This is a genomic window from Chryseobacterium koreense CCUG 49689, assembly GCF_001045435.1.
Lineage (GTDB): Bacteria > Bacteroidota > Bacteroidia > Flavobacteriales > Weeksellaceae > Kaistella > Kaistella koreensis.
Genome location: NZ_LFNG01000004.1, coordinates 229,355 through 287,025, shown reverse-complemented (window position 1 = coordinate 287,025; position 57,671 = coordinate 229,355). Strand labels below are relative to the sequence as shown.

The window sequence follows — 57,671 nt, the reverse complement described above, 5'->3', positions numbered from 1 at the left end:
AATTGTCTTTGGGCTGAACGATATAGGAATCCTCTGCAACCTTTTCAGAAGAAGTTTTCGCTTCTGTCTTGATCGCTACCGTTTCCGTTTTGGTCACGGTTTCCGCAATTTCTGCAGCGGGTTTTTGTGGCCCTCCGTACTTTTTGATACTTGCCAAAGGAAGCGTCACCTGGTCACCGATTTTCATATTGGAATCCAGATTTGGATTCAGTTTCCGAAGGTCTGCTTCCGAGATATGATATTGTTTGGTGATTCCGTAAATGGTTTGCTTAGGTTCCAACACTATTTTGCCAAGCTCGCCTGAATTTGCATGTGGATCTTTCGCAACATTATTTCCTTCAGCAATTTTTACGCTCTGCTTTTCAGATTTGTTCACCGCCAACACATCACCGATTGAAACTTTTCCTTCTTTGATATTCGGGTTCAGCCGGTAAAGCTCGTCTATAGTCATTCCATACCTCTTGGAGATATTATAGGGATTATCGCCTTTTTCGACCGTGTGTGTTTTCTGTGCAAAAACCGCTGTGAAAGCGAAGATACCAGATAATATGAAAAACTTTTTAATCATGTTTTGTTGCTAACGGATTACAAAAATAATGCTTTAAAATTAAAGTGAAAAAATAATCAATTGTGAGTTTTCCGCATCCATTGCGTCGAAACAATTTCTAAGCCATTCTTTCCCGAACTCCGAATAGAAAACCGAAAAATTAAAGACTCTCTCCTGCCAGATTTTCCCAGGATGCACCTTTAAAAATAAATGCTCCAGGCGCTCCAGCTTTTCCTGCTGTTTGATTTTCTCGGCGCGCAGGAGTCTTTTTCTCATTCTCGCAAAGGACTTTAACTGGCGGGTTTTCTCCGCATTCACCAAATTGCCAAAAGTTTTGTCGGTAAGTTCCGCTTTAGCTGAAATATGGTCAAACTGATCAATTAAGGATTTCTCTTCTTGGTCTAAAAGACCAGCCATTTCGTTGTCATTCAGCAAAATGCTTTTCGAAACGGATGCGAAATTTCTAAACCAGTCTTCGATCTCTAAACCTAAGTTTTTAGTTTTGGTCAAGGTCTTCTCGGAAACGAAAAGCATGGCGTTTCGCGGAATCAAAACCGGAAAAGGGAGGTTGATTTTCTTAAAATAATCTCTCAGTTCAAGCCAATACATGATTTCCGCATTTCCGCCAATATAGGCAAGATTCGGCAAAACCGTTTCCTGAAAAACAGGCCGCATTAATGCATTGGGACTGAACCGCTCCGGAAAATTTTCAAGTTCGCTCAAGATTTCATCTTTTGAAAAAGAAAGCTCGGTATCTACGACTTGGAAATGGTCTTTTTTAAACTCAATCCTGTTGCGCGTTTCCGTCAAATAGAAAAGGTTGATTTCCCGCGGGTTGACCTGCACTTTTCCATATTTTTCAGTGAGAAAGTCCACGGTGTCTTTGGTGGCATTCTGCAGTTCCTGCTGAAGGAGTTCATTTCTGAAAATATCCCTCATCTCTTCTTTCAACAAGGCATCATCGCCATCGATTAGGATTAATCCGTATTCCGAAAAGAGCTGGTGAACTAAAAGCTTAGTGGATTCAGTGAGCGTTCTGCCTTTTTTGTAGGCCCGTTTCATCATCAGAATCAGTTCTGTTCCGAAAACAGAATCTTTAAACTCTTTTTCAAATTCAGAAATAAAGAAATCATCTTCCAAGCGGATTTTTCCAACCACTCCACCGGATTTTGCTTTGGTTTCATAATAGCCGTTTTCGGTTTGGAAATGGTTGATTTCCTCAAAATCATGATCTTCGGTCGCCATCCAAAAAACGGGAACCACTTTTCGGTCCGGAAAATTTTGGTTCAGGAATTCGGCAAGCTTGATGGTTTGCAAAATTTTATAAACGAAAAATACCGGTCCCGTAAAAAGGTTGAGCTGATGTCCGGTCGTCACTGTAAACGCATTCTCTTTTGCCAAAAACTCCAGATTTTCCTTTTGTTTATCAGATAAACTGAGATCAGAATGTTGCTTTTGCAAAACTCTGGAGAGCATTTTCCGATGATCTGAACTAAAGTTTTCTTCTTTTAAAACAAATTGCTTCTCCACATTCTGAAGGTTGAAAACGGTTTGCTCAAAACCAGGAATTTCACTGTTCAAAAAATCTTTGATCAGTTGCGGAACGCTTTCTATGGCGGTGAATGGTATGTTGGTGAGTTTTTTCAAAAGAGTTTTGTTAATACCAGTGTTTTTAGTTTTGCTAATTCGTGCTGAAAACATATTTCTTCATTCATGATGGTCATCAGCTGAAAAGATACCAAACAATTCCCAAATTCAGCCGAAAATCATAAAGCGGATAATTGGGTGCGGTGAACGATTTGTTTTGCATGAAGGTGGTATTCAGATGCTGCGCTTCAATGAAGAAGAACATCCGCTTTACTTTCAGGTTGAAATAAACATCGCCAATGGGTTGGCCTCCGATGGAATAGGGATCCGATCCCGGCAAAATGAATTCGTTTAAAACCGGCGAAAATTCTCTTGACGCAAATTTGGTGAAATAGTAGATTTTAATTCCGGTCTGGATTTCTGCAACTTGTTTGAATGCTTTGGTCTGATAGAACAGGTTGAATCTGCCCACAAAATTTGGCATCGGATACAGGTCTTTGTTGGTAAGCGCACTTTGAAAAAGAACCCTCGGATTCAAATGAAATTTTCCATAGGTAAAAGTTGCTTCACCCCCGATTTGGGAAATATTTAGTGAGGAACCGCTTTGTTGCGGCTGCAAGTTCGCATCGATATAGGTGTAATTATCGATCCTAAAATAATTCGCGAAAACGGAACTCTGGAACCATTTGAGGTTCACATCACCCCCTATTTCGGTGATGGTCTCATTTTTTGGCTGGTTTAAAAAGAAATTGAACTTTCTGTAAACAGATGGGTTGATCAGAAGATTAAAGCTTGGCGATGCCGTTTGAAAATTCACTTTCGCATTCACGAAGTAATCTTTGATGGGTTCAAATTTCATCAGGTTTTGTGACCGGAGGTAATTTCCGAAATGGTTTCCGTTGGAAAATTCCAGATTGGAATTCAGCTGGACTTTATCCCAAAGTTTGATCAGCAGATTTCCCACGGCGCCGATCCTGTTTTCAGAAAGTTCCAATGGAAAATCGGTAAATGGTGCTGCAAAAGGCATTCCCACACCTAGTTTGATCAACTGGTGACGGACACCTGCATCGAGTTTAAAGTTTTTCTGGTCAAAAAGGACACTTACCGTATTGCTCAGGTTTTCAGAATATTTTTTGGAAGAAAGCGGATAATCAACCAGATCTGCAGGTACCGAGAAATAATAAGGTTCCAGCTGCGACTGGTTATAATAGTATTTGTTTCCCTGATGAAATATGGTGTGGCGAATTTTGAACGGGAATTTTTCTGATGAAAACGGACGAAACTCATGGCTGAAATAATACCTGCGGTAGGCAAATCTGGAATCCGAAAACTGCAGATTGACGGGGAGATTTAAGCGCGTATTGAAATTGCTGTTTCCGCCCAGGAACAGTGACACATCGGAGATACCGCCATTTTCCTCATTATTTACGTTGGAATGGATATAATGTGCGAAGGCTTCGTACTTCGAATTTTTTGATTTGAAATGTCCGGAAAAAATAATATTGTTGTTCGAAGCGAGATTGTGGAGATACAGACCGAGCGACCGAAGCCCCATATATTCCACCGCGAAGTTGAAATTTTTACCAATATTCTGGGTATAGGTCGATTGCAGAGCTGCACCACTGCTCACCGAATTGTGGTAGATGAAAGCGGTAGTCGGGGTTTTTACATCATAGTATTTTATATCGGCGATTCCCAGAATAAAGTGGGATTTTCTGGCGGGCAGAAGTGAAAGGTTCTGTTCGGTATCTACCTTATAAACCATTTGGTTAAAGCCGGAACCTATATTGGCAAACTGAATATTCCCGAAATTGTCCCGATTGTTGTACTGGGTAAAAATGAAAGTCTTATCGTGCGTAAATACGGTATCAAATATTTTTTTCTCTGAGAACTGGGTCTGATACTGATAATCGTAGATGGTCGGCTTAAAGATTTTCAAGGAATCTCTATGCCCGGAATCGATGACGAGTGTATCCTGCGGTTTGATTCGGTTGGAATCTGTTTTGCTGATCACCTGCGCTTGGATCGTGCTGCAAAAAACCATAAGGCAGAGAAGGAGGTGCTTCATTTTTTTTCTTTGGTGTACAAATTTAAGAAAAGTGGGGGAATAAAAAAGCCGCAATCGGTTGATTGCGGCTTGGGTATTTTGAGCTCATCTTTCAGATATTACAAATATCCTGGATATTGAGTCAAGTTCGGGTTGTTATTAATTGATCCCTGTGTGATTGGCAATACATAAAGTTTGCTTCCTGGCTGCACGTCACAGTTCATAGCACAGTTTGACGGTTTCACGATTGGAAGGTTATATCTCTTCAAATCCAGGAATCTTTGTCCTTCGCCAAAAAGTTCTTTTGAACGCTCTTCCAAGATATCATTCAAAATGTTTGCGCCCGTATAGACCATCCCTTTTCTGGAAGCTGAGAAAGCATTTAATTCAGCCAAAGCTTGCGGATCTTGACCGGTCAAGTGCAAGGCTTCAATTCTGTTCAGATATGCTTCAGAATATCTCAAGACTTTGATATTTCTCTTGTAGTTTCCTCTTTCAGTAAGTCTAGGATATTTACTGATCCACCATGCGTTACTTCCTGTTGGAACAGCCGGAGCGGTATTTGAAAACAATCCTTTTCTGACGTCTGTTGAAGCGATGCTGTTATAGAAAGTCTGGTTTGCCAATAAACATCTTCTGGAATCTTGTTTAGAGAAGAAACAAGGAAGTGATACGTTGGAACCAATTCCAGTAGCGTTCAATGTTTCTGTATTGATATCCAATTCCCAAATTGTTTCAGGTTGTCCCTCAGCTACGCTATCAGACATGCCGGCAAAATAATTCACGTAAGCAGTATTTACAACAGGTGCTCCGGTTACAGGTTTAAAAGCTCCAGCAGGCGCAGATGCAATAAGTTCATTTGCAAGATTCAATGCAAGCTGTGCGTCACCAGAAGCTCTTCTGGTAAGATATACTCTAGACAGCAATAGTTTTCCCGCATCCTTGCCAAGCAATACCTTTGTATCCGGCTCTGCAGGTGCGGCCGCAATTCCTGCATTCAGATCTGAGATGATTTGGTTATAAATCTGGGCAACTGACGCTCTTGGCTCTTTCAGGTTCACGTCATAATTTCCAAGAACCAAAGGAACACCATATTCCTGGTTCACTCCAGAAGTTGGAGATGGCGAATAATAACTTACAAGAATGTAATAGGCATAAGCTCTAAGGATGTGTGCTTCTGCTTTAATTCTATTCACATTTTCGTTTGGATTCACGGTAGTATTATTCAAAACGAGGTTAGCGTTCAAAATCACGCCATACATAGTTCCATAGAAACCAAATTGGTTTTGGTATGCAGAGTAATTCATATTGTAGGTTTCCAAATAGCTTCCTCCACCTGCATTAAAAATCTTGTCACCCAAAATTTCGCCAAAAACAGTCACTTCTGTACCTAGAGCGCTTGCCGAAGAAATTCCCAAATAAGCAGAGTTTAGCAATTGCTGTAATTGCTGCTCGGTCTTAATTTCGTCAATCGGATCTTCAGTTGGCGGGAATAGTACCAATTCTCTTTCGCTACATGAATTGGCAATATGTAACGATAAGAATGCCATTAAAATTAAAAAGTATTTTTTCATTGTCAATTTTTCTTTAAATTAAAAACCTAGTTGAACACCAAATGATATTGTTCTCACTACTGGTGAAGAATACCAATATCTTCCCTTCCCGATCCATGACCAGGAGTTTGAGGTGGACTCTGGATCATAGTTCAGCGTTTTATCAAAAACGTAGGTCAACAAGTTCGTTCCACGAGCATAAATCGTCAAATTATTGATTCCTGTTTGTTCTTTGAATAAGCTTCCGAAGGAATATGCAATTCTCAACTCTTTCAACCTTAAGTGGTCTCCCTTGCTGATAAATCTAGAAGATTCAAGTCGGGAACTCGTTGGGTTACCCAAGATGGCTTTCGGGTTGTTTGTGCTGTAGTTTTCAGCTCCCGGTGCATCGGTCCACGAATCATATAATGCATCGGTGACCTGGTTTCTGTTCGGGAATCTTCCATCGTGGAATGTGTAAGAACGCACCCCGTTTTGTACGTAAAAATCAAACTGTCCAGAAATCAAGAAGCTCAAAGTTACATTTTTGTACTTGAATTCGTTTGAGATACCAATATTGTAAAGCGGGAATGCATTTTTCCCGAGCCAAGCTTTCTGGGCATTTGCTTTATTATTAGTAACATCAGACATGGTTTCGTCCGTGAACCATAATCCATCACCTGCTTTGATTCCTTTTGATGGATCTGCTTGCTGAGCAACTCCCGCCCATAACCAAGTATAATATTCCCCAAAAATATGTCCTGGAGCAAGAGCTACTAAATCATTAGTGCCATCAGAAGTTCCCGGGAATTCATATAACTCAACGTTTAGACTTCTGAGCATGTTCTTATTGTAAGAAGCTGTTGCATTGACATTCCAAGAGAAATTCTCATTCCTAACTGCAACCGCATCCATCGTAAAATCAATTCCACGGTTATTGATCGTTCCTACGTTATCATAGTATTCTCCAGGTCCTCCTGTTTCAGATGCAGGAACTGCGTAGAAAATGGCATCCTTTGTAATCTTATCATATACGTCAATAGAGAATTTCAATCTGTCATTGAACACTCCGAAATCCAAACCTATATCAAGGTGTTTTGACTCCTCCCACTTCAAATCTTTATTTCCAGGAAAAGAAACCGATGCATTACCTGTATATGGCCCCCATCCTGTAGAGCCATAACCTAGTGTCGCAAACTGGTTGTACTGGCTGTTCCATTGGTCAGCATATGGAATATTCCCTAATACCCCGTAGCTCGCACGCAATGTTGCTGATGAAATGCCTTTTGGAACAAATGATTCATTTCCAAGGTTCCAGGAAGCTCCAACAGACCAGAAATTACCAAATTTATTTTCTCCCAAAGTAGAGTTACCGTCTCTTCTTAACTGCCCAGAAAGGGTATATTTACTGTCAAGCGTATAATTCAATCGGCTGAAATAGGAAATTTGTTTCCATTCCTGATCTGAATTATAGGCATACTGCACATCAGAGAATCCAAAATATGGTCTTGGATCATTCATTGTTATAGACCAAGCTTGCAAGTTATTGTATTTGTGATCCTGGTATTCAGTACCCAAATATACTTGAACATTATGTCTTCCATTAAAGATATTTCTATAGGAAACTGTGTTTGACCAGTTCCAGTCAAACTGCTGAGTACGCAAATCTGCAAAGAAACCTTGATCCGGGTTCATGTTGGTGTAAACCGGGTGTCCTTTTAGAACGATCTGCATTTCTTTCATCATCTGCACTTGTGTTCCAAAAAGTGAATTGAAATAAAGGTTCTTAGCAAACTGGTAGTCCATATTTACCGAGCCGATAATGGTATTAATTACGGAATTCTGGCTCGTTTCGTTCAAGATTCCCAGTGGATTGAAACCTGAGGTCATCTCGTTTGGATCTTTCGGCCATGATTCCTCATTATATTTTCCATCAATAAAGACTGATCTCCATGGTGACAACATGATAGAAGAAGTTACCGGGTTTGCAGAAGCCCTACCTCCCATGTAGGTATTCCTGTTGATATTGGAATAGTTAAGGTTCAATCCAAATTTCAATTTTTCCGAAGCTTTGTGGTCCAAAGCAGCATTGATACTGATTCGGTCAAAAGATGATGTTTTCACCAACGGAAGATTTTCATAATAAGATCCACCTAACCTGAATGAGGTATTTTCACCTCCTCCTGATGCGGAGAAGTTATAGGTATTGACCACAGCACTTGTTCTGTTGATCACCTTTACCCAATCGGTAAATTGTCTTGTTTGCTTAATCGGTTCATCATCCGGAATGTAATTATCAAAATAATACTGTGTGGCTTCTGCCAAATTACTGAACTGCACGTTGGCCAGTTCTGTATTTGGTTGTCCCTGCGAGTTCCACATCAGGATTCCACCATACTTCAAGTATTCTTCACCATTCATCAGCTTCATTTTATCAAATGCGCGGTCTTGAACGGCTGTTTCAGTAGAGAACTCGAATCGTGTTTTTTGGTTGTATTTACCTTTTTTCGTGGTGATCAAAATCACCCCATTGGCACCTCTGGAACCGTACAATGCAGTTGCAGAAGCATCTTTCAACACGTCCACCTTTTCAATTGCATTCGGGTCCAATGCGGAAAGCGGATTCCATGACTCCATCAGTGAAGCATTATCTGCTCCTTTTCCTACGATCACACCGTCGATCACATACAACGGGTTTGGAGTACCCAGAAGGGAACTTACACCACGGATGGTAACCATATTCGAAGATCCCGGATCACCACTCGCAGAGGAGAAGTTCAAACCGGCAACCCTCCCGTTCAACACGTCGTCAACGGATGAAAATGGGGTGGATTCAAAATTCGCTTTAGATACGGTGTTGTATGCACCCACTTTCTGGGCAGGATCTAGTTTAATCCCTCCAATCAAAACAACTTCCTGAATTTCTCTTGTCTTGGTTGCAGTGTCCTTTTTTGTTTTCTGAGCGATCAGCGTGCCTCCTGCGAAAAACAACACACCGATACTTAAAACTCGTAGTTTTACATTCATATTAACACTATTTTAATATTTTAATGGGCAAATATGTTAATTTTTTTTAAGATATGCAAATGGAATTTAATTATCCCCATTCTTTTTTCGAACTGCTTATCATTTCCATATCAAGCACTATACTATTTCAGTAAAATCTTAACGGGAAAATCACAAGTGTTAATGAAGCATTAAATTTGATAGCCGATTCATGGAGGCCATTAAAAAAAACAAACTGCGTCGGTTGACGCAGTTTGTGAAAAAATTTAACTGATATTGCTTTATTTCGAAAATATTATTTCAACATGTTGAAATGTAATCTTAAGCAAAAGTTAAAGGTTCGGGTTGTTATTAACTTCAGCCTGAGGAATTGATAAAGTCAATTTGGGATCATCAAAGTTAAATGACTGCCCCATGAAGAACAAATGATTTGGTCCTCTAGTGATGGTGGCCTGATTCCTCTTCATCGCTAAATAACTTTTACCCTCTCCCCAAAGTTCGATTCTAGTCTGAAGATAGATTTCTTTTTGCAATGCAACACCGCTCAGTGCATCGATATAACTTGTATCGTCTAATCTATTGCTTAAATAATTTTTCAAGATTGTTTTAGCCTGCGCTTCACTGCCAGATTTCGCCAGCGTTTCTGCGGCAAGCAAATAAAATTCGTCGGAACGCATGAACATATAGTCAGATGTGATAATTCTTTGGCCCCCGATCACCCTTCCAGGCGCATAAAATTTATTTGCCGGCACTGCTGGATAGTCACCATCTTGGGTAGCGGGAAGATAAACATATCCTAAAGGATTTGCAGGAGTAGGGGCTACTTCATCAATTGTGACAAACTGCTGTTTTCTGATATCATCTGCCCTAATGGAACCATATAATCCTAAATCAATCGATTTGGCGTCTCCCACCCATGCGTAGGAATAGGTGAAAATATCTGCCTGTCCCCACCAACTGATCAAATCCAGACCGTTTGCCTCGGAGATATCATATCCCCACATCCAGCTATTGGTACTTAAATCATTGAATCCTCCTCCAGATCCTGAATCGACGGAGAAAACAGCCTCTGATCTGCTTGTCACGGGATATGCCGCCATAATCTGTTGTGCTAAAGCTGCTGCCTTCACATTGTTTTCATTTCCTCCCATCGCGGCGTAAGTATATGCAAGGAGTCCCTGCGCTACCGATTTGTTAATGATACCCTTGTTTGCTCTGCTGAAACCATCAAGCAGCTGAATTGCTTCAGTGAGATCTTTTACGATCTGTGCATATACTTCAGATTGCTTAGCTCTTGGTTTCGAGATGACGCTAGTATCGGTGTATAATGGAATGGATTTCGCGTCTGGATCGTATTTTGGAGTGAATAATTGCAATAGATAGAAATAGGAATAGGCTCTCATTGCCTTCGCCTGACCCATTGCAAATTTATCGGTATTATTGGCTGGGACAGCTTCATTGCCACCTAGCCCGGAAATCACGTCATTAGCGGCATATCCAATCCTGTAATAATATCTCCAAGGCTGGTAATTTGTATTTTGCGTATAGTCCACCGGAGCGGTAAGGTTCGCAACATTCCGGTACCATCCGTAGGTGACACCACTTAAAACCATGTCAGAGGATAAGAGATCCGATAGCAGATCATAACCTTTTTGCCCATAATCATCATGTCCGGTAGTTCCCCCAGTTCCGGTATTAACCATCATTTGATACAAACCATATAACTTCGCCTGTGCTGGCGGGTTTGAAAGTGTTTCTGTAGGTTCACTCTGCAAGAATTCCTCTCTACAGGAGGTGAGCGTTACTAAAAGTCCTAAAATGGCACTTAATATTATTTTCTTTGTCATGTCTTTAATTTAATTAAAAGGTTGCTTTTACACCAAATGTAATTGTTGAAAGTGGAGAATATCTGTACATTGTACTTGCTCCATCATTTGACCGGCCACCAGTTTCGGAAGTGGTGGGGTTGAAACCTGTTCGTTTCGTCTGCAGCCACAAATTGTCTCCAGACACAGAAAGTGTTAATCCATTGAACCCAATTGATCTGGCATATTGACCAGGTAAGTTATAGGCCACTCTCACGTTGTTCAGTACCAAATAATCAGATTTTGTCAAGAATCTTGTAGACATACTGTTGAAGTTGTTGTCTCCGGCTAGATTACTGGTCAATCTTGGAACATTAGTGATATCCCCAGGATTTTGCCATCTGTCGGTGATATCTTGATGCCAGTTGTTATTTCCTACCACCGAGTTATGCATTAAGTTGGCATAGGCATCATCATAAGAATATCCACCGATACCATACAAGAATTGAGCGGAAATGGAGAACGCTTTATATCCGGCATTCAAAGAGAACGCACCACGAAGATCTGGAATGGCAGATTTCCCAATGAATTTTTGCGTGGCCTGCGCATAGACCTCTGTGGTCCCTTCCTGCACGTTCGCATTAGGATTTTGAGCCATATACTCATGGAGCGAAGTAATTTGTTCCCCGGAATCAAACTTACCATTGCTATTCGCATCTACATAGTGAACAGTCCATTGTGCAGCACCAGTGTCTGGATTTACACCTGCCCATTCTCTCATGTAATAATCATAAAGTGAATGGCCGGCGGCTCTACCAAATCCTGCCTCAGAAATATCTAGAACTTTTTCCAGTCCGGTACCGTAATCAATCGGCATTCTGGTCAATTTGTTTCTCAAATGCTCACCATTTATGGAGAGATCCAGATAGAAATTTTCTTTGTTGATAATATGACCCGTTAAAGCAAACTCAATACCTTGGTTAATCATCAATCCATCATTTACTTTGGTAATGGCATTACCTGTGGATGGCGCAAGCCTCTTATCAAAGATCAGATTGTCTGTGGTTTTATGGAAATAATCAAAGGATCCCTCGATGATTCTATTCTTAAACAAAGTAAACTCTGCACCCACGTCAAAAATCTTTGATTTTTCCCAAGTCAGATCTGGGTATCCGATTCTGTCAAATGCTGCTGAAGGGAGACCCATAAAGTTTCCTGGGTTATACACATTGTAACCCGGGTAATATCCCATATTTTGATCACCTGCATATTTTGACACCAATGACTGGTTACCCACAGTTCCGTAATTGGCCTTCAGTTTCAAACGGTTAAAAAAGCTGATGTTTCTCATGAAGTCTTCTCTGTTCACTACCCAACCCAATCCAACGGAGTAGAAGGTATCCCATTTGTTAAACAAAAACTTAGAACTTCCATCGCGTCTAACACTACCAGAAAACAAGTACTTATTGTTATAATCATACATCACTTGACCAAAGTAACTTTCGAGCGTGTAGTTATAGATATAAGAATATGCCGGACTTTGATTGATTGCGTTGTTAAACTCTGAGCCATCCGGAATGATAAGCCCATATTTTGATGCAGAAAGGTAGTTGTACTTCCAATCAGTAGTTTCGTGAGCAGCAAAGGCCTGTACTCCGTGATCACCAAATCGGTTCATATATCTAGCCAGCTGCAAGAAATTCCAAGAGAACAATTCCGTTCTTACTTTATATAAAGACCCAAGCATGGATGCGGCACTTCCATAATATGGATTGCTATAATCGTTTCTCGAGTTATTGTAATATTGTCCTCCGAATCGGGTTTCTATACTCAACCCTTTCATGAGATCTGCCTTTAGGAAAAAGTTTCCATTAATCTCATGTTTTTTCCTGTTGTCCAAGTCATATGTGGCATCTGCAATAGAATTGGTAAGCGCACCAAATCCTCTACCCGTACCATAATCATACTGGTAACCACCGAAAACAGGATCATTTACAAGTTGACCTTGCGCATTTCTAAGGAAAAGTGGATAGATTGATGGAATATTATCCACAAACCAGAAAATGCTTCCACTATCTGCAGATTGGCCGTTTCTATTAGTGTTGGAATAGGCATATCCAAGATTAAACTCTCCTTTCAGCCAAGGTTTTGCCTGATGGGTCAAATTAAGTCGCCCACTGTAACGTTCATAGTTGGAATTGATCACGTAACCTTCGTCCTTCAAATAACCTAAACCTGTATAGTAAGTGGTTTTTCCTTCACCACCACTGATACTCAAATTAGTTTCGCTTCGCATTGAGGTCTGGAAACCATAGTCCTTCCAGTTTTCAGGATCATATTTTCTGGTAACTCCCGGTCTCACTTGGTGGGTTGCCGGATCAATCAGTTCTCCTGCCGTAGCATTCCACATATTATATTGCGGTCTAATCCCCGCAGATGAGAACAATCGGGCGTTCGCATATGCAACCGGATCTGCTGATCCACTTAATTTGCCTTGATTATATAGTGCCTCCCATGAAAGTCCAATATATTGTTCAGGACTAGTAATTACATCATACCTAGGAATCAGTGGACTGTTAAATCCAATTTTCGTTTCAATCGTGATCAAATCTTTTCCGGCCTTTCCTTTTTTGGATTGAATCATCACCACTCCATTTGATCCTCTGGAACCATAAATTGCTGTTGCAGCCGCATCTTTCAATACAGTCATGCTTTCGATATCCTCTGGGTTCAGTGCAGACACATTCCCGTTGTATGGCAAACCATCCAACACATATAAAGGCTCTCTGTTTCCACTCACCGATCCAAATCCTCTGATTCGGATATCCGGTTCCGATCCAGGCTGACCTGAAGAGGTCATTACCCGAACACCGGCCGCCTCACCTGTCAAGGCTTGCGCCACATTGGAGACATTCTTCTTTGAAATGTTTTCCGTGGACACCTTCGAAACAGAACCCGTGTAGTCTTCTTTTTTCACTGCAGTGTAGCCTACAATGATTACTTCATCAATTTCTTTAGACGTTGCGCTATCTTTCTGCGCCAGTGCAAACTGGCCACCTATAAAGAATAGAGCTCCGGCTGTCAAAACTTTTAATCTCACATTCATTTTAATATTATTTTAATATTTAGCCGGCAAATATGTCAATAATATTTAACCTAAACAATTACCGGAAAAATCTATTCGCTTAAAAAAAATGGCGAAAAAATCATCAGGCCAGCTTGAGATTAAACAAACCTCATCGTTAGCTTCGCTTTGTTTACTTTTCCTTAGACCTCTATCGGTTTTGCTATCTGTTCTGCAACATTAATATTTCTATTTAGAACCTTTACATTTTACACTAATGACCAAAAAAAGCCTGTCCGAAGACAGGCTTAAAGAATTACTTGATATCGAAGAAATGAGTTATTTCAATTTCTTCTTCACCGCTACTTCTTCATAAACTTCCAGTATATCGCCGATTTCAATATCGTTATATCCCTTGATGTTCAATCCACATTCGTAGCCTTTCGTTACTTCTTTCACATCGTCCTTGAATCGCTTCAAGCTTTCCAGCTCCCCGTCGAATTTCACGATGCCGTCTCTCAACAATCTGATTTTAGAGTTTCTGGTGACCTTACCGCTTAGCACCATACATCCTGCGATTGATCCTACTTTAGAAATTTTGAAAACCTCACGGATTTCCACGTTTCCGATCACCTGTTCTTTAATTTCTGGCGACAACATGCCTTCCATAGCTTCTTTCACATCATCGATAGCGGCGTAGATTACGGAATAAGTTCTGATCTCGATTTCTTCCTTGTCCGCCAAATCTTTTGCATTTGCACCGGCTCTCACATTAAAACCAATCATGATCGCATCCGAAGCCGCTGCCAATAGTACATCCGATTCGGTAATCTGACCAACTCCCTGGTGAATGATATTTACGCTGATTTCCTCGGTGGACAAACCTTGCAACTGATCAGAAAGCGCTTCCACTGAACCATCCACATCACCTTTAAGGATAATATTGAGTTCCTTGAAGTCGCCCAGCGCGATTCGTCGCCCAAGTTCATCAAGAGTAAGGTGTTTTTTCGTCCTGATAGATTGCTCACGTTGCAATTGCTCTCTCTTAGTCGCAATGGTTTTCGCTTCCCTTTCATCTTCAAAAACCCTGAATTTATCCCCTGCTGTAGGCGCTCCATCCAATCCCAAAATGGTTACTGGGATCGAAGGTCCGGCTTCCTGCATAGGTTTTCCTCTTTCATCCAGCATCGCTTTAACTTTACCGTGATTTTTTCCGGCCAAGACATAATCTCCTACTTTCAAAGTTCCGGATTGAACCAACATCGTGGTTACATAACCCCGTCCTTTATCCAGGGATGCTTCAATTACCACTCCGTTTGCAAGTTTATTAGGGTTTGCCTTCAGTTCCAGCATTTCCGCCTGAAGAAGAACTTTCTCCAGAAGCTGATCCATATTGTTACCAAACTTCGCCGAAACTTCTTGCGATTGTACATTTCCGCCCCATTCTTCCACCAAAATATTCATGGCAGAAAGTTGTTCTCGGATTTTATCCGGATTGGAGTTGGGTTTATCCACCTTGTTTAAAGCGATAATCATCGGAACTCCCGCAGCTTGCGCGTGGGAAATCGCTTCTTTGGTTTGCGGCATCACATCGTCATCGGCAGCAATCACGATGATTACGATATCGGTGATTTGTGCTCCTCTCGCCCTCATCGCGGTAAACGCTTCGTGACCCGGAGTATCTAGAAAAGTGATTCGCTGACCGTTTTCCAGTTTCACGTTATATGCACCGATGTGCTGAGTGATTCCACCGGATTCACCAGCGATCACGTTTGTTTTTCGAATATAGTCCAGTAGGGAAGTTTTCCCGTGGTCCACGTGTCCCATTACGGTTACAATTGGAGCTCTAGGCACCAAATCCTCTTCCAAATCAGGTTCTTCTTCAGCAACCGACTCTTCCAGATCCGCATCGGAGAATTCGATTTTGTACCCGAATTCATCTGCTACCAAGAGCAAGGTGTCTGCTTCCAAACGCTGGTTCATGGTCACCATCACTCCAAGTGAGAAACATGCGGAAATCACTTCGGTTGGACTCACGTTCATTAAGCTTGCCAATTCTCCAACGGTGATGAATTCCGTCACCTTCAAAGTTCTGTCTGCTGCATCCAGTTCCTGCTGAAGTTCATCCTGTTCCCTTCTGAAAACTCTCTTCTCTTTTCTGTATTTTGCCCCTTTGTTTTTACCTCCTTTTTGGGTAAGTTTTTCCAGGGTTTCTTTAATTTGGTTTTTAACCTGCTCGTCGGTCAGTTCTACCGGCATGGTCGGAGCATTTCTTCTGCTTCCGCCTTTTCTATTTTGTCCGCCGCCGTGTGGAGCTCCTCCTCCACGGTTTCCGCCCTGTCCTTGTGGTGGTCTGTTTCCTTGCGCACCACCCTGGCTTTGCTGATTTCCGGTTCCGGGTGTTCCAGGCTTTTCGATGCGTTTTCTTTTTTTCTTCGCAACGGAACTGCTTTTTGGTTTGTTGAACTGTGACAAGTCAACGGTTTGTTTCAAAATTTTCGGCCCGTCTAATTTTTGGTAAACCGTCTCTATTTTTTCAGGCTGCTGAATTTCCGGTTCTTGTTTTGCCTGTGTTTTAGGGGTTTCCTCGGCTTTCGGAGTTTCCACTTTTATAGCTGGAGTTTCTTCTGGTTTCTCCTGCTTTTCAACCACCGCCTCTTTAGTTGGTTTTGGTTTGTGTCCCTCTATTTTTGAAAGGTCAATTTTATCCAAAATCTTGAATTCCTGCTTCTCCGTGACCGCCTCAATTACCGGTTCCACTTTGGGTTCCGGTTCTTCCTCTTTCTGAGGTTCAGGTTTTTTAGGATCCAAATCGATTTTACCCAAAATTTTTGTTTCAGGTTTCAGGGATGCTTTGGCGCGGATCACTTCCGGTTTAGAAGGTTCAATTTCCAGTTTCTCTTCCGGAACCTTCGTTATCACCACCTCGTGCGAAGCTTTCTTTTGTTCGCTGTCTTTCGCAAACTCCCCGCTCAACGCATCATATGCCGATTCATCCAATTGCGCGTTCAAGCTTCCGTCAAATTCGATTTTCTTTTCTTTCAGAAAATCCTTGAGACGGTCCAATGAAATATTGAATTCCTTTAACGCTTTATTTACTCTAATTTTGGGCATGTATAATCTATACTTTTATTTAAAAATTTTGGCAAAGTTAACCTATTTTAACTTTAATGCTGTTTTTTTGCAGATTTAAAGACAATTTAATTCCAGACAAACGATCGAAATATAATTTCTTAAGGATTAATCCTCGAATTCTTCCCTCAAAATCTGTTTCACTTCCTCGATGGTTTCTTCTTCCAAATCGGTCATGTTCAAGAGGTCGTCTGTATCTTTATCTAAAACGCTTTTCGCAGTGTTCAGTCCTACCTTTTGGAACTCGTCAATGATCCATTGCTCGATGTCGCCTTCTCCTGTTCCGGCAAACTCCTTCAATTCCACATCATCGTCTTCGCTGGTTTCTCTGTAAACGTCGATCTCGTAACCACTCAGCCAAGAAGCCAGCCGGATATTTTGTCCCTGTTTACCGATGACTCTGGAAATCTCTTCCACTGGCGTGTAAACCAAGGCATAATTCGTTTCCGGATTGATTTCAATTTTGTTCACCGTCACATTTCCAAGTGCTCTTTTTACCATGATTTCAGGGTTTTTAGACCACTGGATCACATCGATGTTTTCATTTTTCAATTCACGAACCACGCCATGAATTCTGGAACCTTTCACACCTACACAAGCTCCAACCGGATCGATCCTGTCGTCATAAGCATCTACTGCAATTTTTGCTTTTTCACCCGGAATTCTCACTACTTTTTTCAGAATGATGGTTCCGTCCTGGATTTCTGGAATCTCTAATTCCAATAATTTTTCCAGGAATTTGGGAGCGGTTCTGGAAACGATGATTTGCGGCTTTGCACCTTTGAAATCAACACTTTCCACGATTGCCCGGATGTTTTCTCCTTTTTTGAAAAAGTCTGATGGGATTTGGTTTTCTTTTGGCAAGATGAACTCATTGTCTTCATCATCAAGCAAGATCACATGTTTATGACGGATATGGTGAACTTCGCCCACCACGATTTCGCCGATTCTGTCGTGGAACTGTTCGTATAAAACCGCATTGTTGTGCTCCTGCAATTTGGTGGCCAAAATTTGCTTTAAGGTCAAAATACTTCTTCTTCCAAGTTGCTCAATTGGAATTTCCACAGTGTAGTCTTCACCCACTTCGAAAGTGGGATCGATTTTCTTGGCTTCGGAAATTTCAATTTCCAAATCGTCGTCTTCAGACATCTCGTCTTCCACGATGGTTTTATTTAAAAAGATTTGGAAATCTCCTTTGTCAGGATTCACAATTACATCAAAATGGTCATCGGAATCAAACCTCTTTCTCAAAAGGGTTTTCAGTGAATCCTCGATGATTGCCATCAATTCCGTTTTGCTGATGCTTTTTTCTTCCTTGAAATCGCCAAATGCTTCTATCAGTGCTAAACCGTTCATAATATTATAAATGATAATTGATAATTGATCAATGAGTAAATCACGATCAATCCTAAGTTATGTTAAAATTTTATCGCAACAAGTGCTTTTTTTATTTCGGTGTAGGGAATTTCTTTTTCTTCCACCACATCCACTTTTCCTTTTCCAATCTCTTTTGGTTTTCGGTAACGCAGAACCAAAGTGATTTTGTCTTCCTCCACTTTCAGCAATTCGCCTTCTATTTTGGTGTCGTCTTTCAGAAGGACATCCAACTCGCGACCTATATTCTTTTTAAACTGCCGCTCAGAATTCAGCGGCTCGCTCAATCCGGCACTCATCACCTGCAAGGAAAAATCGCGCTCTTCCCGATCCATATTGAATTCAATAGCGCGACTTGCATCCAAACAATCTTGAAGTGAAACGCCTTGGTCACCATCCAAAATCACCGTCACATCATCACCTGCCGAAATTTTCAGATCAATCAGGAACAAATCTGTTCTTTCTGCAAGAAAGCCGTTTAATAATTCTTCAATTCTACTTCTGAAATCCATAATCTCAATTATTTCGGTACGAAAAAAGGCTTTCTTCCGAAGGCCTTTTCATTCTTTTCCGTAAATCCGGTTGCAAAGATAGGTATTTTATATGAAAAAGATTAATATAGCCCAAAGTGGCTAATAAAGAGTAGTTTACAAGAGTGGGAAATCCAATCGGTAACGATTTAGTAATGGTGCTTACTGCACTCGCTTTCATCTGATTACCTTGTAAATCAATACTGCAAATATAAAAAAATAAAGGGTAAAGTACATAGGTGCTTTACCCTTTTTTTCTTTCCTCTCATACAAAAATTATGAAAAAAAATTCCCCCACTGTGGGGAACCTGTGATATTTATTCCAGTATATTTTCCAAATTTTGGTTCATCATCAATAGATGTAATTCCGAAACAGATAGTGATAACTTTTAAAAGACTAAGCTATGGAAATCCTGTTGAGTAAAATATTATCGCAAATAAGGTATCAAGAAGATAAACTCGCTTCCGATTTGATGCCAACGGCGGAAAAGGCGTATCAAATGACCTTATTCCTGAATGAAATGCTTCTTAAAGTAAAAGCCAAGATTGTGCAAAGTGGGTTTAAGAACGAACAGCAGGAAATTAACTTTTTTAAGAACATCAAACCCCAAATCTTAGGAAAGCTCATCTACTACAATAAAGTATTTCGATTTGAAACGACCTGTCCGGTCAGCACAGGGAAAATACATCAGAGTTATTACGAGAATGAATTAAAATCTCTCAAATCAGAATATAAGGAGAGTATTTGCAATACCTATTTTTACAGGTACTACCGTGCAGGAAGAACAGACCGTGACCACAGCTATTTTATGCTCGGAAAAATTAATTACCACGATGGTTTAAATAGCGGAGTTTTTGAAATAGACCTTAGCTTTTCCACTTATTACGATAACAAAATAGCCCATATTATTGCCAATGAACTACTCTATACTTATTTGCTAAACAAAATCAATCCCGAAGAAAATCCTGACTTCGTTTTACTAAATGACGATGTGAATAAGGATATTTCGTGGACTAATTCGCAAAACGCACTTATCGAACTGATATATGCCCTGTATGCTTCCAGTTCTATCTCACACGGAAGTATCGGTATCAGAAAACTGGCTTTGATTTTTCAAATCCTGTTCCGAACTCCTGTAAATGATATACATCACGCTTTCCACAGAATGAAAACCCGTGCAGGTTCCCGAACGGCATTTTTAGACCAGCTTAAAGTTTCATTGGAAGAATATATGGATAAAGACCTTTGACTATTAAAAGGCATTGGTTCAAAGCAGTACATTTATGTGTACTGCTTTTTTTTACCCATATCTGCCAATTGGCAAATGAAGGCAAAATAACGTAGTTAATAATTCAAAAGCCCTCGAAACCCTTATTAAACAAGGGTTTTTCCCGATTGCAAAAATTTTCAAAAAACCGTCAAACCAATTGGCAGACATTGGCAGACAAACTTTGCCACCCTTAGCAATTTTGCATTGTGAACATTAATAGCAATGCAATGAAAATAATCACTATCGAAGAAGAAGCGTGGCAACAGCTCAACAGCCGTATCAATGCGATTGCCGATTATCTCAAAAGGTTAAATGATACAAGCTACGATGACTTGTGGCTGAACAACCACGAGGTATGCCAATACCTGCACATCAGCGAAAAGACTTTGTGGCGTATGCGTACCAAAGGCGAAATAGCTTATTCAAAACTTTACGGGCAATACTTCTATACGATTGGAGCAATCAAGGATATGCTCAATGCCAATGCTATACAAAGCAATGATGAATTTGTACAGGAGCTTATGGCAAAAGGCAAAAGCTATATCAAGAAAGGTAGAAAGCTGAAATCAGGTAAATCTTAAAACGTGCGGTTATGAACATTGACAGAATGGAATTTTTGGCGTGGATGGAACGCCTAATGGAACGCCTCGATATGCTGGGCGACAATATAGACAGCTTACAAAAGAAACGCAACAGCATTGACGGAGAGGAATTGCTCGACAATCAGGATTTACTGCAAATGCTGAAAATCAGCAACCGTTCCCTGCAACGGTATCGCTCCATCGGCAAGTTGCCCTATTACACCATAAGTGGCAAACTGTATTACAAACTGTCTGACGTGCATCAGTTCATCAGGGAAAGTTTTAATCCGCCTTTACCCAAACTGAACGCCAATGGATGACAAACACTGCCTTTGACTGCCATATCAGGCAAGTGAGCAAACGCTTCATATACATTCGGCATTTGAACTTTAAAATATTCAGATTATGAGCGAAGAAACAGAAAACAAACAGCAAACTCCCGAACAGTTATCGGATATATTACTGGTATTGGATAAGCAAAAGAATAAAATACAGGCGGTTACCGGCATAGACGAAAACGGCAAATTGAAGACTACTGACCCCACAAAGGAAAACCAAAGCCAGTTTATGCGTGTGGATAAGCACGGCGATTTGTTCTCCAACTTCTTCTCTAACTTTTGGAGGCAGTTAAAAAATCCGACCAATTTTTCATTCTTCAAAGTATCGGCTGATGAAGCCGTAGATAAGGCTAAGGAAATGCAAAAGCAGGTAGATAATCCTACACCCGAAGGCGAAAAGGAAATGAAAAAGAACGAGGTAAAAGCCGAACCCGAAAATGAACAAAAACAAGAAAATAAAAATGATATGGCAACAACACAGACAACACCGGATACCAGCGAATACCGCTACAAGCCGGAACAGATTGATTGGGAAACAATGAACAATCTCGGAATAGGCAAAGAACGCCTTGAAAAAATGAACCTTTTAGACCCGTTGCTAAGAGGTTACAAGACCAATGACCTTGTACCTGTAAGCGTAAACCTCGGCGGGGCTATTGTTCGCACAGATGCCCGTTTGTCTTTACAGACTGCACCGGACGGAACCGTAGTGGCAGCGATACACGGTATCAGGAAAGAGCCTAACCTGAACTTTGAGTTTTTCGGACACAAGTTTACCGATGAGGATAAGAAAAACCTGCTCGAAACGGGGAATATGGGTCGTGTGGTTGACTTGACCAATTCCAAGACAGGCGAATTGATGCCGTCAATTATCAGCGTGGACAGGCTAACCAATGAGCTGATTGCCCTGAAGACCGAATTTGTCAAAATTCCCGATGAGATTAAGGGTGTAAAATTGAACGATGAGCAAAAACAAACCTTGATGGAAGGCAAATCGCTTTATTTGGAAGGAATGATTTCTAAAAAGGGCGATGAGTTTAGTGCCAATGTACAGTTTAATGCGGATAAAAGATATGTTGAGTTTCTGTTTGATAGAAGTAACAATAATCAGCAAACACAAGAAAACCGGCAGAACAATCAGCAAAGCCAACCGCAGGAAGCTCCGAGAACTTTTAGAGGTAAGGAACTTGATGATGAACAATACAATAAGTTCAAAGCTGGACAAACTGTTTATATAGATGGTCTGATAGATAAAAAAGGACAAAAATATCAGGGCTACATCACGCTCAACAAAGAAACTGGCAAAACAGATTTCTCGTTCCAAAATCCCGACAAGCTCAAAGCCCAAGCGAAACCAACCGAAGCCCACAAAACGCAGACTGCGGTTAATTCCGAGGGAAAAACCAACGAAGCAACCAAGAATATCAAAGAGCCTTTGAAATCGGGGCAGCAAACACCCAAAAATGAAAAACAGCAGGAACAACAGAACAAACCCAAAGCACCTGCAAAATCCAAAGGCGTAAAAAGATAGTGAATAATGAAAACAATTATTGCAGAAAAACCAAGCGTAGCAAGGGAAATAGCCGGACTTGTGGGAGCATCCGATAAAAAGGACGGCTACCTTACGGGTAACGGCTATTTTGTTACGTGGGCATTCGGACATCTGATAGGATTGGGAATGCCCGAAGATTACGGCATTTCGGGGTTTGACAAAGCATCCTTGCCGATACTTCCAAACCCTTTTATGCTGACCGTTCGCAAAGTCAAAAAAGACAAAGGCTATCAAGCCGATGCTGGTGCATTGAAACAGCTAAAAGTGATTGAAAAACTGTTTAACCAAAGTGAAAGCCTCATCGTGGCAACCGATGCAGGTCGTGAGGGCGAACTCATCTTTCGGTACATTTATGAGTATCTGAAATGCTGTAAGCCCTTTAAACGGCTTTGGATAAGCTCGCTGACCGAAAAAGCCATTAAACAGGGCTTTGACAACCTAAAAGACGGAAAGGAATTTGACGGATTATATCAGGCGGCACAAGGCAGAAGCCGTGCCGATTGGCTCGTAGGCATCAATGCTACACAGGCATTGAGCATTGCCGCAGGCAACGGTATTTATTCGCTCGGAAGAGTGCAAACGCCTACACTGGCTTTGATTTGCAAACGGTATATAGATAACAAGAATTTCGCCGTACAGAAATATTGGCAGATACAATTATCCCACTCCAAAGAGCAAATTGATTTTAAAAGTATTTCTGCTACCAAATGGCAGGATAAAAAGCTGGCAGATGATACATTAAAATCTATTGAAAGGAATGGTAATACTGTAACAGTTACTTCCGTAGAAAATAAGAATATAACGGAGCAGCCGCCTTTGCTTTTTGACCTCACAGGCTTGCAAAAGGAAGCCAACAAAAAGCTGAACCTCTCTGCTGAAAAAACTTTGAATATTGCTCAAAGCCTGTACGAAAAGAAATTCATTACCTATCCACGTACCGGGAGCAAATACATCCCCGAAGATATGTGGGCTGAAATTCCCAACCTCGTGAGGGCATTGCAGAACAGGGAAACCTGCAAAGCTGCTTTATCCAAAATTAAATGGGGGCGTTTCAATAAGCGTATTGTAAATGATTTGCGTGTTACCGACCACCACGGATTGTTGATTACAGATAAAGTCCCGTCCGTTTTGAGTGCAGACGAAAATGCGGTGTATGATATGATTGCCTTTCGCCTGCTCGAAGCCATTTCGCAAGCCTGCATCAAAGAAATAACCGATGTTTCCTTACAGGCAATGCACTATGATTTCACCGTAAAAGGCTGTAAAATTTTGGAAGCAGGCTGGCGTATGATTAAGGGTAATTTTTCGGAAGATGATGCAGAACCTATACAGGATTTGCCCGAATTGAAAAAAGGCGATGAACTTAAAATAAAAGAAGCTGCCATTCTCGAAAAGAAAACCAAACCTCCTGTGCTTTATACCGAAGCTGGGCTTTTGTCGGCTATGGAAACCGCAGGTAAGGAAATCGAAAACGAAGAAGAACGGAAAGCCCTGCAAAACATCGGTATCGGTACTCCGGCTACAAGAGCCGCCATTATCGAAACACTGTTTACCCGTAACTATATCCAACGAGAAAAAAAATCTTTAATACCAACCGAAAAAGGATTGCAGGTTTACGAATTGGTTAAAGACCGAAAAATTGCGGACGTGGCTATGACCGCAGAATGGGAACTCGCTTTGCAGAAAATTGAGAACAACGAAGCGAATGCCGGAAGTTTTCAAAAGGAAACGGAAACCTTTGCAAAGTCCATTACCGATGAATTGCTGCAAACCTCCATTGCTCAAAACAGCCTCCCTAAATTGGTTTGTCCGAAATGTAAAAGCCAACAGCTTATTATCCGTGATAAGATTGTTAAATGCTCCGATGAAGTTTGCGGCTGGATACAGTTTCGCAATGTGTGCGAAGTGCAAATCAGTATTTCCGATATTGAAAACCTTGTGAATAAAGGGAAAACCAATCTTATCAAAGGAATGAAAAGCAAGGCAGGAAAGAAATTCGATGCTTATATCGTATTGGATGCCGATTGCAAAACCTCTTTTGAGTTTGATAATAAAAAGCCAAAAAGATAATGACCGATATTACCATATCCCAAAAGGAAATAGCACCGCTTATCCATACCATTAGGGATAAGCAAGTTATTCTTGATGCTGATTTAGCAATGCTCTATCAGGTAGAAACAAAAGCCCTAAACAGGGTTGTAAAGAGAAACCAAAACCGCTTTCCCGAAACTTTTTGCTTTCAGCTTAGCGAACAGGAAGTAAAATCTTTGAAGTACCAATTTGGCACTTCAAACGTTGGACGGGGCGGGAGGCGTACGCTACCCTTTGCATTTTGTGAGCAAGGAGTGGCAATGATGTCCGCATTGTTGCGAAGTGATATAGCGGTAAAGGTCAGCATTGAGATTATGAATGCCTTTGTAGAAATGCGGAAAATGCTTATCAGCAATGCTTCGCTGTTTCATCGTTTGAATAATATAGAACTGAAACAACTACAAGCCGACCAAAAATTTGAGGAAATCTTTAAGGCATTGGAAAGCGACAAGCTCCACAGCGAAAATGGCATCTTCTACAACGGTCAGGTTTTCGATGCTTACGCCTTTGTGTCGGATATTGTACGAAGTGCCAAAAGCTCCATTATCCTGCTGGATAACTACGTGGACGATACAGTGCTGACTTTGCTGGGCAAGCGCAAGGAAAATGTAACCGCTACAATCTATACCAAAACTATCAGCAATCAGCTACGGCTGGATGTACAACGGTACAACAGCCAGTATGCTCCGATTGAAATTGAGGTTTTCTCCGATGCTCACGACCGCTTTTTGATTATTGATAATGCAGAACTATACCACATCGGGGCATCTCTCAAAGACCTGGGCAAAAAATGGTTTGCCTTTTCGAGAATGGATATTGAGGTCGGCAGGATGCTCCAAATTCTAAACAATCCATAAAATGAACCTCTGAATTTTCAGAGGTTTTTTATTGCTCATTGCGACAAATCCTGCCACACAAAGCCAAACCCTGCCACTTCTTCAAAGGCACTTATCTACCGCTATAATTTTAGGCTTCAAGCAAAATTCTAAACAAAATTATAGTATGAGTACACAGCAAAAAGACTTGTCGTATTACAGATTACGACTACAAGAACATCTTAATTCAGGCTTTCCTGAAAAAGCCAGCGACCACAAATTTATCGACCAGCGTTCTTCGTGGGCTGCCAATGCTTACGAGGGTGCTTTCAGTTCGGGAAACGCTATTGAGCAGTGCAACGAAATAGCCAATTACATTCTCTTTGAGGGCTTACATTTTTCAAGGTTCGATACCATTTTTCAGGTGGTCTGCAATGAGTTCGATACCCTAATGGCAGACGAGGAACTTCGACCATTTGCCCTGAAAATGTTCCGTGTTTGCGAGCCTGTTTTTGCCAAATATAAACTGACCGATGATTTCGCCTACGGTTATGAGTTTGATGTACTCTACACCGAAATAACGGGAACCATCGCAATATGGATAACCGAAAATGGGCTTCAGTAAAAAGCAACATCTCCAACAGAATATTGATGCCCTGCGAATTGCTTTTAAACTGGAAAAGGAGAACCGACAAGCCACCGTAGGCGAAAGACTGCTAATGATGCAATACAGCGGATTTGGCGGTCTTAAATTCGTTCTGAACCCCGTTGAATATGAGATGGACATCAACAATTGGAGAAAGACCGAACACGACCTTTTCTCTATTACGCAGGAGCTGCATCAGGTTTTAAAAGAAAATGCCACAGACGAAAAGCAATACAAACGATTTGTGGACAGTATGCGAAGCTCCGTACTCACAGCATTCTACACACCGCCGGAGGTTATAGATGCCGTTTCTTCCGTATTGCGTGATAGCGGTTTGAAGATTGATAAATTCCTCGAACCCTCCGCAGGTATCGGCTCATTTATACAATCCTTTTCGGAAAATCAAAAAGCCAATGTTACTGCTTACGAAAAAGATTTGCTAACGGGCAAAATCCTAAAGCAGCTTTATCCCGCAAATAATATCCGCATAAGCGGTTTTGAGGAAATCCCCGAAAAGGAACAAAGCAGTTACGATGTTGTTGCCAGCAATATCCCGTTCGGTGATACCTCTGTATTTGACCTTTCATACTCCCGAAGTAGAAACCCCGCAAAGGAGCAAGCTGCCCGAAGCATTCATAACTATTTCTTTTTGAAAGGAAATGATATGCTCCGAGAAGGTGGTTTGCAGGCTTTCATTACCTCACAGGGGATTTTGAACAGCCCGAATAATGAGCCGATACGCAGGGCATTAATGGAAAACAACAATTTGGTTTCAGCTATCCGCTTACCCAACAATCTGTTTACAGATTATGCAGGTACAGAGGTTGGCTCTGACCTGATAATCCTGCAAAAGAATACAGCAAAACCAAATTTGACCGAAGCGGAAGAATTGTTTTGCCAAAGCAACAAAACAGGATATGGTACACCCAGCAATGCTTTATTTGAGGACGGTACAAGAATTATACATACGCATTGGAAAGTAGATACTGACCCTTACGGGCAACCTGCATTAATCTATACACACAAAGACGGCGTTGAGGGCATTGCAAATGCCCTCAAAGAGATGCTTTCCGAAGATTTTGGTAACCACCTGAATTTGTCTTTATACAAAGGCGAACAACACGATGAACCTTTTATACAAATTCCAACGCCGGTAATTCCGCCTCCCATTGTTGAGCGTGAAATCATTCAGCCCCAGCAACAGCTTTTTACGACACCTGTGATAAGACAGGAAAGTCCGCAGGAATTAAAACAGCTAAGCATTTTCGACCTATTTGAAAATACAGGTGAAACTGTGGCTGTCCTTGCTCCGCCAAAAAAAGCAACATCAGCCAAAAGACAGACCAGCCAGAGAAAACGAATGCCTATCAGTCGCCAGCCCGACCTGTTCAGTTCTGCAATGCAGCAACCTTACACGCTTCCTGTTTCAAATGGCAATAAAACATTTAATGGCAAAGAACAGGAAGTAATCGGCGATTTGTTTTCGCAACAAAACGGGAATGGCCAAGCTGATAAGCCAGCCATTCCCGTAGCCGTTCTTGCCGCCATTCCCGAACCTGCGCCGTTTAGTAACGAACTGCAATCGTTCCACCGAAACGATTGCCTTGTGGTAGATAATGGCTGGGTGGGTTATCTGCAAAGTGTAGATACCGCAGACGGTACGGCTGTCTTCCACCCGTTGCAATTACCTCCTACGCAAAAAGCAAGAGCCGAAGCGTATATACAGGTACGTGATGTTTACCAACAGCTTTATACCAAAGAAGCACAGCACCAAACTGAACACAAAGAAGAAAGGGAAAACCTTAACCGATTGTACGATGCCTTTATCAAAAGGTATGGCAATCTGAATAGCGCCGATAATATCAAGCTCATTAAAACGGACAGTGCCGGAAAGGAAATGCCTTATCTGGAGCGTGTGGTGGGCGGCGTGGTACACAAAGCGGATATATTCAGCCGTCCGGTCAGCTTTTCCATCACAACATTAGCTACCGACAATCCCGATGAAGCGTTGGCGGCATCGCTGAACAAATACGGAAGTGTGGATTTGGACTATATGTCCGAAGTGAGCAATATGACTGCCGATGTGCTGAAAGAAGCCTTACACGGCAGGATTTTCTATAACCCTTTGCAACAGGAATATGAAATCGCCGAACGCTGGATTGCAGGTAACGTGGTAGAAAAAGCGGCGGATGTAAGAAACTACCTCGAAAACAATCCCGATGATGCCCAAGCCAAAGAAAGCCTTACTGCTTTGGAAGAAGCCCGCCCAAGACGAATTGAATTTGAAGAGCTGGACTTTAACCTCGGCGAACGCTGGATACCGACTGGCGTTTATGCCCGTTTTGCTTCGCATCTTTTCGATACGGATGTGCGTGTACATTATTCCGAAAGCTCCGATGACTTTTCTGTAACCTGTGGACAGAAGAATGTGCATATATGGGACAAATATGCTGTTAAGGCAGAGAGCAGAACGTTTGACGGGATTAACCTGCTGAGGCACGCCCTTGTCAATACTACGCCTGATATTACCAAGAAAATCACAATAGATGATAAGGAAGTAAAGGTTAGGGATATGGAAGCCATTCAAATGGCAAACACCAAGATTGACGAAATCCGAACTGCCTTTACAGAGTGGCTCCACGCCCAAAACAATGAGTTTAAAAACAGGCTGACCGACCAATACAATGATACCTTTAACTGTTTCGTCCGACCGAATTATAACGGAACACATCAGGAGTTTCCGGGATTAGACCGCAAGGGGTTAAAAATCCAAGACCTGTATGATAGCCAAAAGGACACCGTTTGGATGATTAAGCTCAACAACGGTGCTATCTGCGACCACGAAGTAGGTGCAGGAAAAACGCTGGTAATGTGTACGGCAGCACAGGAAATGAAGCGGTTGGGGCTGGCTCACAAACCAATGATTATCGGGCTGAAAGCGAACGTACCCGAAATTGCCGAAGCATATAGAACCGCCTATCCGCACGCTAAAATACTCTATCCGGGCATTGACGATTTTACGCCTAAAAAACGCTTGCGGATTTTTGGTGATATTAAAAACAACGATTGGGATTGCGTGATACTCACACACGACCAATTTTCTATGATACCGCAATCGCCCGAAATGCAAAAGGAAATTCTCGAAATAGAACTGGACAGTGTGGAGCGTAACCTCGATGTGCTGCAATCGCAAGGAAATGAAGTTACCAGAGGGATGCTTGCCGGAGCGATAAAGCAAAAAGAAAATCTCGAAGTAAAGCTGAAAACCCTGCAACACGATATTGAGAACCGTAAAGATGATGTGGTGGACTTCAAAATGATGGGCATAGACCATTTGTTTGTGGATGAAAGCCACCAGTTTAAAAACCTCATTTTTAATACACGCCATTCAAGGGTTGCCGGATTGGGAAATATGGACGGAAGCCTAAAGGCTTTGAACCTGCTCTTTGCCATTCGCACTATCCAAGACCGTATTGATGCGGATATGGGTGCTACTTTTCTTTCGGGTACAACCATCAGCAATTCACTGACAGAGTTGTATCTGCTGTTTAAATACCTACGCCCAAGAGCATTGGCAAAGCAAGGCATTCATTCTTTTGATGCGTGGGCGGCTATTTACGCCCGTAAGACCACCGATTATGAATTTTCGGTGGCTAATAATATCGTGGCGAAAGAACGTTTCCGCTATTTTATCAAAGTACCGGAACTGGCTCAATTCTATTCCGAAATCACGGATTACCGTACAGCGAAAGATATTGGAATTGACCGCCCCGAAAAGAATGAGGTGTTATACAACATACCGCCAACTCCCGACCAGGAAGCATTTATCCAAAGCCTGATGCAGTTTGCCAAAACGGGCAATGCCACTTTATTAGGAAGAGAGCCGCTTTCTCAACGGGAAGAAAAAGCAAAAATGCTGATTGCTACGGACTACGCCCGTAAAATGTCGTTGGATATGCGAATGGTAAGCGATATTTATGAAGACCACCCCGACAACAAGGCTTCTCATTGTGCCGCTAACATTGCGAAGTATTACCACCAATACAATGCGCAAAAAGGAACGCAGTTCATTTTCTCGGATTTAGGTACTTATAAACCGGGTGAATGGAATGTATATTCTGAAATTAAACGCAAGCTCGTGGAAGACCACAACATACCTCCACACGAAGTCCGGTTTATACAGGAAGCTAAGAATGATAAGCAGCGTAAGGAACTTATCAAAGGAATGAACGAGGGCAAAATCCGTGTGCTGTTCGGTTCAACAAGTATGCTCGGCACTGGCGTAAACGCACAGAAAAGAGCCGTTGCCGTACACCATTTGGATACACCGTGGCGACCGAGCGACCTTGCCCAAAGGGACGGGCGGGCTATCCGAAAAGGCAATGAAATTGCAAAGCATTTTGCGGACAACAAAGTACAAGTAATTATCTATGCCGTAGAAAAATCACTGGACAGCTATAAGTTCAACCTGCTATTCAACAAACAGCTTTTTATCGACCAGCTAAAGAATAATAATCTCGGTAAGCGTACCCTTGACGAGGGTAGTATGGACGAAAAATCGGGTATGAACTTCTCGGAATATGTAGCAATTCTCTCAGGAAATACCGACTTGCTGGATAAAGCCAAAATAGAAAAGCAGATTGCCGGACTGGAAAGCGAAAAGCAGGCTTACAGTCGTTCTAAATACAGTGCCAAATATAAATTGGAAGACTATACAGCCGAACTTGACAAAGCCCAATCACGCTTTGACCGTATGAGCCTTGATTGGGGAAACTTAGAGCAACGGTTACAAAAACGGCAGGACGGTACGGTTGTAAATGCTCTTGTGCTGGACGGTTTATCGCCGAATGCCGATGTAAAACAGACGGGTGCAAAACTTAACCAGCTTGCGGACAAAGCACGTACAGGAGGCGATTATGAAGAAATCGGTAGCCTGTATGGTTTTCAGCTATTGGTAAAAACCGAAGTTTCCCAAAAAGAGGGCGTGGATATTCGTGTGAACCGATTTTTTGTACAGGGCGAGGGCAATATCAAATACACGTTCAATAACGGTGTTATGGCAAAAGACCCCGAAACGGCATCACTGAATTTTTTAAGGGCTTTGGAAAAGCTGCCTGTCTATATTAAAAAGGAACAGGAGAATATTGCCGAGTTCCAAAAAGATTTGCCTGTGCTTCAGGAAGTGGTTAACGGTACGTGGTCTAAAGAAACCCGTTTAAGCGAACTTAAAACTGAACTGGCTGCCGTAGAAAGGAAAATACAGCTTTCCATAGAACCTGTTAAACAAGTAGAAGAACCTGCGGAACAAACTGAAAAAAAGCAGCAAGCTCCAAAGGTGTCAGAAAGCATTATCAGAACTAAAGGTATCCATTTGCCACGAGGCGTACTATGAAAAGAAAACGGGGATCTGCAAGTCCCCGTTCCTTTTTTATCAATTTCTAATATTCATCTTCTTCCAGCTCATCCATCCGTTTTATCAGCGCATCACGCAGGCTGTCAAGAAACTTCGTCCGGTTTATTTTTCGGGCTTTCAGCTCCATAAATGTATGGTAAAAGTCGCCTAAATCAACATTAAAGATGCTTTCAAATGTTTTGGCGATTACTTTAATATCCGTATTGTCAAATACACCCTGAGCGTGAAGGGCATATATCAATTCTGTCAATGCAGTTTTACTGCCTCGCCAATTTAAGTTAGGTAATTCTATTGATTTGCTTTTATGTATCGGGCTGTGAAGCTGGTCTTCAAGATATACTTGTATCAGGTCATTGGCGATGATTTTTGCAGCCTTATAATCGTGGGAAGTGGAAAAATTATGGTCCGCTTCAAAATAATAGGTGTCCAGACTTAGTTTAATGTCATACTTTCCCCGTACAAATAGCTTATCATCTATAAAAGTATTATTGGTTCTGTAATATTTATAAAATTCGAGGTTATTGTCAAAATATCTTTTGAGTTTTTCCAATTCATCATTATAGTATTTCTTCACTGCCTTACCGCCATAAGGTTTCTTTGTTTCGATTTTATAGATAGCGTTATAATAGATGAGCTTTGAAACAATAGCGGGCTTTTGATGCTTGAAAAAACGAATTTCTTCCTCTACATTTTTAAATCCTCTGTTCAATACATATTCTTTCACATTAGACAGGCATTTGATGATAAGTTTTATTATCACTTCAATCTGTTGTATGGAGCAATCCGTTTCAGTTTCTAATTCTTTGATTGCGGCTTCCAGATTATTCAACGTTTCGTTATAAAATTTATCCATCCTGTTTATTTTGAAATTTCTATTGGACACCTACATTGAATTAGTTGATGTCATTACATAGGGTTAGCTAATCGGTCAAAGTGCCTTTTTACGATTTCCTTTCGATGATTTAAAGGTTAAAACAGCAATTACCGCCAAAGCCAACGTAAGCATACCTCCATACAAGAACTCTTTTTCGGGAAACCGTGTGCCTAAAAAACCTGCTATCGGGTATGCTATTGCCCACCACAAATGAGAAAACGCAAAGTGAGAACCGTACACCTTACCTTGATTTTCTGATGCAATGTTTTCGCCTATTAATGTTTCTGACGGCATATCGGCAAGCGTTTGACCTATACCTGCCAAAACCCATAAGAACAGCAAGCCGTTGTACGGAACAAAATTGGCAAAGCTGATAGCTAAACCTATCAGGACAGCCCCGCTTATCAGCGATATGCTCCGTGTTTTGGTTTTATCAAGGCTGCCTAACAGAAAAGCCGTGATAGCTGCGCCTACTCCGAAAATTGCCATTATCCAGCCGTAATGCTTATCATCTAAAGCTAAAGATGTTTTTACCAAACCAACGGTATTTACCAATACCATAGCTCCGGCAATAGCAGATATAAATTCAATACTTAAAGAGAACCTTAAAATCTTGTTTCCAAACAATAAGCGAATACCTTTTATTACTTCGCTCCACGTATTGCCGGGCGGTGTACTATCGGTATTCACTCCTTTTTGCAGTGCTGCCACCGGTATAGTCAATATCAGTAGTATGGCAATGAATAATGTTGCTCCATTGACAAAGAAAATCTGCTTGGCTCCTAACCATACCGCAAATATCCCCGCCAATGCAGGACCAAATACGCTTAACAACTGAAAAGTTGCCATTGATAAGCCGTTGGCTTCCCTGTATATTTCTTTGTCTACTATCTGTGGGATAATAGCCCTGTATGTTGGCGTGAAGAATGCAGCGAATACGTTCAATGCAAATATCAACCCATACACCTGCCACTCGGCATTTACAAACGGCAGCATACACACAATTGCCATTCTTGCCAGTTGCGTTATCAGCAATATGTTTTTTCGCTTTAATTTTTCAGACACTACGCCTGCAAAGGGCGAAAAAATGATATACGCCGTTACCCGCAAAGTGAGAGCCGATGCCAATATAGCTGCCGCATTATCGGGGCTGATTTCATAGGTAAGCAATGCCAATCCTAACCACGTAAAGGCATCCCCGAACAAACTTGCGATTTGGGCAAAATAAAGCCTTGCGAAAGTCGAGTTCCGTAATGTTTTAAATGGTTCTGTAAACGCTTTTTTTAATAATTGTAATTCCATTTTACATTTTTAAATTATTCTTATTAAGCGGATAAGCACCGCCGTCAGACGGTGCTTTTTTCTATCCGCTTCGTTATGGTTTCTTAAAAATTCATTATCAGTTTCACACTGATATTACGTCCCATATTGAAAACGCCCATTCTTCCCGTTGCCGGATTTTCAGGAGCATATTTCAGTCTGCTTAAATGACTTTGATAAGCCACATCAGCAAGATTTTCTCCACTAATGAACAAAGACATAAAGTCGCTCCGGTTGAACGCCTTAATATTTGTTCCGATACCTGCACTCAATAAAGTGTATGCGGGTGTTGCTGTTTCTGTTCCGTAAGCACTGAAAAACTTATCCTGCTGAAAGAAGTGGTTAATCCCAAATTTGATGTAAGCGTTGGAAAACGTTCTATTTACATTCCTTAATTCGGCTTTGATTTCGCCCCTGTATCTCGGGGCTGGGATAAACGGCAAGTATTTCGAGCTTTCGGGTTGGCTGCTTTGGGTAGCCTGTACATACGAAAATGAGTTTTCCAAATGCAGCCATTCTATCGGTTGCGGGTGTATGTCCAAATAAATTTCGCCACCAACTAAGGTAGCGTTGCCCGCTGTATATTGAAAGGCTGGCGCACCATCAACAGGGTCGGGAATAATTTCCGTTCCGTCTTCCGCAACAAGTTTTTCGAGATAGATATAATTTTGAATGAAGTTTACAAATGGCGTAAGCTCCAACGTAATGTGTTTGGAGTTCAGAAAATAGGCAACATCTATCTGGTGACTGATTTCTGATTTTAAATCAGGTGTTCCGAACAGATAACGAAACGTTCCCTCGTGTCTTCCGTTCGCTGACAGTTCCGTACTGTTCGGCGCTCTGAAACCTCTCGATACATTGAATTTTAACGTAGAATTTTTATCGACTTGATAAGACAATCCTAAGCTACCGGAAACGCCATTGTAGTTTTTATTAAAGGCACTGAACTTTAATTCCGCATCGGGGTCTGTACTTTGCACAGGCTCTTCGTCTTCATTAAGATAGAGTTCTTTTGAGTTCATAGACCTGTTGTCAAATCTAAGTCCTCCGGCTAAAGTGAGTTTGCCAAAAGTTTTCTGTGTAAAAAGAAATGCTCCGGCATCAAACAGATTATAGGCAGGTATCAAAAATTCTTCCCCTCTGTTGGTGTTGGATTGCCACATACCACCGATACCAACCGAAGTTTCCCAGCCTCTTGATTTTTCAAAATTATACCGCACATTATAATTAAGTGTGTTCAAATCAAAGAACAATGCCGGTTCATTGGGAGCGGCGGGGTTTTCATACTCTCTTCGTTTATTGTTCTGAAAACCGAAATCGGCATTAATTGTACCTTTATTCAATATGAAATAATTGTTGGAAGAAACGCCCAAATGGTTGATGGTCTGATGTGGAAAACCGACCTTATACCCTTTATAATCATTTCCGCTTGCAACTACTTCATCGCCATTGGCATTTTCATAGATAAATCTTCCTAACTCGTCCCTTTCGCCCTCTACAAGATTAAGCGTGTTGTTATAAGAGCTGACGGTGAGGTGCGAGTGTCCCCACCTTTTGTTTATTCCCAAGAACAAGCTGCCGTTAAGTTCCTTAAAACCCGAATTGAAGACTTTCCCATCGTAGGCATTTTGATAGTTGCCCGCAAATTTATTACTAAACCTGCCCAACCATTGTAAACCATCCTTATTGCCTGCATTGGAAAGGGAGTAGCCTATCAGGTTATTATTGCTTTGGTAATTCGTAGAAACCTGCGTTTTTATCTCACCTATTGGCAAGGCTTTAGGAGCAAGAAAGTTAAGCACTCCGGCAATACCGTCCGAGCCGTACATCAGGCTGCCGGGACCTTTCACTACTTCCACTCTGTCCACCGCATTCTCATCTATTTCAATACCGTGTTCATCTCCCCATTGCTGCCCTTCTTGACGAATACCGTTATTCAATGTAATCACCCTGTTGTATCCCAATCCTCTTATGGTAGGTTTTGAAATTCCCGTACCCGTTGTTATCTGGTTTACGCCCGGTATGTTTCTCAAACCGTCAATCAGGTTGGTAGCACTGTTTTGTTTTAAGGTGTTGCCGTCAACCGCTTTGACAATAACAGGGCTTAATCTTAGTTCTGTCGAGCGGGTTACACCTGTGATGATTAACTCGTTCAGCTCCGTAATGGCAGGACTTAATACAAAGTCCATAACCGTATCTTGTGCTATCGTTATTTTCTCGATTATTGGTTCATAACCTGTAAAACTTATCTCTAAAAGATATGTTCCCCGTTTCAGGTTTTTGATTTCATAATTACCGTTTACATCCGTTGTGGTTCCGGCTTTTAAATCAGCAATATAGACTGATACCCCGGCTAAATTTTTATTATTTTCCTGGTCTTTTACTGTACCGGAAATTCTGTTTTGTGCAAATATGTTTAAGGTTGCTGAAACAAAGGCAACCAATAGCAATACGCTTTTTAAATTCATAAATCTGATTTTTTAATTCTTATAATTTGAGCTGGATAAACAGACGCTCCGGCTGCTTACCTCTATAAAAAATCAAATTATTGGCGGACCTCTGTTTTGGGTTTCAGGAAGTGTGGCTTCGTAAAAATTTGCCTTATATAATGTATATTCCGAACGATGTTCAACATTAATGCAAACAAACTGTATAGCGGTAAAAAGATGAACAGATACACAATGATTGTCACAAAGAAAACACTTCTTTAATACTTTGCTAAGGTGGGCTTTATGTTCGCAGAAACTATTGCTGCCATCTGAATAGTAAACAGTTTTTTCACATTTGGTTGCTTTTTCAAATGCAATAATTTCATCGTGGTGGTGAAACATAAGTGCAGGGCTGTTGCCGAACAGGTATAACATCAACAGAAAAAGTCCTGCAAATTTTATGTTTCTTTTATCTTTCAATTTTAGCTACGATATGGTTAAAAATGTTTTGGATTTTCCTGTAAACTCAACGGGTATCTACCAAAGACAATCCTGAAAATCGGTTGCCATATGTAACAATAAGCCCAGCGCAACAATCCTGACTATTTTGTTGCCGAACAGCAAGAGCAAGAAATACACTGCTATTGCATAATACGAATGCAGGTAGTGAAAGCCAACGCTGCATCTGTTCGGGTCGAATATCGGTTCTGCAAACAGGTGGTCTATATCAACAAGCATTGTTGCTAACAAAATTATCCAGACCATCTTCCATTCCTTTCTGAAAAACACGAAGGCAACCAATCCCGGAAAGAGAAGGTGCAAAGCGTAGTGGATAATATTTTGCAGTACGAATAAGGACATTTAGTTATTTTTCTTTGGTCGTTTTTTAGTCGGGTATGAAGCCTATTAATAGTTTATGTTGATTTGTTATGGAAATAAAGCCTTGCGGAAGTCTTATTCCACAAAGCCTTATTATTTCACCGCCAATTTTAGATGAAAAATTAGTGTTGATGTCCGTGTGCTTTGTCAGCAGCAGAAACCTCATTTTTAAATTTTCCAACCAACTTTTTGCCCTCATAGGTAATCGTAACGGTGCAATTCGTATGGATGCCATTTTTAGGCAATGCCACTGTCAATGCTCCATTTTTACCTGCGATAAGATTAGCTGTTGATTTACTGCCATTTTCAAAAGCAAATTCTACCGAGCCGGTAGCCGTTTTGGTTAACGTTTTAGCATTGGCATCCAGCACATAAAAAGTAAGCGCATTGTTGGCTTTTACCATTTCGATATGGTAGTTGTCAATATCTACCATTTTACCCCCGTGTGGAGCTGCACCGTGTCCGCTTTGAGCCATTGCAGGGCTAATTGCTAAAGTTGCAATAGCAACCACTAAAGCCATTCCGATTGATTTGATTTTTCTCATTTTTTTTGATTTTTAAAAAGTGAATAATTAAGAATTAAATTTTTACCCTAAGTAATTTGATTGAATTAAGAAACACCAGCGTATCAGGTAACAGGTGGATGATGGCTGCCTGCACCGGTCCTAAAACTCCCGTTAACACCAATGTGATACCTACAACGTGTACCACACCCACACCGCCGATGATATTTTCCTTAATTGTCCTGAATGCTTTTTTACTGATGGCTTTGGAACGGGCTATTTTTTCCAGCTTATCTTCCACCAATACAATATCAGCCGCTTCCATTGCAGCTTGTGTACCCACTATGCCCATAGAAATACCTACATTCGCCTGTACCAAAGCAGGTGCATCGTTAATGCCGTCACCAACCATTGCTACTTTTTCGCCTTTGGATTGTAGTTCCTGTATCGCCTTGATTTTGTCTTCAGGCAGCATATCTGCCCTGAATGATGTAATACCTAATTGTCCTGATACGTGTGCTGCCGTCTGTGGATTGTCGCCTGTGAGCATAATGATGTTTTCTACACCGCTTCTTTTCAATTCCTCAATCATTTCCTTTGCTCCCGGACGTATCGCATCTGACACATAAAACACAGATGCCGCATTGCCATCCACCGCCATATAGATAGCCGTATCGGTGAGGTTTTCGCTATTGACGGTTACGGAAATAGTATGGTCGTCCATCAGCGTTTTGTTACCTATCAGCACTTTTTTATTGTTGATGGTAGCACTGATACCTTTCCCTTTGAATACCTCAAAATCCGTAGGCTCTGATAACGAAGCACCCATATTGTCCGCATACATCAGTATAGCATTGGCAAGGGGGTGGCTGGAACGGTTTTCCGCTGATGCCGCTAATTGCACCAATTCTTTTTCAGTAAAGCTGTCATCGAGTATTTCAACTCTGTTTACGGTAGGCTTACCTATGGTCAATGTGCCTGTTTTGTCAAAAACAATGGTTTTTATCTTCGCCAATTCTTCCAAAAACTTACCGCCTTTTACAAGTATTCCTTCTCTTGCGGCTCTTGCTATGGCAGAAATGGTTACTAAAGGCGTAGCTAAGCCTAATTCGGCAGGCGAAGTGAAAATAAGCAGGGCTATCACGAGCTTTACATCTTTAGTTAGTAGGTAAACACCCAATACAAAAACGAAAACAACGGGTATCAGCCACGCCGCTACCTTATCCGTTAATTTTTCAATAGGGGCTTTACTGCTTTCTGCTTCTTCTACCAAAGCGATAATGCGTGAAAACACCGTATCTTTTCCCGCTTTGGTCATTTCTACGTCCAAAGCCCCTAACTCCAGTATTGTACCTGCAAATACTTCTGTACCGGAATTTTTTTCTACGGGTACGCTTTCTCCTGTTATGGGGGCTTGGTTTACAGACCCCGAACCCGCCACTATCTTACCGTCAACGGGTATTTTTTCGCCAGCCTTTACCACCACAATATCACCCACCGTCAGTGATGCAATAGATACGGGCTGCTCGTTACCGTCCTTTTTCAATATGGCTGTCTGTGGCACAGAACCGATGAGTTCCTTTATAGATGCTCTTGCTCTTTCACCGCTTGCACTGGCAATGTATTCGGCAATCAGGATAATCATCAGCACCACAGAACCCGCTAAATATTCTTTACCAACGACCGATACGATTACGGCAATGGAAATAAATAACTCCGTACCTATTTTCCGTTCCCTGATTAATTCGAGAATGGCAGTTTTTAGCAATGCGTATAAACCAAAAGCCGTAGCTGCCAGCAAGACGGGAAGTGGTATAATTTCTAAATAAAACAACAGGCTGGCAATACCCACTGTAATAATGCGTATGATTTCCCAAAAAAATTGCCGGGAAAAAAAGGTTTGTAAATAGTTCATATTGTTATGATATTAATGGGTATGCCCTTTGGATATACCCAAGTTTGAAATAACTACCGATAATATGAGCAATGCTATAAACAATACTACCCCAAGGGCAATCAAACCATACTTCATCTTTTTAGATAGGGGTCTGTTATTTGTACCTCCTTTTCTTTTCGGAGGAGGTACAAATTTTTTCCTCTTTCTTGTTTTCCGACTTCTATTTGTTCTTGATTTCATACAGTAGATAGCATTGTCTTATTCTTCCTCTTCAGCGTTTTTAATTGCCGAAAGAATGGTATAAGCATTTTTAGTAACTACCTTTAATGATTGCTGATTAACACTTTGAGGCAATTCGATAGCCGTATAGCCTTCCTGTTCCATACCTTTGGCAACTTGTACCAACTGGAAGGTATAGCCGTCTTTACTATCCGCTGTTTGAATAATGATGTAATCCAAACCGTCCAACTGAACAATGGCATCATTCGGTACTGCACTCTTTTGTTCCGTTCCTGTTTCTACCCACGCCTTTACATACATTCCCGGTAAAAGTTTTGCATCTTTGGTAAAGCGGCAAAGCACAGGTATCATTTTTTTGTCATCGGCTGCCTGACCTACCAAGTACACTTTTGCTGTGTGGCGGTAATCATTCTCATTAGATAATGAAAACTTAACCGTTTGCCCAACCTGAATTTTTCCCAAGTCTTTTTCAAAGGCATTTAAGGCAAGATGCAGGGCATCTGTACCTGTTATCTCAAACAGCACATCGGTAGGGGCAGCATATTTACCAATGTTGGTATTGCTGCTTTTGATATAACCTGAAATGGGTGCATAAATGCCCGCAGTTCTGGAAATTTTATTGCTGCTTTTTAAACTTGCGCTGCTGATGCCAATGAGTGCCATTTGCTGTTCTAATCCGGCAATACGGGCTTTCATTACATTATAATCTGAACTTACCTGTTGAAAAGTCTTTGCTGCATTCACATCCTCGTTTCTCAATTCCTGCTGCCTTTTGTATTCCTGCGATAAATATTCCAACCTGCCGATACTTTCCAGATATTCCTGCTGAATGGTAATAAATTCCGGGTTTTCAATGGTGGCTAATTGCTGTCCTTTTTTTACAGCTTGCCCCGGTAGCAGCCCTGCTGTTTTTATATAACCTCCCAATGGTGCTGACACTGTGGCTATACTGTTAGGGTCAGCTTCGATAGCTCCCGTCAGCTTGATGATATTACTTAGGTTTCTTAATTCGATAGCACCTGTTTGTATCTCTGATAGCTTATACTGGTCAGGAGTAAACGTAATTTGTCTGACCGAAGAAGCTGTGTCCGCCTTGCTTTCTGCGGTAGTCTGCTCCCCGGCAGCTTGCTCTTTTTTATCCTTACAGGATACTACCACTATTGCTGATAGCAGTAGGAGCGGTATATATTTTTTAAATGACCTATTCATTATTTTAATTTTTTTGAATGATTAATTTTTACCTGAAATTGCTTCTATGGAAATAACGACCCTGTTGAAATTATACAGGTTGTCTATATACTCCGAATGGATGTTATTGGATAGCGTAAGGTTTTGCAAATATTGTGTATAGGAAATATCACCGCTTCTAAAACCTTTATCCGAGTTGTTGATAATCAGGTCTGCCTGCGGCAATGCCTGTGTCTGATAATAGTTTATTGACTTCTGATATTTCACATACTCCTGCGCCAGCTCTTTTAATTGTCCGTTCAGGTTCATCGTTGTCAGTTCCACCTGTTTTTGTGCAATCTGCTCGTTGATTTTAGCCGCATTGATTTTGGATTTATAACCTCCGGGGAAAAGAGGAATAGCAACACCAATCTGGAAAAAATTAAACCGGTCTTTTCCGGTATAGGTTCTGTCTATACCGTTTATTGTTTGCAAGCCTTTGTAGGTTTGACCGTTATAACCTAAAATAATATCCGGTAGCATCTTGCTTCTCTCCAAAGAGATTTCTCTTTGGCTTACATTGATTTCCTGTTGCAGATATTGAATGATGGGATTATTGGCAGTAGATGCGTTATCCATAGGCAATAATATATCTCTTGGAACTAATGCGGTATCTGCTATACTGATATCATCGGTTGTGTTGAGCAATGTCTGTAAAAGCTGCTTGGCAATTTTTATATCGGCTTCGTTCTTTTCCAGCTCATTTTGAATTTGCCGGTACTGTACAGATGAAGTAGCATTTTCAAGGCTTGTACTTTCTCCTGTCCGGTATCTCACGTCGCTTGCTTTGCTTAGCTTACTAAAAATGGTGTCCTGCTCTAACAACAGCTTCCTTTTTTCCAAAATGTACTGGTATTGCAGGTAAGCCAGCTTCACGTCTTCTACAAGGTCGTTTTCGGTCACAGCTTTGTATTTTTCGCTGCTTTGTATTCTTTCCTGCGCCAGCTTTGACTGGTTGCCGTAAACCGTTGGAAAATCAAAACGCTGTGTAACACTGATTAAATTATCATTAATGGTAGGATTACTCACTACGCCCTGCGTATAGGAAATTTCTGTCTTAGGAATAGTAACGCTTCCTTTTTTTAAAGCCTGCTGGACATTGATGTTATACTCCGCTATCTTGATGCTGTTGTTGTTTTTTAACGCCTCGTCAATAGATTGCTGCAAGGTCAGCACTCTCGTTCCCGAATTGGATGGTACTTGCGCCTGCATTACAGATGGGAAACAGAAAAATCCCAATAGCAATATGGCGGTAGGTAAGGCTTTGTTTTTACGCATTTTGAAAGATGATTTAGTGAAGTAGATATACAGTACCGGCAGCACTACAAGGGTTAAAGCGGTTGCCGTTATCAGCCCTCCAATAACTACCGTAGCCAACGGGCGTTGTACTTCTGCACCTGATGAGCTGGACAAAGCCATTGGTAAAAAGCCTAAAGAGGCTACGGCGGCTGTCATCAATACAGGTCTTAACCTTACCCGAGTGCCAATACGCACCCTTTCGTAAATATCTTCTACACCGTCTTTTGCCAATCGGTTAAATTCCGCTATCAATACAATCCCGTTCAGAACCGCAACCCCAAACAACGCAATAAAACCTACACCTGCAGAAATACTGAAAGGCATATCCCTGATAAGTAGAGCAAATACACCGCCTATTGCAGACAATGGAATAGCTGTGAATATTAATAAGCCCTGCTTTACCGAACGGAATGTAAAGTATAAAAGCAATAGGATGAGCAATAGTGCGACAGGCAAAGCTACTGCCAGCCTTGCGTTGGCTTCTTCGAGATTTTTAAATTGCCCGCCATAGGTGATATAATAGCCTGATGGCATCTTAACCTTAGCATTCACAATATCCTGAATATCGTTTACGATGCTTTTTACATCTCGGTTTCTTACGTTGAAACCAAGTGTAATCCGTCTTTTCGCATTATCTCGCTGTATTTGTACCGGACCGGGTTTGTAAGCAATATTCGCCACCTCGCTTAAAGGGATTTGCTGACCTGTGGGCGTACTTACAAATAGATTTTGAACATCTGTAATGTCTGCTCTTGAAGCATTATCCAATCGTACTACCAAATCAAAACGTCTTTCTCCCTCGTACACCAAACCTGCTGCTTTACCGGCAAAGCCTGTTTCGATGGCACTGTTCACGTCCTCAACGTTCATTCCGTATTGGGCTATCTTATCTCGGTCAAACTGTATGCTGATTTGTGGTAAACCCGTAATTTCTTCCACATACAAATCTTCTACACCCTCAACATTTCTTATTTTCCGACCTACATCTGAAGCAAGGTCAGAAAGCACATCTAAATCTTCACCGTATATTTTTAAAACCACATCCTGCTTAGCACCGGTAAGCAATTCGTTAAAACGCATCTGTATGGGTTGCTGGAAACTGAATGTTGCATTGGGGATTACAGATAGAGATTGTTGCATTTTTTCAATCAGTTCTTCTCTGTCGCCTGCACTTGTCCATTCTTTTTTAGGCTTTAGCTTAACAACCATATCTCCCGCTTCAATAGGCATTGGGTCTGTCGGAATTTCACCCGAACCTATTTTGTTTACTACCTGTTCTACTTCGGGATAGTTCTTCAATAAAATGGTTTGTGCTTTTTGGGAAACGTCTATCATTTGGGTGATGGAGCTTCCCACGGGAACCCTTGTTTCCACTGCAAAATCGCCCTCGTCCAACTGCGGGATAAATTCACCGCCCATTCTGTTGAATGTGATAAGTGTGATGATGAACAATACCACTGCAACCGATACTACCAAAAGTTTTCGCTTCATCGCACCATTAATGATAGGTGTATAAACTTTCTGTATGGCTTTCATCATCCTGTCCGAAAAGTTTTCTTTGTGCGTTGTCTTTTTACTCAACACCAATGCAGACATCATCGGAACGTAAGTGAACGATAACAGGAATGCGCCTAAAATGGCAAAAGAAACTGTTTGTGCCATTGGTCCAAACATTTTACCCTCAACGCCTACCAATGCTAATAAAGGCAGGTACACGATTAAGATAATAATCTCGCCAAATGCTGCTGCGGAACGTATCTTACGGGACGACTGATAAACTTCTTCGTCCATTTGGTCTTGTGTCAGTTTAGCCACGCCACCGTACCGTTCCTTGCTACCTGTAATCCTATGCAACACCGCCTCAACTATAATGACCGTTCCGTCAACGATTATCCCGAAGTCAATTGCCCCCAAGCTCATCAGGTTTCCTGAAACTCCAAAAACCCGCATCATTGCTATTGCAAACAACATTGCCAGTGGAATTACAGAAGCCACTACCAATCCGCCTCGCAGGTTTCCTAAGAAAAGTATCAATACAAAAATTACAATTAATGCCCCTTCAATAAGGTTGGTTGAAACGGTTGAAATAGCTCCGTCCACCAATTTTTTACGGTCGAGGAAAGGCTCTATTTCTACACCTTCGGGTAAACCTTTCTGAATTTCCGCAATCTTTTCTTTTACATTGGTAATAACCTCCGATGAGTTAGCTCCTTTCAACATCATAACGATACCTGTAACGGTTTCGCCCTCACCGTTACGTGTGGCTGCTCCGTATCTTGGACCGTTGCCAAAACGAACTTCGGCTACATCTCTTAACAAAACGGGTACGCCTCCCTCGGTTTTTATAACAATTTTTTTGATTTCCTCAATGTTCTTTACCAAGCCTTCGCTTCGGATAAAGAAAGCATTCGGACCTTTATCAATATATGCACCTCCCGTATTTTGGTTGTTTTTTTCCAGTGCTGTGAAAATATCGGAGATATTAATGTTCTGGCTGGCAAGCCTGTCAGGTTCAATGGCGATTTCGTATTGCTTTACAAACCCTCCGAAGCCACTTACTTCCGCCACGCCGGGCGTACCTAATAGCTGCCGTTTAATAATCCAGTCCTGAATGGTTCTTAACTCTGTGGCATCGTACTTATCTTCATAGCCTTTTTTGGGATGGATAACGTATTGGTAGATTTCGCCCAAACCGGTGGTTACAGGAGCCATTTCAGGCGTACCCACCCCTTCGGGGATATTTTTAGCTGCAATAGTCAGCCTTTCCTGTACCTGTTGCCTGCCCCAATAGATGTCTACCTTTTCTTCAAATACAATGGTAACAATAGAAAGCCCAAAACGGGAAAAGGAACGCATATCCTTTATACCCGGAATGCTGACCATTGTCTGCTCCACGGGAAAGGTTACGAGCTGTTCCACTTCCTGCGCCGCCAGTGTAGGCGATACAGTAATGACCATCACCTGATTATCCGTGATGTCAGGTGTGGCATCAATAGGAAGTTTGGTAAGCGAATAGGAACCCCAGCAAATTAATGCCAGGGTAAATAATCCTATTACCAACTTATTCTTGATTGAAAAATGAATGATGTTATTTAACATATCATAATGTTATTAGAATATTTATTGTTTAAGAAGATACTGTCCTTTCATTTTGATTTTAACAGTAATGTTCTCATTGGAATTGTTTTTGAAATACCAGCCCTGCGGACCTTCAAACGGAGCGACTAAAGAGCCGACCATATTATTGGAATAGGCAATAGTATAGCTTTCAAAGTAGTTGCTGTTGTTCTTTACTTCGCCGTGAAAGTCAAAGTATAGCTCACCTTTATCGGTAATCCATTCATATTTCATCTGACCGTATTTCAACATATTTACTTTGTATTCCAATCCTTCGCCTGCCGGAATAACCACGCTTACCTCGTCTGTACGTTCTGCCAGTTGAGTGGCTGGTGGCGGGTTATCTGCCGCCGCTGGTTTGGCAACATCTGCCGGAGAGCCAACATTTTCCAGTTTTAGTATCTTGTGCGGTCCCGAAGCCAACGCTTCCGTACCTGCATCACCAACATACAGCTTGCTAAAGCCTGTTGCCTTGCCAATACCCAAAGGGTCTATCCCGTATTCAGCCGGGAGTACGGCACTTACCAAGAGTACCGCTCCAATAACCAAAGCAATAATGACCTGCTTTACAATGGATTTCTTATCTAAGATTTGATGTGCTATTTCTGCCATTTTGATATTTGTTAAGAGTTAAAATAACCGACTAACTGATAGCCGAATAATAAAAAGCCTGCTGCCATCAGCAACATATTTGTAACTGTTGAGAATTTTAGAAAACTCGGTGACCTTCTCCAATTAGTGATGATAAACAATACAAGGGCTAAGGCTATGAACTGACCTATCTCTACACCGATATTGAAGCCAAGCAGGTTGGTCAATAAGCCGGTTCGGTCAAAGCTCAATTCCTGTAACTTACTGGCTAAACCAAACCCGTGAAAAAGTCCAAAGATTAAGACTGCCGCTTTGGTATTGGGCTGACGTCCTAAAAACCTTTGAAAGCCTCCTAAATTATCGAAGCCTTTATACACGATAGACAATGCAATAATGGCATCAATCAGATAGGCATTGATTGCCATATCTGCCAATACACCCAGCAATAGGGTAATACTGTGACCAATGGTAAAAAAACTCACATAAAGCAGTACTTCTTTTGGGCGATACAGAAAAAAGATAACGCCTACAAGAAAGAGCAGGTGGTCATACCCGGTGAGCATATGCTTTGCCCCGATATACAGAAAAGGAACGAAAGCTACTCCCGAATTGCCGCTTAAAAATGTCTGGGTATCCTCATCTACTCCGTGAGCATACGCCGCCCCTGAAACCAATATCAGTAGGGCTATTGATAGAAAAATTTTGATATACTTCATTTCCGGATTTTTTGTTAATTGAAAGCATAGCATCGAGGATGTGCATAGGTGAATACACACATCTCACGATGTACAGTTTGTGAAATCAATTATGCACACGGATTAAGCGTAATCCCCAAAAGGATTAATGCTTGTGTCCGTGAGCTTTGTCTATGCTGTCCTGATTAACTTTAGGCTGCGCAGCAGATTTATCTGTGCTGTCAGCAGGTGTATGATTACCCGCAGGGTCGTGGGAATGACCGTGAGCCTTGTCAATGCTGTCCTGATTGACTGCCGGAGCTGTTAGTTCCTGTTCTGAATTTGAATTATCCGAAGAAGATTTTTCGCTGTTATTGCAAGCTGTAAACGCAAGTGCAGCAAATGCCGCTATAATGAATGATTTTTTCATCGTTAAAATAAATTTGATATTAAAAAAGAAATAATTCGCCCGTAGGATTGGGCGTAACTCAAATTTTAACTTTCAGAGAATGAAAGTTAAGCAACGATGAAAGAGGGAGGTCCCCGAAGGGTGTATGCTCCGAGGAGCGGTGGTAAATAAATAAAGTGTCCATCAGGTGGAAACGTGTGTTTCTGATAGACAACTATATATTCAACAGGCGGAATGAAATCAATCGGTAAAGCCTTGATTGATTTTACATCATCCTTTGAAATAACAATTCTGGTTTCGCTTGAATTAGTAAAAGATACGTGTTCGCCAGCGTGTATAAAACCCGAAAAGGCAAGCTCTAAAGGTGTTTCTTTACTATTGTTATGATGATTGTTGCCATTCTGATGCCCGTCATTGGCAATATCTGCGTGGTGGTGGTGCGATACAATGCCGTGCCCCAAAATAACTAATTGGGCAGCAATTAAAAACAATATGGCAATATATTTACGCAACATTATGGCAAAGATATACAAATAAGTTCATTTGGTAATAATTCGGTGCAAAAAAATGAATTTAGCCCCCAATAAAATATTACAATGGCAGATGCTTAAATTTAAAAAGCCTTTTACACAGGCTCAACAGGAATATGGATTGCTCTCTCCATATTTTCGTAAGGATTTGTCAGCGGGCTTTGCGGTAAAATCTCAAATGCAAAAGGTTGTTTAATCCTGTAAGGGCTTTGATGCAGCCATTCGTATAAGCTGTGAAAAGTATGGAATATTTGTTTTGTATCGCCTGTAATGCCACATACGGCAAACTTTCCGCCGTCAATGTTTAGTATATCAATGCCTTTGGGTATCTCCTGATGTGCCTGTAACGTTATTCCTGCCTGATATATGCCTGCGTGTGGATTGACAATGCCGACAAATTGCGTGTTCACAGTCAGTAAATCCCTTGCCTCTGCAAACTGAATAACTCTTTTGAAACTCTTATGAATTTCTCCGATGTCTGTTAAAGGTGCATTTACAAAAATGACTTTAAGCGATTGGGCTTTTTTTATTTCAATGCTCAAATCCTTTTCCCTGCCGTTATTATCATTTACGAAAAAGTTCCCATTGATTTTTATATGCTTCAGGTACTTTGTAATAGTCGTGTGGTCTTTTGACGGAATGTTCCGCAATTCCTCTGCCGAAATACCAAAGAAATTCCTAAAGCTCCTTGCAAATGTAGAAGATGAAGCAAAACCGTTATCCAGTGCAATTTCGGTAATGGATTTGTGCGTATGTGTGAGCAAATAATGGGCAACATTTATCATTCTTACCTTTATGATAAACTGTTTCGGGCTTTCGCCAGTTACCTGCTTAAATATTTTTTGGAAATGAAAAGGCGAATAATTAGCGATGCCCGCAAGTTGTGCTAACGAAAGCTCCTCTTGCGGGTTTTGCTGAATGAAGTTGATAACTGCATTGATTTTCTTTTTATGTTCCGTTGAAATATCAAACATCGCTTACAAAGGTAATCAAAATACAGGCTAATGGTTTGAGTGCTGCTCCATTCCGTTGTGGTGTGGCGGTGTATGATGCCCTGAATGAAAATGATGAATAATGCCGTGAACAATGGTTGCAACAAGGATGAGGTGAAGCATCACAAGAACGACTTTACTGAAATGGCGATACCATTTTCCAAGCGAATGCCTGTCTATGTAAATCCTCAAAAAAACGGCTGCAATCAACGTCAATAATTCAAAGGTCAAAAGACCTGCTAAATGTAAGTGAAACATAATTTTATATGTAAGCTGATTAAATTAAAAAAAGCAAAGAGCAACCTTATATTGTTACTCTTTGCTGTAACTGCGTTCATCATTTTTTAACAACAAGTTTTTCAGTTGCGGCATTAAACTCAATCGCCTTTTTGTTGCTTTCGGCAACTCTCGATTGTTTGCCGTGAATGATTTTTCCCAAAGGGCAAATACCGTCAGCAGGTGGTTGGTGTCCTACGTGCAATGCCGCTCCAAGTGTAAGAACAGAAGCCGCACTTAACATTACAATTTTACCTTTCATATTATTTTCGACAGTGATTATAGTGCTGTCCCCGCACTTCTAATAATTTACTAAGGCAAAGATTGAATGTTTACATTGCATACACTTTACAAAACGAGGGAAGTAGTTTGCATTTCTTGCGATTGTTGCCAAAACATTTAAAGAACTTTCACTATTCGGCTATTGTTCCTGCACCAAATGCTGTAAGTTCGGGTCGTTCTTGATACGCTCCATTTCGCTGACTACAATATTCAGTATATCAGATTTTATCTGTTTGTAATTGCTTTCAATTTCCTGCTTCATTTTATCCTCGCCCTGCTCATTTACAAAAGATAAGATTTGCGGTATCTTTTGATAGGCTTTGCTTTCTGCTGCTACCTTTTCATTATCTACCACAATTTCGGCGTGAAAAATCTTTTGCTCGATACGTTCATCAAAGTTATCTGATACAGAACCGACAAACATCCCTTGCGTTAAAGTTGAGATTTTGGAAGCGGGAATAAGGCTGTCTAACTGTGTGGAGATAGAGGTAGATTTATCGTTGCGGTTAATCGTCATACTTTGGCGTTTCTGCAACACTTTACCAAAGCGTTCTGATAGGCTCTTTGCCGTTTCTCCAACCACCTGACCACTAAAAATATTGCCTACGGTATTCTGTATTACCTTGCTTTCTTTATCGCCGTAATCCCTCGTCAATTGCGAAAAATCCTGAAAGCCCAAGCAAACCGCTACCTTATTACTTCTCGCCGTTGCGATAAGATTGTCCAGTCCCCGAAAATAAATGGTGGGCAATTCGTCTATGATAACCGAACTTTTAAGCTGTCCTTTTTTGTTGATGAGCTTTACAATTCTTGAATTGTATAAGCCCAATGCTGCGGAGTAGATATTTTGACGGTCGGGGTTATTGCCTACACATAAAATTTTCGGCTCTTTCGGATTGTTGATGTCGAGCGTGAAATCATCGCCTGTCATCACCCAATAAAGGCTCGGCGAAATCATTCTTGATAAAGGAATTTTTGCCGATGCAATTTGTCCCTGTAACTGGTCTTGTGCGCCGCCTTGCCACGCATCCATAAAGGGCGACAAATAATTTTCCAAATCGGGGTAAGAGGTTAAAATCGTGAACACGTCCGAATACTTTTTATTCAGCAATTCAATGGCGTGTGGGAACGTACAATACTTACCATTCTCGTAGATTTTCAGATACCAAATAATGGCAGCCAATAAGATAATTGGGCTTTCTACGAAGAAATCGCCCTGCTTCTGTATCCAGCTTCGGTTGAGGTTTAGCATTATGGTATAAGCCGCTTCGTAAGCATCGGATATGTCGGTCATAAAATCGGGATTGAGTGGATTGCAACGATGGCTCTTGCGTGGGTCGTCAAAATTTATCACGTAAAATTTTGGCTGTACTTTGTACTTGTCCCTGTGCTTCAGTAAATGATTGTAGGCAATGGTAGAAAGGTCGTCAAACTTGAAATCGTATATGTACATACTGAAACCTTTCTCTATCTGCTGCTTGATGTAGTTATTTACAATCGCATACGATTTACCCGAACCCGGAGTGCCTAACACAATTGATGCCCTGAATGGATTGACGATGTTAATCCAGCCGTTGTTCCATTTTCCTTTGTAATAAAACTTCGTGGGAAGATTGACAGAGTATTCGTTTTCCATCAACTTGGTTTCCTGCTGAAAGCTCTCGTTCTCGTTGTTGAAAACATCGTCCATCAGGTTGTTGCGAAGCAAACGGCTCATCCAAACGCCAGCGACCATTAAGGCGATATACCCTAAACCTGTGGTTAAGATATACAGAAATGTAGCGATTAATAACGGTAGCTTTAGTAAAGGGAAATTCAGAAAGAACAGGATAATACCGATTGCTAAAGCCACATAGATTTTAGACCAGGTTATCTTCTCATCTTTAACGCCCTTTGTTCCCAAACAGCTCAAAGCCAACAAAACCAAAGCGAAGACTTTGGTATATAAGGTATGCGAAAACAGCCCTGCCGTTCGCTGAAAGTTGCCTAATATTTTATTGATTAACTCCAATGTCCAGCCACGCTCTATAAAGAAACCGTAGCAGAACCAATAAAGGTGCATCAGCACTATGATGATGCTTACTGCCCGCATAAAAGCCATTATCTTGGCAAGTCCTCTTAAATCGTCTTCTCCCTGCATTTTTGTAAAATTTTAAATGTTCGGGCGTGAATTTAGAAGCTGTGTTGTGTGGCTATAAGAATGTGGCAGTGAATGGCAGTGTTTGGCATTAAGAGGCTATAAAGCCTTCAATACCGTTCAGGTAATCCAATGATTTTTTTTAAATTTATACTCGTGAAAACCATTTTGCTATTCTCGTCTGTTGGAACAAGCAAGATTTAAAAGAGGAATGCTATGAATTGGAATAATCCTGATGCTTATCCCGGAGAAACTGAAGAAGAATATGAAATTCGGAAAAGAGGTGAAAGCCAAGCTGCCACCGGATTAATGTCTGGGATAATAAAGTTTTTTCTTTTCGGCTTAAAAATAGCGGCTATTTTCGGCGTGTTCTTTTACGCCGGGTTTTTGCTGTCGCAAAAATTGTGGGGCAAAGAAACTGATAACTTTAAGATTTGGGCATTCTCCCTATTATTTGCCTACCTCATCTTCTGCATCGTTTATTTTTTGAAAGGAACTATTATAGGATTACGGAGAAAGAACCAGAGGCTATGGATATTACCGTGGGCTATCTGTGTTTTATTATGCTGCATTGTTCCTGCATTCATTATAAAATCAATAGTAGCTGGTATGTTCAGCGTGACAGAACGAGATAGTATATGGTGTATCGGGCTAAGCTGGGGAGCGTTTGTACTTTCCGCATTATACATCTACGGTATTTATCAATTCAAAACACCTACTGCACCTAAGATTTTGCATTGGAGCTATGCGTTGGGGCTGAAAGTTTCTACATAATAGGCAAAGAAAAACCTGTTACTGACCTCGTTTGCGCTTCCTTTTCTTTTTCATTCTATTGGCAAAATCCTGTTCCTCGTAATCCTCGCCCTGTGCTTCGGGAATGAGCAAACCGCCCAACGCTTCAACCAACCCGTCTTCATTTTTATCGGTAGTAACAAAATCAAACAAATGGTGGGGTTCTTCCGCAGGAAGATCTGCATCATTTGTCCTTGCTATTTTCGGTATTAGCTTATCAGGCTCTTTTATCTCCGGCTTAATGTTGTTATTCCAGTAATCATTAAAGGTATTGGCAGAAAGCTCTGTTGCTAAACGTGAACCGTTCCAAACCGTTTTGGAATTGTGGTCAATAAAAGTGATACCGTAAATACGTCCTGTATCATTCCGGCGCACTACTATGTTAATGCCCTGTTCTCCTAACTGCTTTTTAAATGCCTGTTCATCGCTTGTGGTTTTCAGGGCTATGGTAACGGCAGATTTTAGGGTCTGCTTGGTAGGATTGTCTTTCAATGCCGTTTTGCATTTCGCAAAATGCAATTCCAAAGCCGGAAGCCCTGCGCTCTTGCCAAACAAGGAAGCCTTGAACGGATGCCCGGCTCTTTCGCCTTTTTCATTCAACGGAATATATAATAAGCCCTGCTGCATTTTTCCTTGTAATTCGCCCTCTATTTTCTCGGTGGTAATATTGAACAGGGAAAGCAGGGCATTGTATTCGCCCAAAGTTTGGTATTGGTAGTAGTTCGGCAGGTGGCGAACGACCGAAGCTATTTGGCTTTTTACATCGCCCGCCCGATAATCTACCGGACGGAAAACCTTATCAGTCTGGTTACGTTCTTTGTCCGTAGCCGGTATTAAATGATATTGTTTTTCCAGTTCCCGGCATACATTCATCGACCGCATTTTCTCAAATTTGTCCGAAATCTTTTTGCCCTGCTCGTCCACACATACCGATACGATGTGAATGTGGCTGCGGTCAATATCAGTATGCTTGAATACAATAAAAGGCTGCTCGCCGTAACCCATTTCCCGCATATACTGCTGTGCCATTTCCCGAAATTTATCATCATTTACGATGTCTTTCGGGTCGGGATTGAGCGAAATATGCAGCGTATGTTTCTCGGTATTGCGGTTGGCTATCAGATAAGGAGCGAAAGATTGGGCTAATTGCGCAACCGTATATTGACCGCTTGCGGTTTCAATCATCTTATTGGCAAACAGAATTTGTCCGTTTTCTTTTTCAATTTTCAGGTTATTGTATGCCAATGCACCATATAAATTTCCGCTCCTACCGATTTTTGCTATCACTTTTTAGAATGGTTTTTGAGGTATTTTGCTTCAAATTCTTCGGTCAGTTCAATGATTTTTCTACATAACATCGCCATTTCAGCCGTCTGTTTTTCCAGCTTAAAGAGGTAAGCCGATGCTTTTTTCTGTGAAAAATTCTTGTAAAGCAGCTTAATAATCTGGTTGTAATTCACGCCAACGTTGCGGAACTGGCTGTGAAAAGAGGTCAGCCGCATATAAAAATCAACCGTTCCTTTGTCAATCTGAATGGTCTTTATCGTCTTGTCAAAGATGCGGGATTTGATAAAGTGTGCCTTTACATCCATATTCGACTGGTCAAACAGGGCAAGAAACTTGGCGTTTTCCTCTTCGTTAAGAGAAAGCGAATACCTGAATATCGCTGGGTCTGTTTTAAGTGGACGACCAATGGGTTTTCTCACTTGTCTTTTGTTGTTCTCGTTCATAATAAATCCATTTTTAACCTATACAAAACCCTGACTTCGGAAGGTGTTTTCCAGCCCCCTGCAAGGGCAAGTTGTTCTGCATCGGAAAATACTTTTGAGATGCTGAGAACACAACTTGCCGTGTTCTGTTGAACACAAAAATCCGCCCTGCGGGACGGATTGAATGTAACAGGGAAAAACGGCTCGATGCCGTTCCCCATTTTTTCCGATTTGTCAAAATATGCTTGCATAAATCCGTTAATAAAAATCATTCTACAAAGTAACTACCTCTTATTAAGAGTATTGCAATGCGATACCCGGACAAATACTGCCTTTGAACGCCAAACACTGCCACAATGAAATAAGCACCTATCTATCTGCATTTCTTTGTACATAGAAACAGAGATAAGGGCGCAGATAAGTATGCAGGTAACAACATAAGTACCTGATTAAAAAAGTAGCTAAGTGCAATTGTACGGAGATAGAAAAATACCTGCCGACATACCTGAACAGATAGTTGAGCAAGTAAAAATGCAGGTACGCATATCGGCAGATATGCAGATGCAAACCTGCATATCTGCATACAATCCTAAAGAAGTATTCAGGTACATCGCTAATGGAGCGCATACCTGCCTAAGTAATTACATACCTATATGCCTATGTACAGGATGATATAGGTAGAAGCCTGCGGAGATACGGACATAAGTAATTGAGTATATAAATAAGTAAAAACAGTTGTAATATGAACGAAAAACAAAAACCAGTATTTATCGCCTTTTCATCCCAAAAAGGCGGTGTAGGTAAAAGCACCTTTACTACGCTTGTTGCAAGTACAATGCACTACCGGTTAGGCTACAATGTTGCCGTATTCGATGCGGATTTTCCACAGCACAGCCTGATGAAAATGAAAGACCGTGATTTGAAAATGATAATGGAAAACGAGGCTTTGAAAAAGCTGGCGTACAAACAATTTACCACTATCAACAAAAAAGCCTATCCAATAATACAGCACAAGGCAAACAGCGTACTGGAAGAAGCCCACGAATTTGTAAGCAGCTCTTCAGTGCCACTTGATGTGGTATTCTTTGACCTGCCCGGAACGGTGAACACACCCGGCATCCTGAAAGCACTGGCAGGAATGCACCACATTTTTACGCCCATTACGGCAGACCGTGTGGTAATGGAAAGTACGCTCATTTTCACACAGCTTTTGCAGGACGTGATTATGAAGAAAGGAGAAACCGATATAAAAACCATTAACCTGTTTTGGAACCAAGTGGATGGAAGGGAAAGTACCCCGCTATACGGTATATATAATCAGCTTATCGAACAGTTAGGGTTAAGCCTGATGCAAAGCCAAATCAAAAACAGCACACGCTTCCGCAAGGAAAGCGAAGTAAACAGCAAAACCATATTTCGCTCAACCCTGATGCCGCCCGATGAGCGGCTGATGAAAGCCTGCCAGTTGGACGAGTTTATGAGCGAATTTTTAAAAATCATTCAATTATAGTCCTATGGAGAAAGACAATAAGAAAAAAGTAACGCCCGATATTAACGAGGAGCTGATGATGAACCTGATGGTAGATGGTGTAAAAAAAGAGGGCTTACAGCTTCCGCCAGAAACCGCCGATGAACCGGAGCAGAAAGTAAGTGTGCGGGAAGAACCGACAAGGGAAAAGCCTGCGGTTAAAGAGAAGAGCAGGACCAAAAAGGCAACCGAAGCCGATTACGAAAGTATCTTTTTCAAAAAGTCGGAAACCAATGCCCGTGATGGGAAAACGGTCTATATCCGACCAGAGTTTCACGAAAAGCTGACACGTATTATACAAGTAATTGGTGAAGACAAGATTAGTATTTACGCTTATTTGGATAACCTGTTGGATTATCACTTTCAGGAATTTGGCGAACAGATTACCAAGAGCTATAACGATAAGTATAAACCCATTTAATAATTGGAGCTATGGAGATTGTAATTGTAATATGCCTGCTGATAGTCATTGCCTTGCTTTTGCAGGACAAGATTGTCATTAAGAAAAGGTCGGAGCAAAAGCCGACAAAGGGAAAAATCAATCCGCACCTTCCCGATATTATGGGGCAGCCTAAACCGAAATTAAGCCATTCAGTGCCAAACACTGCCAATGAAAGCCAAATAGAGGAAGTGGAGATAAACCTTGATAATTTAGACATTGAATATGACGAAAACGAAAACGTCAGCATTCAAATTCCGCAGGAAGAACTGGACGAAGTTTTCAGCAATATACCTGATTTGGAAGATGAGGAAGAAGACTGGAACAGGTACGGAATACCCAATGGCGATGACGGTTTTGCCCAAGGGGTTACCTTCGAAGAACTAAGCTCCGTGGGGGTATTGCTCCAAAAAGAAAAATTGGAAACAGCCCAAAAGGAAACAGCGGTAGCCATAGTTCAGAAATTACAGGGAACCGAACTATTCAGCCTATTGGAAAATTCTGTGGCGGATGCTTCCCGAAAGATAGCCGAGCTTTTGGATAGTAGCCTTTCAACTGAAACAGAACCCGGTTCTTCCACCTTGCGGAAAAATGATTTGGGGAATTTTGACATTGGGGAGTTCTTATAGACTTCCCTTTGTCTTTTTAAATTCCGTTTTCCGAGAACTCTTCAAACGCAGAATAGTTTTTTATTCCTTTAGACTTGTTCACTTTTCCCATAATTGTGCAATCAATCCGGCTTTTTAGATAGGATGCTAAATCATCAAAATGCCGAACATCAATATAATTAATTCCTGATGCTTTATATCTTTTAGATAATGAAATAGTAAAAGCAGCCCAGTTGAATTTTTCTCCCTTTTTACTTAGTTCAATTTGTTTCCAATCGCCATATCTTTTTTTTAAATAATCAATATAGTTCTTCTTAGAAAGCTCTTTCCCCAATGCTCCGTCAGGTAATTCAATTTTTGCTTTTACAGGCTTGGATTTTTTTACAAACTTTGGAAAATACTTATGTAGCAAAGCCTCTGATTGTTCAATATGCTTTGTAACGGTGTCCCATCCCCAATAATATAAATGAAATGGAAGTTCCTTTTCTTTTCTGATTTGATTGAGGTATTCCTGTATTTGCACATCGTCACGGAAGGTAGAAACAAAAACAAATTTGTCGAAATCAATAGCTAAGTCCCTCGATTTTTCTAAATCGGTGTTTATATCCTGAATTAGATTTTTCCTGATAGTTTCATCCTTTCTTCCAATGCTCTTCAATTTGCATTGAATAACCGTTTTGGTTTTAGTAGAAAAGACATCAATTCCTTTCTGATTTTGTCCTTTTACACCAAACGTCTGAAAGTCTGTATTCTCATATGACGAAGTATTCTCTACAAAATTGAATAAATCACAAGTAAGTTCCTCAAATAACCTTTCATCTTTTAAAGGAGGTAGTTGATAGTTCGCCATCTAAAAAAATCGTTTAAAAATTGTTTCCTGTTCGGTATCTGAATATTCAGCAATCACTTGTTTTGACCAATCAAAATCAAACTTTCCAAACTTATTTTCATCGCCGTTTAAATCAATTTCATCTTCATTGAAAGTAAGTATATATTGAAAGTTATGCAGCTCGTTCGATTTGTGGTACATATAGTTCAGGACATTGGATATTGTTTTGTATGATATGGCGTGAAATACACCATCGTGTACAAGAAAATCAGGGATATTGCGTTTATCAATCCTGCTTTTTAAGAATACCATTAAATCATACGCTACAATTTTCAAACGTTCCTGTCCCAAAGCATCTGCTTTTGGAATTTCCAGACTTATTTTAAATGGCAACTGATTTCTTGGCGAAGTAGAGTTTAATGTGATATTAAAATAAGAATTATCAAATTCTTCATCCAAATAGATAGCATTTTCAAGAATTTGCTGAAATAATAATCTCAACTCATCAAGATAGGTTTGTTGCTTATTTAGTTCACTAACAATATCTCTCTTTAATTCTGCAATGACAATATTGGAATTTCCTAATATTTCCTCTATTTCGTCAATTTCCCTTACAATTGAGGTGTTCCGTTCTAAAAGTGTTTTTTCATTCACTAATCTTTCGTAGGTACTCTCAATCCTGTCCAATGCACCTCTCTCTTTTAGCAATGAAAATAATTGGCTCCTGTTCTTTTCTAATTTTTCAAGCTGTGTTAAACT

General features: G+C 41.0%; 43 protein-coding genes (2 of these 43 running past the window's edge). 12 read left to right on the top strand and 31 right to left on the bottom strand.

Annotated elements, in window-relative coordinates; translation table 11 throughout:
- The 10 genes from ACM44_RS04145 to rimP all read right to left on the bottom strand — a co-directional run.
- Positions 1-568, bottom strand: partial view of a LysM peptidoglycan-binding domain-containing protein gene (locus tag ACM44_RS04145; RefSeq protein WP_048498783.1) — the 5' end (the start) only. The gene continues 1,403 nt to the left of window position 1, outside the view; the window shows 568 of its 1,971 coding nt (coding positions 1-568); it begins with the start codon at positions 566-568; the stop codon falls past the left edge of the window.
- 39 nt (positions 569-607) lie between these two features.
- Entirely contained in the window at positions 608-2,194 is a 1,587-nt protein-coding gene (bshC, locus tag ACM44_RS04140) for a bacillithiol biosynthesis cysteine-adding enzyme BshC (RefSeq protein WP_048498815.1), read from the bottom strand.
- Positions 2,195-2,270: 76 nt separating this feature from the next.
- Positions 2,271-4,202 (bottom strand): putative porin, encoded by a 1,932-nt coding sequence (locus ACM44_RS04135; RefSeq protein ID WP_048498782.1) that lies wholly within the window; start codon positions 4,200-4,202, stop codon positions 2,271-2,273.
- 98 nt (positions 4,203-4,300) lie between these two features.
- A complete protein-coding gene (locus ACM44_RS04130) occupies positions 4,301-5,755 on the bottom strand; it encodes a RagB/SusD family nutrient uptake outer membrane protein (protein WP_048498781.1) in 1,455 nt (484 codons plus the stop codon).
- A gap of 18 nt (positions 5,756-5,773) precedes the next feature.
- Positions 5,774-8,740, bottom strand: a complete 2,967-nt coding sequence (locus tag ACM44_RS04125; RefSeq protein ID WP_048498780.1) for a SusC/RagA family TonB-linked outer membrane protein — start codon at positions 8,738-8,740, stop codon at positions 5,774-5,776.
- 311 nt (positions 8,741-9,051) lie between these two features.
- The gene (locus tag ACM44_RS04120) at positions 9,052-10,566 is read right to left on the bottom strand and encodes a RagB/SusD family nutrient uptake outer membrane protein (protein WP_048498779.1); all 1,515 of its coding nucleotides are present in this window, start codon (positions 10,564-10,566) and stop codon (positions 9,052-9,054) included.
- 13 nt (positions 10,567-10,579) lie between these two features.
- Positions 10,580-13,630 (bottom strand): SusC/RagA family TonB-linked outer membrane protein, encoded by a 3,051-nt coding sequence (locus ACM44_RS04115; protein ID WP_053215430.1) that lies wholly within the window; start codon positions 13,628-13,630, stop codon positions 10,580-10,582.
- 297 nt (positions 13,631-13,927) lie between these two features.
- Positions 13,928-16,702: a translation initiation factor IF-2 gene (gene infB, locus ACM44_RS04110; protein ID WP_048498778.1), complete on the bottom strand. Its 2,775-nt coding sequence runs from the start codon at positions 16,700-16,702 to the stop codon at positions 13,928-13,930.
- 126 nt (positions 16,703-16,828) lie between these two features.
- Complete coding sequence (gene nusA / locus ACM44_RS04105) at positions 16,829-18,076, bottom strand: transcription termination factor NusA (protein WP_048498777.1); 1,248 nt, start codon at positions 18,074-18,076, stop codon at positions 16,829-16,831.
- Between the two features lie 62 nt (positions 18,077-18,138).
- On the bottom strand, positions 18,139-18,606 hold the full coding sequence (rimP, locus tag ACM44_RS04100; protein WP_048498776.1) for a ribosome assembly cofactor RimP: 468 nt from the start codon (positions 18,604-18,606) through the stop codon (positions 18,139-18,141).
- A gap of 422 nt (positions 18,607-19,028) precedes the next feature.
- Between rimP and ACM44_RS04090 the strand changes: the two genes are divergently transcribed.
- The 8 genes from ACM44_RS04090 (at position 19,029) to ACM44_RS04055 (ending at position 31,310) form a co-directional block, all read left to right on the top strand.
- On the top strand, positions 19,029-19,874 hold the full coding sequence (locus tag ACM44_RS04090; RefSeq protein WP_002996078.1) for an RteC domain-containing protein: 846 nt from the start codon (positions 19,029-19,031) through the stop codon (positions 19,872-19,874).
- Positions 19,875-20,122: 248 nt separating this feature from the next.
- Positions 20,123-20,476 carry a helix-turn-helix domain-containing protein gene (locus ACM44_RS04085; protein ID WP_002996076.1) on the top strand — a complete coding sequence of 118 codons (354 nt, stop codon included), beginning with the start codon at positions 20,123-20,125 and terminating at the stop codon, positions 20,474-20,476.
- Between the two features lie 11 nt (positions 20,477-20,487).
- The gene (locus ACM44_RS04080) at positions 20,488-20,796 is read left to right on the top strand and encodes a helix-turn-helix domain-containing protein (RefSeq protein WP_002996071.1); all 309 of its coding nucleotides are present in this window, start codon (positions 20,488-20,490) and stop codon (positions 20,794-20,796) included.
- Positions 20,797-20,881: 85 nt separating this feature from the next.
- Entirely contained in the window at positions 20,882-22,345 is a 1,464-nt protein-coding gene (locus tag ACM44_RS04075; RefSeq protein WP_002996066.1) for a DUF3945 domain-containing protein, read from the top strand.
- 6 nt (positions 22,346-22,351) lie between these two features.
- The gene (locus ACM44_RS04070) at positions 22,352-24,436 is read left to right on the top strand and encodes a type IA DNA topoisomerase (RefSeq protein WP_002996062.1); all 2,085 of its coding nucleotides are present in this window, start codon (positions 22,352-22,354) and stop codon (positions 24,434-24,436) included.
- Positions 24,436-25,314 carry an ORF6N domain-containing protein gene (locus ACM44_RS04065; RefSeq protein WP_002996058.1) on the top strand — a complete coding sequence of 293 codons (879 nt, stop codon included), beginning with the start codon at positions 24,436-24,438 and terminating at the stop codon, positions 25,312-25,314. Before ACM44_RS04070 ends, ACM44_RS04065 begins: the two co-directional genes overlap by 1 nt.
- A gap of 145 nt (positions 25,315-25,459) precedes the next feature.
- Entirely contained in the window at positions 25,460-25,897 is a 438-nt protein-coding gene (locus tag ACM44_RS04060) for a DUF1896 domain-containing protein (protein ID WP_024567727.1), read from the top strand.
- Positions 25,884-31,310, top strand: a complete 5,427-nt coding sequence (locus tag ACM44_RS04055; protein ID WP_024567728.1) for an N-6 DNA methylase — start codon at positions 25,884-25,886, stop codon at positions 31,308-31,310. Before ACM44_RS04060 ends, ACM44_RS04055 begins: the two co-directional genes overlap by 14 nt.
- A gap of 46 nt (positions 31,311-31,356) precedes the next feature.
- On the opposite strand, the gene ACM44_RS04050 is transcribed toward ACM44_RS04055, so the two are convergent.
- The 16 genes from ACM44_RS04050 to mobC all read right to left on the bottom strand — a co-directional run bounded on the left by ACM44_RS04050 (position 31,357) and on the right by mobC (position 51,010).
- On the bottom strand, positions 31,357-32,184 hold the full coding sequence (locus ACM44_RS04050) for an RteC domain-containing protein (RefSeq protein WP_024567729.1): 828 nt from the start codon (positions 32,182-32,184) through the stop codon (positions 31,357-31,359).
- Between the two features lie 75 nt (positions 32,185-32,259).
- Positions 32,260-33,507, bottom strand: a complete 1,248-nt coding sequence (locus ACM44_RS04045; protein WP_024567730.1) for an MFS transporter — start codon at positions 33,505-33,507, stop codon at positions 32,260-32,262.
- Positions 33,508-33,590: 83 nt separating this feature from the next.
- Positions 33,591-35,993 (bottom strand): TonB-dependent receptor, encoded by a 2,403-nt coding sequence (locus tag ACM44_RS04040; RefSeq protein WP_024567731.1) that lies wholly within the window; start codon positions 35,991-35,993, stop codon positions 33,591-33,593.
- A 72-nt stretch (positions 35,994-36,065) separates the two neighbouring features.
- Entirely contained in the window at positions 36,066-36,434 is a 369-nt protein-coding gene (locus ACM44_RS15675) for a hypothetical protein (RefSeq protein WP_221247152.1), read from the bottom strand.
- A gap of 57 nt (positions 36,435-36,491) precedes the next feature.
- Positions 36,492-36,815 carry a DUF6122 family protein gene (locus tag ACM44_RS15670; RefSeq protein WP_024567733.1) on the bottom strand — a complete coding sequence of 108 codons (324 nt, stop codon included), beginning with the start codon at positions 36,813-36,815 and terminating at the stop codon, positions 36,492-36,494.
- 140 nt (positions 36,816-36,955) lie between these two features.
- The gene (locus tag ACM44_RS04025; protein ID WP_024567734.1) at positions 36,956-37,378 is read right to left on the bottom strand and encodes a hypothetical protein; all 423 of its coding nucleotides are present in this window, start codon (positions 37,376-37,378) and stop codon (positions 36,956-36,958) included.
- A 34-nt stretch (positions 37,379-37,412) separates the two neighbouring features.
- Complete coding sequence (locus tag ACM44_RS04020) at positions 37,413-39,251, bottom strand: heavy metal translocating P-type ATPase (RefSeq protein ID WP_024567735.1); 1,839 nt, start codon at positions 39,249-39,251, stop codon at positions 37,413-37,415.
- 240 nt (positions 39,252-39,491) lie between these two features.
- The gene (locus tag ACM44_RS04015; RefSeq protein ID WP_024567736.1) at positions 39,492-40,682 is read right to left on the bottom strand and encodes an efflux RND transporter periplasmic adaptor subunit; all 1,191 of its coding nucleotides are present in this window, start codon (positions 40,680-40,682) and stop codon (positions 39,492-39,494) included.
- A 21-nt stretch (positions 40,683-40,703) separates the two neighbouring features.
- Positions 40,704-45,098 carry a CusA/CzcA family heavy metal efflux RND transporter gene (locus ACM44_RS04010; RefSeq protein WP_024567737.1) on the bottom strand — a complete coding sequence of 1,465 codons (4,395 nt, stop codon included), beginning with the start codon at positions 45,096-45,098 and terminating at the stop codon, positions 40,704-40,706.
- A gap of 21 nt (positions 45,099-45,119) precedes the next feature.
- Positions 45,120-45,728, bottom strand: coding sequence for a hypothetical protein (locus tag ACM44_RS04005; RefSeq protein ID WP_024567738.1), 609 nt, complete (start codon positions 45,726-45,728; stop codon positions 45,120-45,122).
- Positions 45,729-45,739: 11 nt separating this feature from the next.
- Positions 45,740-46,423 (bottom strand): HupE/UreJ family protein, encoded by a 684-nt coding sequence (locus ACM44_RS04000; protein ID WP_024567739.1) that lies wholly within the window; start codon positions 46,421-46,423, stop codon positions 45,740-45,742.
- A 124-nt stretch (positions 46,424-46,547) separates the two neighbouring features.
- The gene (locus ACM44_RS03995) at positions 46,548-46,811 is read right to left on the bottom strand and encodes a hypothetical protein (protein ID WP_024567740.1); all 264 of its coding nucleotides are present in this window, start codon (positions 46,809-46,811) and stop codon (positions 46,548-46,550) included.
- A gap of 86 nt (positions 46,812-46,897) precedes the next feature.
- A complete protein-coding gene (locus tag ACM44_RS03990; protein WP_228375991.1) occupies positions 46,898-47,323 on the bottom strand; it encodes a hypothetical protein in 426 nt (141 codons plus the stop codon).
- A gap of 92 nt (positions 47,324-47,415) precedes the next feature.
- Positions 47,416-48,294: a helix-turn-helix domain-containing protein gene (locus ACM44_RS03985; protein WP_024567742.1), complete on the bottom strand. Its 879-nt coding sequence runs from the start codon at positions 48,292-48,294 to the stop codon at positions 47,416-47,418.
- Positions 48,295-48,649: 355 nt separating this feature from the next.
- Positions 48,650-48,850: a hypothetical protein gene (locus ACM44_RS03980; RefSeq protein WP_024567743.1), complete on the bottom strand. Its 201-nt coding sequence runs from the start codon at positions 48,848-48,850 to the stop codon at positions 48,650-48,652.
- Between the two features lie 159 nt (positions 48,851-49,009).
- Positions 49,010-51,010 (bottom strand): conjugal transfer protein MobC, encoded by a 2,001-nt coding sequence (mobC, locus tag ACM44_RS03975; protein WP_024567744.1) that lies wholly within the window; start codon positions 51,008-51,010, stop codon positions 49,010-49,012.
- A 213-nt stretch (positions 51,011-51,223) separates the two neighbouring features.
- On the opposite strand from mobC, the gene ACM44_RS03970 reads away from it, so the two are divergent.
- Positions 51,224-51,781, top strand: a complete 558-nt coding sequence (locus tag ACM44_RS03970) for a hypothetical protein (protein WP_024567745.1) — start codon at positions 51,224-51,226, stop codon at positions 51,779-51,781.
- An 18-nt stretch (positions 51,782-51,799) separates the two neighbouring features.
- On the opposite strand, the gene mobB is transcribed toward ACM44_RS03970, so the two are convergent.
- The 3 genes from mobB to ACM44_RS03955 are packed head-to-tail and all read right to left on the bottom strand — an operon-like array spanning position 51,800 to position 53,729.
- Positions 51,800-53,086, bottom strand: a complete 1,287-nt coding sequence (gene mobB, locus ACM44_RS03965) for a conjugal transfer protein MobB (protein WP_024567746.1) — start codon at positions 53,084-53,086, stop codon at positions 51,800-51,802.
- Complete coding sequence (mobA, locus tag ACM44_RS03960) at positions 53,083-53,529, bottom strand: conjugal transfer protein MobA (protein ID WP_002996037.1); 447 nt, start codon at positions 53,527-53,529, stop codon at positions 53,083-53,085. The genes mobB and mobA overlap by 4 nt, the downstream gene beginning before the upstream one ends.
- The gene (locus ACM44_RS03955) at positions 53,526-53,729 is read right to left on the bottom strand and encodes a hypothetical protein (RefSeq protein WP_183325326.1); all 204 of its coding nucleotides are present in this window, start codon (positions 53,727-53,729) and stop codon (positions 53,526-53,528) included. Before ACM44_RS03955 ends, mobA begins: the two co-directional genes overlap by 4 nt.
- A 521-nt stretch (positions 53,730-54,250) precedes the next feature.
- On the opposite strand from ACM44_RS03955, the gene ACM44_RS03950 reads away from it, so the two are divergent.
- Genes ACM44_RS03950 through ACM44_RS03940 form a run of 3 tightly spaced genes read left to right on the top strand, consistent with a single transcriptional unit; the run spans position 54,251 to position 56,104 of the window.
- Complete coding sequence (locus tag ACM44_RS03950; protein WP_024567747.1) at positions 54,251-55,018, top strand: ParA family protein; 768 nt, start codon at positions 54,251-54,253, stop codon at positions 55,016-55,018.
- A gap of 4 nt (positions 55,019-55,022) precedes the next feature.
- Positions 55,023-55,457 carry a DUF3408 domain-containing protein gene (locus ACM44_RS03945; RefSeq protein ID WP_002996029.1) on the top strand — a complete coding sequence of 145 codons (435 nt, stop codon included), beginning with the start codon at positions 55,023-55,025 and terminating at the stop codon, positions 55,455-55,457.
- Positions 55,458-55,468: 11 nt separating this feature from the next.
- The gene (locus tag ACM44_RS03940; RefSeq protein WP_002996027.1) at positions 55,469-56,104 is read left to right on the top strand and encodes a hypothetical protein; all 636 of its coding nucleotides are present in this window, start codon (positions 55,469-55,471) and stop codon (positions 56,102-56,104) included.
- A gap of 16 nt (positions 56,105-56,120) precedes the next feature.
- Here the strand turns inward: ACM44_RS03940 and ACM44_RS03935 are convergent, their stop codons facing one another.
- Both ACM44_RS03935 and ACM44_RS03930 read right to left on the bottom strand, forming a co-directional pair.
- Positions 56,121-56,933, bottom strand: a complete 813-nt coding sequence (locus tag ACM44_RS03935) for a hypothetical protein (protein ID WP_002996025.1) — start codon at positions 56,931-56,933, stop codon at positions 56,121-56,123.
- Positions 56,934-57,671, bottom strand: the end of a protein-coding gene (locus ACM44_RS03930) for a DUF2326 domain-containing protein (RefSeq protein ID WP_002996024.1). The gene runs 1,038 nt beyond the window's last position; the window shows 738 of its 1,776 coding nt (coding positions 1,039-1,776); its start codon lies beyond the right edge, outside the window; its stop codon occupies positions 56,934-56,936.

Bases quoted from the DNA above. Each gene is read 5' to 3' on its own strand.
- ACM44_RS04050 (WP_024567729.1), bottom strand. From the start codon at position 32,184: ATGGATAAATTTTATAACGAAACGTTGAATAATCTGGAAGCCGCAATC.
- ACM44_RS04130 (WP_048498781.1), bottom strand. From the start codon at position 5,755: ATGAAAAAATACTTTTTAATTTTAATGGCATTCTTATCGTTACATATT.
- ACM44_RS04075 (WP_002996066.1), top strand. From the start codon at position 20,882: ATGAGCGAAGAAACAGAAAACAAACAGCAAACTCCCGAACAGTTATCG.
- ACM44_RS04080 (WP_002996071.1), top strand. From the start codon at position 20,488: ATGAACATTGACAGAATGGAATTTTTGGCGTGGATGGAACGCCTAATG.
- ACM44_RS04135 (WP_048498782.1), bottom strand. From the start codon at position 4,202: ATGAAGCACCTCCTTCTCTGCCTTATGGTTTTTTGCAGCACGATCCAA.
- rimP (WP_048498776.1), bottom strand. From the start codon at position 18,606: ATGGATTTCAGAAGTAGAATTGAAGAATTATTAAACGGCTTTCTTGCA.
- ACM44_RS04090 (WP_002996078.1), top strand. From the start codon at position 19,029: ATGGAAATCCTGTTGAGTAAAATATTATCGCAAATAAGGTATCAAGAA.
- nusA (WP_048498777.1), bottom strand. From the start codon at position 18,076: ATGAACGGTTTAGCACTGATAGAAGCATTTGGCGATTTCAAGGAAGAA.
- ACM44_RS04060 (WP_024567727.1), top strand. From the start codon at position 25,460: ATGAGTACACAGCAAAAAGACTTGTCGTATTACAGATTACGACTACAA.
- ACM44_RS04015 (WP_024567736.1), bottom strand. From the start codon at position 40,682: ATGAATAGGTCATTTAAAAAATATATACCGCTCCTACTGCTATCAGCA.
- ACM44_RS04115 (WP_053215430.1), bottom strand. From the start codon at position 13,630: ATGAATGTGAGATTAAAAGTTTTGACAGCCGGAGCTCTATTCTTTATA.
- mobC (WP_024567744.1), bottom strand. From the start codon at position 51,010: ATGCAGGGAGAAGACGATTTAAGAGGACTTGCCAAGATAATGGCTTTT.
- infB (WP_048498778.1), bottom strand. From the start codon at position 16,702: ATGCCCAAAATTAGAGTAAATAAAGCGTTAAAGGAATTCAATATTTCA.
- ACM44_RS03970 (WP_024567745.1), top strand. From the start codon at position 51,224: ATGAATTGGAATAATCCTGATGCTTATCCCGGAGAAACTGAAGAAGAA.
- ACM44_RS03950 (WP_024567747.1), top strand. From the start codon at position 54,251: ATGAACGAAAAACAAAAACCAGTATTTATCGCCTTTTCATCCCAAAAA.
- ACM44_RS04070 (WP_002996062.1), top strand. From the start codon at position 22,352: ATGAAAACAATTATTGCAGAAAAACCAAGCGTAGCAAGGGAAATAGCC.
- ACM44_RS04010 (WP_024567737.1), bottom strand. From the start codon at position 45,098: ATGTTAAATAACATCATTCATTTTTCAATCAAGAATAAGTTGGTAATA.
- ACM44_RS04125 (WP_048498780.1), bottom strand. From the start codon at position 8,740: ATGAATGTAAAACTACGAGTTTTAAGTATCGGTGTGTTGTTTTTCGCA.
- ACM44_RS03955 (WP_183325326.1), bottom strand. From the start codon at position 53,729: ATGGGGAACGGCATCGAGCCGTTTTTCCCTGTTACATTCAATCCGTCC.
- ACM44_RS04055 (WP_024567728.1), top strand. From the start codon at position 25,884: ATGGGCTTCAGTAAAAAGCAACATCTCCAACAGAATATTGATGCCCTG.
- ACM44_RS04005 (WP_024567738.1), bottom strand. From the start codon at position 45,728: ATGGCAGAAATAGCACATCAAATCTTAGATAAGAAATCCATTGTAAAG.
- ACM44_RS03935 (WP_002996025.1), bottom strand. From the start codon at position 56,933: ATGGCGAACTATCAACTACCTCCTTTAAAAGATGAAAGGTTATTTGAG.
- ACM44_RS04045 (WP_024567730.1), bottom strand. From the start codon at position 33,507: ATGGAATTACAATTATTAAAAAAAGCGTTTACAGAACCATTTAAAACA.
- ACM44_RS03940 (WP_002996027.1), top strand. From the start codon at position 55,469: ATGGAGATTGTAATTGTAATATGCCTGCTGATAGTCATTGCCTTGCTT.
- ACM44_RS15670 (WP_024567733.1), bottom strand. From the start codon at position 36,815: ATGTCCTTATTCGTACTGCAAAATATTATCCACTACGCTTTGCACCTT.
- ACM44_RS03980 (WP_024567743.1), bottom strand. From the start codon at position 48,850: ATGAAAGGTAAAATTGTAATGTTAAGTGCGGCTTCTGTTCTTACACTT.
- ACM44_RS04065 (WP_002996058.1), top strand. From the start codon at position 24,436: ATGACCGATATTACCATATCCCAAAAGGAAATAGCACCGCTTATCCAT.
- ACM44_RS03985 (WP_024567742.1), bottom strand. From the start codon at position 48,294: ATGTTTGATATTTCAACGGAACATAAAAAGAAAATCAATGCAGTTATC.
- ACM44_RS04025 (WP_024567734.1), bottom strand. From the start codon at position 37,378: ATGAGAAAAATCAAATCAATCGGAATGGCTTTAGTGGTTGCTATTGCA.
- ACM44_RS04040 (WP_024567731.1), bottom strand. From the start codon at position 35,993: ATGAATTTAAAAAGCGTATTGCTATTGGTTGCCTTTGTTTCAGCAACC.
- mobA (WP_002996037.1), bottom strand. From the start codon at position 53,529: ATGAACGAGAACAACAAAAGACAAGTGAGAAAACCCATTGGTCGTCCA.
- ACM44_RS04120 (WP_048498779.1), bottom strand. From the start codon at position 10,566: ATGACAAAGAAAATAATATTAAGTGCCATTTTAGGACTTTTAGTAACG.
- ACM44_RS04020 (WP_024567735.1), bottom strand. From the start codon at position 39,251: ATGAACTATTTACAAACCTTTTTTTCCCGGCAATTTTTTTGGGAAATC.
- ACM44_RS03995 (WP_024567740.1), bottom strand. From the start codon at position 46,811: ATGAAAAAATCATTCATTATAGCGGCATTTGCTGCACTTGCGTTTACA.
- ACM44_RS04000 (WP_024567739.1), bottom strand. From the start codon at position 46,423: ATGAAGTATATCAAAATTTTTCTATCAATAGCCCTACTGATATTGGTT.
- ACM44_RS03945 (WP_002996029.1), top strand. From the start codon at position 55,023: ATGGAGAAAGACAATAAGAAAAAAGTAACGCCCGATATTAACGAGGAG.
- ACM44_RS04085 (WP_002996076.1), top strand. From the start codon at position 20,123: ATGAAAATAATCACTATCGAAGAAGAAGCGTGGCAACAGCTCAACAGC.